The sequence below is a fragment of the Spirillospora sp. NPDC029432 genome (assembly GCF_040703975.1).
Classification (GTDB): domain Bacteria; phylum Actinomycetota; class Actinomycetes; order Streptosporangiales; family Streptosporangiaceae; genus Spirillospora.
In genome coordinates, this window is the sequence record NZ_JBEZWH010000049.1 from 1 (window position 1) to 55,898 (window position 55,898).

General features: G+C 74.6%; 56 protein-coding genes, 1 tRNA gene and 1 riboswitch (1 of these 58 running past the window's edge). Of the genes, 16 read left to right on the plus strand and 41 right to left on the minus strand.

Going from position 1 to position 55,898, the window contains the following annotated elements; all coding sequences use genetic code 11:
• The 5 genes from AB0881_RS29675 to AB0881_RS29695 form a co-directional block, all read left to right on the plus strand.
• A partial coding sequence (locus tag AB0881_RS29675) for a DUF2877 domain-containing protein (protein ID WP_366622109.1) occupies nucleotides 1–467 on the plus strand: 467 nt, incomplete at its 5' end.
• A 55-nt stretch (nucleotides 468–522) separates the two neighbouring features.
• A complete protein-coding gene (locus tag AB0881_RS29680) occupies nucleotides 523–1,968 on the plus strand; it encodes an FdrA family protein (RefSeq protein ID WP_366622111.1) in 1,446 nt (481 codons plus the stop codon).
• Nucleotides 1,961–3,370, plus strand: a complete 1,410-nt coding sequence (locus AB0881_RS29685; protein WP_366622113.1) for a DUF1116 domain-containing protein — start codon at nucleotides 1,961–1,963, stop codon at nucleotides 3,368–3,370. The genes AB0881_RS29680 and AB0881_RS29685 overlap by 8 nt, the downstream gene beginning before the upstream one ends.
• Before the next feature lie 31 nt (nucleotides 3,371–3,401).
• Nucleotides 3,402–4,313 carry an aldose 1-epimerase family protein gene (locus AB0881_RS29690; protein WP_366622115.1) on the plus strand — a complete coding sequence of 304 codons (912 nt, stop codon included), beginning with the start codon at nucleotides 3,402–3,404 and terminating at the stop codon, nucleotides 4,311–4,313.
• Nucleotides 4,310–5,536, plus strand: coding sequence for an aldolase (locus tag AB0881_RS29695; RefSeq protein WP_366622117.1), 1,227 nt, complete (start codon nucleotides 4,310–4,312; stop codon nucleotides 5,534–5,536). Before AB0881_RS29690 ends, AB0881_RS29695 begins: the two co-directional genes overlap by 4 nt.
• Before the next feature lie 10 nt (nucleotides 5,537–5,546).
• Here AB0881_RS29695 and AB0881_RS29700 read toward each other — a convergent pair whose 3' ends face one another.
• The gene (locus AB0881_RS29700; protein WP_366622119.1) at nucleotides 5,547–6,431 is read right to left on the minus strand and encodes a nitroreductase/quinone reductase family protein; all 885 of its coding nucleotides are present in this window, start codon (nucleotides 6,429–6,431) and stop codon (nucleotides 5,547–5,549) included.
• Nucleotides 6,432–6,522: 91 nt separating this feature from the next.
• On the opposite strand from AB0881_RS29700, the gene AB0881_RS29705 reads away from it, so the two are divergent.
• Complete coding sequence (locus tag AB0881_RS29705) at nucleotides 6,523–6,984, plus strand: MarR family winged helix-turn-helix transcriptional regulator (protein WP_366622120.1); 462 nt, start codon at nucleotides 6,523–6,525, stop codon at nucleotides 6,982–6,984.
• Here the strand turns inward: AB0881_RS29705 and AB0881_RS29710 are convergent.
• From AB0881_RS29710 to AB0881_RS29755, 10 genes are all read right to left on the minus strand, one after another.
• Nucleotides 6,965–7,555, minus strand: a complete 591-nt coding sequence (locus tag AB0881_RS29710) for a nucleotidyltransferase family protein (protein ID WP_366622122.1) — start codon at nucleotides 7,553–7,555, stop codon at nucleotides 6,965–6,967. The two genes, AB0881_RS29705 and AB0881_RS29710, sit on opposite strands and share 20 nt — an antisense overlap.
• An 18-nt stretch (nucleotides 7,556–7,573) precedes the next feature.
• The gene (locus AB0881_RS29715; protein WP_366622124.1) at nucleotides 7,574–8,692 is read right to left on the minus strand and encodes an XdhC family protein; all 1,119 of its coding nucleotides are present in this window, start codon (nucleotides 8,690–8,692) and stop codon (nucleotides 7,574–7,576) included.
• A complete protein-coding gene (locus AB0881_RS29720) occupies nucleotides 8,685–9,800 on the minus strand; it encodes a VWA domain-containing protein (RefSeq protein ID WP_366622125.1) in 1,116 nt (371 codons plus the stop codon). The genes AB0881_RS29715 and AB0881_RS29720 overlap by 8 nt, the downstream gene beginning before the upstream one ends.
• A gap of 3 nt (nucleotides 9,801–9,803) precedes the next feature.
• Entirely contained in the window at nucleotides 9,804–10,691 is an 888-nt protein-coding gene (locus tag AB0881_RS29725) for a MoxR family ATPase (protein ID WP_366622127.1), read from the minus strand.
• A gap of 69 nt (nucleotides 10,692–10,760) precedes the next feature.
• Nucleotides 10,761–11,207 (minus strand): PH domain-containing protein, encoded by a 447-nt coding sequence (locus AB0881_RS29730; RefSeq protein WP_366622129.1) that lies wholly within the window; start codon nucleotides 11,205–11,207, stop codon nucleotides 10,761–10,763.
• A gap of 9 nt (nucleotides 11,208–11,216) precedes the next feature.
• Nucleotides 11,217–12,092, minus strand: coding sequence for an ATP phosphoribosyltransferase (gene hisG / locus AB0881_RS29735; protein WP_366622130.1), 876 nt, complete (start codon nucleotides 12,090–12,092; stop codon nucleotides 11,217–11,219).
• Nucleotides 12,093–12,304: 212 nt separating this feature from the next.
• Nucleotides 12,305–12,796: a 6,7-dimethyl-8-ribityllumazine synthase gene (gene ribH / locus AB0881_RS29740; RefSeq protein ID WP_366622132.1), complete on the minus strand. Its 492-nt coding sequence runs from the start codon at nucleotides 12,794–12,796 to the stop codon at nucleotides 12,305–12,307.
• Nucleotides 12,796–14,025 (minus strand): bifunctional 3,4-dihydroxy-2-butanone-4-phosphate synthase/GTP cyclohydrolase II, encoded by a 1,230-nt coding sequence (locus AB0881_RS29745; RefSeq protein ID WP_366622134.1) that lies wholly within the window; start codon nucleotides 14,023–14,025, stop codon nucleotides 12,796–12,798. The genes ribH and AB0881_RS29745 overlap by 1 nt, the downstream gene beginning before the upstream one ends.
• Nucleotides 14,022–14,669 carry a nicotinamide mononucleotide transporter family protein gene (locus tag AB0881_RS29750; RefSeq protein WP_366622136.1) on the minus strand — a complete coding sequence of 216 codons (648 nt, stop codon included), beginning with the start codon at nucleotides 14,667–14,669 and terminating at the stop codon, nucleotides 14,022–14,024. The genes AB0881_RS29745 and AB0881_RS29750 overlap by 4 nt, the downstream gene beginning before the upstream one ends.
• A complete protein-coding gene (locus tag AB0881_RS29755; RefSeq protein WP_366622138.1) occupies nucleotides 14,669–15,259 on the minus strand; it encodes a riboflavin synthase in 591 nt (196 codons plus the stop codon). Before AB0881_RS29755 ends, AB0881_RS29750 begins: the two co-directional genes overlap by 1 nt.
• Before the next feature lie 83 nt (nucleotides 15,260–15,342).
• Nucleotides 15,343–15,473: riboswitch (FMN riboswitch) on the minus strand.
• A gap of 189 nt (nucleotides 15,474–15,662) precedes the next feature.
• Between AB0881_RS29755 and AB0881_RS29760 the strand changes: the two genes are divergently transcribed.
• Nucleotides 15,663–16,070, plus strand: a complete 408-nt coding sequence (locus AB0881_RS29760; RefSeq protein WP_366622140.1) for a DoxX family protein — start codon at nucleotides 15,663–15,665, stop codon at nucleotides 16,068–16,070.
• Between the two features lie 7 nt (nucleotides 16,071–16,077).
• On the opposite strand, the gene AB0881_RS29765 is transcribed toward AB0881_RS29760, so the two are convergent.
• From AB0881_RS29765 to AB0881_RS29805, 9 genes are all read right to left on the minus strand, one after another.
• Complete coding sequence (locus AB0881_RS29765) at nucleotides 16,078–16,806, minus strand: hypothetical protein (protein WP_366622141.1); 729 nt, start codon at nucleotides 16,804–16,806, stop codon at nucleotides 16,078–16,080.
• 101 nt (nucleotides 16,807–16,907) lie between these two features.
• Nucleotides 16,908–17,561 carry an HAD-IA family hydrolase gene (locus AB0881_RS29770; protein ID WP_366622143.1) on the minus strand — a complete coding sequence of 218 codons (654 nt, stop codon included), beginning with the start codon at nucleotides 17,559–17,561 and terminating at the stop codon, nucleotides 16,908–16,910.
• On the minus strand, nucleotides 17,558–18,220 hold the full coding sequence (rpe, locus tag AB0881_RS29775) for a ribulose-phosphate 3-epimerase (protein WP_366622145.1): 663 nt from the start codon (nucleotides 18,218–18,220) through the stop codon (nucleotides 17,558–17,560). Before rpe ends, AB0881_RS29770 begins: the two co-directional genes overlap by 4 nt.
• A 12-nt stretch (nucleotides 18,221–18,232) precedes the next feature.
• Complete coding sequence (locus tag AB0881_RS29780) at nucleotides 18,233–19,180, minus strand: phosphatase PAP2 family protein (protein ID WP_366622147.1); 948 nt, start codon at nucleotides 19,178–19,180, stop codon at nucleotides 18,233–18,235.
• Between the two features lie 132 nt (nucleotides 19,181–19,312).
• Complete coding sequence (locus AB0881_RS29785) at nucleotides 19,313–20,740, minus strand: transcription antitermination factor NusB (RefSeq protein ID WP_366622149.1); 1,428 nt, start codon at nucleotides 20,738–20,740, stop codon at nucleotides 19,313–19,315.
• Complete coding sequence (gene fmt, locus AB0881_RS29790; protein ID WP_366622151.1) at nucleotides 20,740–21,669, minus strand: methionyl-tRNA formyltransferase; 930 nt, start codon at nucleotides 21,667–21,669, stop codon at nucleotides 20,740–20,742. Before fmt ends, AB0881_RS29785 begins: the two co-directional genes overlap by 1 nt.
• Complete coding sequence (gene def, locus AB0881_RS29795) at nucleotides 21,670–22,215, minus strand: peptide deformylase (RefSeq protein WP_366622153.1); 546 nt, start codon at nucleotides 22,213–22,215, stop codon at nucleotides 21,670–21,672.
• A gap of 64 nt (nucleotides 22,216–22,279) precedes the next feature.
• The gene (locus AB0881_RS29800) at nucleotides 22,280–24,145 is read right to left on the minus strand and encodes a hypothetical protein (protein WP_366622155.1); all 1,866 of its coding nucleotides are present in this window, start codon (nucleotides 24,143–24,145) and stop codon (nucleotides 22,280–22,282) included.
• A 17-nt stretch (nucleotides 24,146–24,162) separates the two neighbouring features.
• Entirely contained in the window at nucleotides 24,163–26,259 is a 2,097-nt protein-coding gene (locus AB0881_RS29805; RefSeq protein WP_366622157.1) for a primosomal protein N', read from the minus strand.
• A gap of 83 nt (nucleotides 26,260–26,342) precedes the next feature.
• On the opposite strand from AB0881_RS29805, the gene AB0881_RS29810 reads away from it, so the two are divergent.
• Nucleotides 26,343–26,414: transfer RNA gene (locus AB0881_RS29810), tRNA-Glu, on the plus strand.
• Nucleotides 26,415–26,504: 90 nt separating this feature from the next.
• The gene (locus AB0881_RS29815; protein WP_366622159.1) at nucleotides 26,505–28,181 is read left to right on the plus strand and encodes an ankyrin repeat domain-containing protein; all 1,677 of its coding nucleotides are present in this window, start codon (nucleotides 26,505–26,507) and stop codon (nucleotides 28,179–28,181) included.
• Nucleotides 28,182–28,362: 181 nt separating this feature from the next.
• Here AB0881_RS29815 and metK read toward each other — a convergent pair whose 3' ends face one another.
• The 13 genes from metK to pyrR all read right to left on the minus strand — a co-directional run bounded on the left by metK (nucleotide 28,363) and on the right by pyrR (nucleotide 42,837).
• Nucleotides 28,363–29,568, minus strand: a complete 1,206-nt coding sequence (metK, locus tag AB0881_RS29820) for a methionine adenosyltransferase (RefSeq protein WP_366622161.1) — start codon at nucleotides 29,566–29,568, stop codon at nucleotides 28,363–28,365.
• A gap of 230 nt (nucleotides 29,569–29,798) precedes the next feature.
• Complete coding sequence (gene coaBC, locus AB0881_RS29825; protein ID WP_366622163.1) at nucleotides 29,799–31,019, minus strand: bifunctional phosphopantothenoylcysteine decarboxylase/phosphopantothenate--cysteine ligase CoaBC; 1,221 nt, start codon at nucleotides 31,017–31,019, stop codon at nucleotides 29,799–29,801.
• A gap of 71 nt (nucleotides 31,020–31,090) precedes the next feature.
• Nucleotides 31,091–31,345, minus strand: a complete 255-nt coding sequence (gene rpoZ, locus AB0881_RS29830) for a DNA-directed RNA polymerase subunit omega (RefSeq protein WP_026405772.1) — start codon at nucleotides 31,343–31,345, stop codon at nucleotides 31,091–31,093.
• A 44-nt stretch (nucleotides 31,346–31,389) separates the two neighbouring features.
• Nucleotides 31,390–31,938: a guanylate kinase gene (gmk, locus tag AB0881_RS29835; protein WP_366622165.1), complete on the minus strand. Its 549-nt coding sequence runs from the start codon at nucleotides 31,936–31,938 to the stop codon at nucleotides 31,390–31,392.
• Nucleotides 31,939–32,074: 136 nt separating this feature from the next.
• Nucleotides 32,075–32,401, minus strand: coding sequence for an integration host factor, actinobacterial type (gene mihF, locus AB0881_RS29840; protein WP_197011061.1), 327 nt, complete (start codon nucleotides 32,399–32,401; stop codon nucleotides 32,075–32,077).
• 369 nt (nucleotides 32,402–32,770) lie between these two features.
• A complete protein-coding gene (gene pyrF, locus AB0881_RS29845) occupies nucleotides 32,771–33,481 on the minus strand; it encodes an orotidine-5'-phosphate decarboxylase (protein ID WP_366622168.1) in 711 nt (236 codons plus the stop codon).
• Nucleotides 33,478–34,509, minus strand: coding sequence for a dihydroorotate dehydrogenase (locus AB0881_RS29850; protein WP_366622170.1), 1,032 nt, complete (start codon nucleotides 34,507–34,509; stop codon nucleotides 33,478–33,480). Before AB0881_RS29850 ends, pyrF begins: the two co-directional genes overlap by 4 nt.
• On the minus strand, nucleotides 34,506–35,390 hold the full coding sequence (locus AB0881_RS29855) for a dihydroorotate dehydrogenase electron transfer subunit (protein WP_366622172.1): 885 nt from the start codon (nucleotides 35,388–35,390) through the stop codon (nucleotides 34,506–34,508). Before AB0881_RS29855 ends, AB0881_RS29850 begins: the two co-directional genes overlap by 4 nt.
• Before the next feature lie 49 nt (nucleotides 35,391–35,439).
• The gene (gene carB / locus AB0881_RS29860) at nucleotides 35,440–38,769 is read right to left on the minus strand and encodes a carbamoyl-phosphate synthase large subunit (protein ID WP_366622174.1); all 3,330 of its coding nucleotides are present in this window, start codon (nucleotides 38,767–38,769) and stop codon (nucleotides 35,440–35,442) included.
• Complete coding sequence (gene carA / locus AB0881_RS29865; RefSeq protein ID WP_366622176.1) at nucleotides 38,769–39,905, minus strand: glutamine-hydrolyzing carbamoyl-phosphate synthase small subunit; 1,137 nt, start codon at nucleotides 39,903–39,905, stop codon at nucleotides 38,769–38,771. The genes carB and carA overlap by 1 nt, the downstream gene beginning before the upstream one ends.
• A 121-nt stretch (nucleotides 39,906–40,026) precedes the next feature.
• A complete protein-coding gene (locus AB0881_RS29870; RefSeq protein ID WP_366622178.1) occupies nucleotides 40,027–41,316 on the minus strand; it encodes a dihydroorotase in 1,290 nt (429 codons plus the stop codon).
• Nucleotides 41,309–42,253 (minus strand): aspartate carbamoyltransferase catalytic subunit, encoded by a 945-nt coding sequence (locus tag AB0881_RS29875; RefSeq protein WP_366622179.1) that lies wholly within the window; start codon nucleotides 42,251–42,253, stop codon nucleotides 41,309–41,311. The genes AB0881_RS29870 and AB0881_RS29875 overlap by 8 nt, the downstream gene beginning before the upstream one ends.
• Complete coding sequence (pyrR, locus tag AB0881_RS29880) at nucleotides 42,250–42,837, minus strand: bifunctional pyr operon transcriptional regulator/uracil phosphoribosyltransferase PyrR (protein ID WP_366622181.1); 588 nt, start codon at nucleotides 42,835–42,837, stop codon at nucleotides 42,250–42,252. The genes AB0881_RS29875 and pyrR overlap by 4 nt, the downstream gene beginning before the upstream one ends.
• Before the next feature lie 455 nt (nucleotides 42,838–43,292).
• Between pyrR and AB0881_RS29885 the strand changes: the two genes are divergently transcribed.
• Nucleotides 43,293–43,787 (plus strand): transcriptional regulator, encoded by a 495-nt coding sequence (locus tag AB0881_RS29885; RefSeq protein ID WP_366622183.1) that lies wholly within the window; start codon nucleotides 43,293–43,295, stop codon nucleotides 43,785–43,787.
• Between the two features lie 90 nt (nucleotides 43,788–43,877).
• Here AB0881_RS29885 and AB0881_RS29890 read toward each other — a convergent pair whose 3' ends face one another.
• The 7 genes from AB0881_RS29890 to AB0881_RS29920 form a co-directional block, all read right to left on the minus strand.
• Nucleotides 43,878–45,977, minus strand: coding sequence for an MMPL family transporter (locus AB0881_RS29890; RefSeq protein WP_366622185.1), 2,100 nt, complete (start codon nucleotides 45,975–45,977; stop codon nucleotides 43,878–43,880).
• A 2-nt stretch (nucleotides 45,978–45,979) separates the two neighbouring features.
• Nucleotides 45,980–46,273, minus strand: a complete 294-nt coding sequence (locus AB0881_RS29895; protein WP_366622187.1) for a hypothetical protein — start codon at nucleotides 46,271–46,273, stop codon at nucleotides 45,980–45,982.
• A gap of 175 nt (nucleotides 46,274–46,448) precedes the next feature.
• Nucleotides 46,449–47,108 (minus strand): response regulator transcription factor, encoded by a 660-nt coding sequence (locus AB0881_RS29900; protein ID WP_366622189.1) that lies wholly within the window; start codon nucleotides 47,106–47,108, stop codon nucleotides 46,449–46,451.
• Entirely contained in the window at nucleotides 47,105–48,160 is a 1,056-nt protein-coding gene (locus AB0881_RS29905; protein WP_366622191.1) for a histidine kinase, read from the minus strand. The genes AB0881_RS29900 and AB0881_RS29905 overlap by 4 nt, the downstream gene beginning before the upstream one ends.
• 10 nt (nucleotides 48,161–48,170) lie before the next feature.
• Nucleotides 48,171–49,571, minus strand: coding sequence for an MFS transporter (locus tag AB0881_RS29910; RefSeq protein WP_366622193.1), 1,401 nt, complete (start codon nucleotides 49,569–49,571; stop codon nucleotides 48,171–48,173).
• Nucleotides 49,572–50,259: 688 nt separating this feature from the next.
• On the minus strand, nucleotides 50,260–50,751 hold the full coding sequence (locus tag AB0881_RS29915) for an SAV_6107 family HEPN domain-containing protein (protein ID WP_366622195.1): 492 nt from the start codon (nucleotides 50,749–50,751) through the stop codon (nucleotides 50,260–50,262).
• Nucleotides 50,752–50,944: 193 nt separating this feature from the next.
• Complete coding sequence (locus tag AB0881_RS29920; RefSeq protein WP_366622197.1) at nucleotides 50,945–51,709, minus strand: L,D-transpeptidase family protein; 765 nt, start codon at nucleotides 51,707–51,709, stop codon at nucleotides 50,945–50,947.
• A 72-nt stretch (nucleotides 51,710–51,781) separates the two neighbouring features.
• On the opposite strand from AB0881_RS29920, the gene AB0881_RS29925 reads away from it, so the two are divergent.
• Genes AB0881_RS29925 through AB0881_RS29945 form a run of 5 tightly spaced genes read left to right on the plus strand, consistent with a single transcriptional unit; the run spans nucleotide 51,782 to nucleotide 54,416 of the window.
• The gene (locus tag AB0881_RS29925; protein ID WP_366622199.1) at nucleotides 51,782–52,255 is read left to right on the plus strand and encodes a YbaK/EbsC family protein; all 474 of its coding nucleotides are present in this window, start codon (nucleotides 51,782–51,784) and stop codon (nucleotides 52,253–52,255) included.
• Entirely contained in the window at nucleotides 52,252–52,611 is a 360-nt protein-coding gene (locus AB0881_RS29930; RefSeq protein ID WP_366622201.1) for an arsenate reductase family protein, read from the plus strand. Before AB0881_RS29925 ends, AB0881_RS29930 begins: the two co-directional genes overlap by 4 nt.
• Before the next feature lie 42 nt (nucleotides 52,612–52,653).
• Complete coding sequence (locus AB0881_RS29935; protein WP_366622203.1) at nucleotides 52,654–53,472, plus strand: hypothetical protein; 819 nt, start codon at nucleotides 52,654–52,656, stop codon at nucleotides 53,470–53,472.
• 1 nt (nucleotide 53,473) lies between these two features.
• Entirely contained in the window at nucleotides 53,474–53,806 is a 333-nt protein-coding gene (locus AB0881_RS29940; RefSeq protein WP_366622205.1) for a hypothetical protein, read from the plus strand.
• Nucleotides 53,807–53,816: 10 nt separating this feature from the next.
• Nucleotides 53,817–54,416: a GNAT family N-acetyltransferase gene (locus AB0881_RS29945; protein WP_366622207.1), complete on the plus strand. Its 600-nt coding sequence runs from the start codon at nucleotides 53,817–53,819 to the stop codon at nucleotides 54,414–54,416.
• Here AB0881_RS29945 and metF read toward each other — a convergent pair.
• Nucleotides 54,353–55,288, minus strand: coding sequence for a methylenetetrahydrofolate reductase [NAD(P)H] (metF, locus tag AB0881_RS29950; protein WP_366622209.1), 936 nt, complete (start codon nucleotides 55,286–55,288; stop codon nucleotides 54,353–54,355). The genes AB0881_RS29945 and metF overlap by 64 nt on opposite strands.
• 64 nt (nucleotides 55,289–55,352) lie before the next feature.
• Here metF and AB0881_RS29955 point away from each other — a divergent pair, with 64 nt between their 5' ends.
• On the plus strand, nucleotides 55,353–55,898 hold the 5' portion of the coding sequence (locus tag AB0881_RS29955) for a polyprenyl synthetase family protein (RefSeq protein ID WP_366622211.1). The gene runs 513 nt beyond the window's last position; only the first 546 of its 1,059 coding nucleotides appear in the window; it begins with the start codon at nucleotides 55,353–55,355; its stop codon lies beyond the right edge, outside the window.

The window sequence follows — 55,898 nt, forward strand, 5'->3', positions numbered from 1 at the left end:
ACCCCGACCCGCTGCTGCTGGCCGACCGGTGCGCGGCGGGCGACCTGGTCGGCGCCGTCGAGTGCGCCGAGCGGATCGTCGGCCTCGGCCCCGGCCTGACGCCCAGCGGCGACGACATCCTGGCGGGCCTGCTGGTCACGCTGCGCCTGGTCGGCGGCGCCCGCGACCCCGGCGGCCGGGCCGTGTGGCTGGCCGGCTGGCTGGGCGCCGCCGTCACCGCCGACGCGGGCACCCGTACCACGGCGCTCGCGGCGACGCTGCTGCACTGCGCCGCGTCCGGCGCGGCGGGCGCCGAGGTGGCCGCCGTGCTGCGCGCGGTGGCGGGCCACGAGCCGGCCGCGCCCGCCGTGCGCCGCCTGCTCGCGGCGGGCCACACCTCCGGCGCCGACCTGGCCGCCGGCGTCCAGGCCGGCTGCCGCGCCGCCCTGGCGCTGAGCGCCGGCGGCACCCGCAGGGTCTCGGCATGACACCGCACGCCTGGGGGGCCGCCGGCAGGCGCCCCGGAGGCGATCGGACGGCATCGTGAAGGCCTTCGTCGAGGTGCGGCGGGGCGCCTACCACGACTCGGTCACGCTGATGCGGGTCAGCCGGCGGGTGGGCGAGCTGGACGGGGTCGCGGGGGCGATGGCGGCGATGGCGACCGGCCTCAACCTGGAGATGCTCGGCCGGATGGGGTTCGAGGTGCCGGAGGGGGCGGGGCCCGCGGACCTGGTCGTCGCGATCCGGGCCGAGGAGGGCCCGCTCGCCGCGGCGCGGGCGGCGCTGGACGAGCTGCTGCGCGAGTCGCGTACGGACACGGGCGCGTCGGGTCTGGACTCGGCGGCGCCCGCGCGGACGACGGGGGCTGCGGCGCGGCGCGCGGGCGGTATCGGCCCGGACGCGGGGATCGCGCTGGTGTCGGTGCCGGGGCCGCACGTGTTCCCGGAGGCGATGGACGCGCTGGAGGCCGGGCTGAACGTGATGGTGTTCAGCGACAACGTGCCGCTGGAGCAGGAGATCGCGCTCAAGGAGGCGGCGGCCCGGCTGGGGCTGATCGTGATGGGGCCCGACTGCGGCACGGCGATGGTCGGCGGGGCCGGGCTCGGCTTCGCGAACGCGGTGCGGCCAGGGCCGGTGGGGCTGGTGGCGGCGTCGGGCACCGGCGCGCAGCAGGTGGCGTGCCTGCTGGACGCGGCCGGGGCGGGCGTGAGCCACGTGCTCGGCGTCGGCGGCCGGGACCTGTCGCTGGAGGTCAGCGGGCGGTCGGCGCTGGCCGCGCTGGCGGCGCTGGACGCCGATCCGGCCACCGAGCTGATCATGGTGGTGTCCAAGCCGCCGGCGCCGCAGGTGGCCGATCTGATCCGGGAGGCGGCGCGGCGGCTCGACACGCCGGTGGAGTTCGCGTTCGTGGGGCCCGACGACGATCTGACGCGGGCGGCCGAGCGGGCCCTGCGGCGGCTGGGCCGCACGCCGCCGGACTGGGCGGCGGGATACGCGGGGCACGCGCCGCTGCCGGGTCCGGGCACCGTGCGCGGGTTCTTCGCGGGCGGGACGCTGCGCGCCGAGGCCGCCGCCGTCCTGCGGGCCGAACTCGGCGGCGACCTCGCCGCGGCCGGCCACTCCCTGGTCGACTACGGCGACGACGCGTACACCCGGGGGCGGGCGCACCCGATGATCGACCCGACGCTGCGGCTGGCGGCGATCGAGGAGCGGGCGGGAAAGCCGGATCCCGGGGTGCTGCTGATCGACGTGGTCCTCGGGTACGGGGCCGACCCCGATCCCGGCGGCCCGCTGTCCGCGCTGCTGCGCGAGGTGCTGGACGCCAACGCGAACCTGCGCGCGGTCGTCTCCCTGTGCGGCACGCGCCGGGACCCGCAGGGATTCGACCGGCACATGGCCGCGCTGCTGGACGCCGGCGCGTCGGTCTTCCTGTCGAACGCGCAGGCCGCCCGGTTCGCGGCGCAGCTGGCGAAGGGGCCCCATGAGTGAGAACCGGCCGCGGCTGAACGGCCTGCTGACCCGGGAACCGGCCGTCGTGGCGGCCGGGGCGGGCGTGCTGGCCGACGCGCTCGACGAGCAGGCCGTCCCGGTGGAGCGCGTCGACTGGCGCCCGCCGCCGGAGGACATGGCGGACGTCCTGGCCGCGGTGATGGGCCGTCCCGGGTACGCGGCGGCCAACGAGCGGGCCGTCGGCCGGATGCTGGCCGCGCGGCCCCATCTGGTGGACGTGCGCCCCGCCGCCGAGGTCCTCGGGCTGGAACGCGGCACCTTCCTGCACGCGGGCCCGCCCCTGGACTGGGAACGGGCGTCCGGCCCCATGCGCGGCGCGCTGGTCGGCGCGATGCTGCTGGAGGGCCTGGCGGACTCGCCGGAGAAGGCGGAGCGCGCGCTGGCGAAGGGCGCGGCCGTCCTGGAGCCGTGCCACCACCACGCCGCGGTCGGGCCGATGGCGGGCGTGGTGAGCCCGTCGATGTGGATGCTCGTCGTGGAGGACGCCGAGCACGGCGGCACCGCGTACTGCTCGCTGAACGAGGGCCTCGGCAAGGTCCTGCGGTACGGCGCGTACGGCCCCGAGGTCATCGACCGGCTGCGCTGGATGGGCGAGGCGCTCGGCCCGGTGCTGCGGTCGGCGGTGCGGCGGCACGGCCCGCTGGACCTGCTGTCGATCATGGCGCAGGCGCTCCAGATGGGCGACGAGCTGCACAACCGCAACCGGGCGGCGACGTCGCTGCTGCTGCGCGAGCTGGCGGCCGACATCGCCGAGGCGGACGCGCCCCGCGCGCGGGCGGCCGAGGCGCTGCGGTTCGCGGCCGGCAACGACCACTTCTTCCTCAACTTCGCGATGGCGGCGGCCAAGGCGTCCGCCGACGCGGCGCGCGGCGTGCCCGGGTCGAGCCTGGTCGTGGCGATGGCCCGCAACGGCACCGACTTCGGCGTGCGGCTGTCGGGGACGGGCGACCGCTGGTTCACCGGCCCGGCCGGCGTCCCCGACGGGCTCTACCTCGGCGGCTACGGCCCCGCCGACGCCAACCCCGACATCGGCGACTCGACCATCACCGAGACGGCCGGGGTGGGCGGCTTCGCGCTGGCGGCCGCGCCGGCGATCGTCCGGTTCGTCGGCGGCGAGGTGCCCGACGCGCTGGACGCGACCCGGCGGATGTACGAGATCGCGCTGGCCGAGCATCCGGTGCTGCAGATCCCGCTGCTGTCGTTCCGCGGCACCCCGGCCGGGATCGACGCGGCGAAGGTGGTGCGCACCGGGATCCTGCCGGTGATCGACACCGGGATCGCGGGCCGCGAGGCGGGCACCGGCCAGGTCGGGGCCGGGCTGGTGTCGCCGCCGCCGGAGGTGTTCCGGGACGCGCTGCGGGCGCTGGCCGAAACGGCGTGACGGCGGCCCGGCGCCGGGTACGTTCGACCGCATGACCGAGTCGATCACCGGGGCCCAGTACGAGATCGCCGCGGGGCCGTACCGCGCCGTCGTCACCGAGCAGGGCGCCGGCCTGCGCGAGCTCACCCGCCGGGGCCTGCACCTGATCCTGCCGCACGGCGCCGACGAGCCGGTCCCGGCGGCGATGGGGCGGCTGCTGATCCCGTGGCCCAACCGGATCGACGGCGGCCGGTACGCCTACGACGGCCGCATCCATCAGCTCGACCTGTCCGAGCCGGGCAACGGCTGCGCGATCCACGGGCTGGTGCGGTCGGCGCCCTGGACGGCCGTGGAGCACGGGCCGTCCCGGGTGCGGCTGGCGCACCGGCTGCTCGGCGGCGCCGGCTACCCGTACCGGCTCGACCTGGCCGCCGACTACTCGCTGGACGCCGAGACCGGCCTGACCGTGCGGCTGTCGGCGGTGAACGCGGGCTCGCGGACGGCGCCGTACGGGCACGGCGCGCACCCGTACCTCACCGTCGGCGAGCCGCTCGACGCCTGCACCGTGACGGTCACCGCCGACCGGTACCAGCCGGTCGACGACCGCATGATCCCGGAGGGGCCGCCGCTGGACGTCGCGGGCACGCCGTACGACCTGCGCGACGGCCGCCGGCTGGACGGCCACGCGATCGACAACGCGTTCACCGGGCTGCGCCGCGACGGCGACGGGCGCGCGTGGGTGCGGCTGAGCGGCGGCGGGCGGACCACGTCGCTGTGGGCGGACGGCGCGCATCCGTGGCTGGAGGTCTACACCGCCGACCAGGTCCCGGACGACCGGCGGCGGCACGGGCTGGGCGCCGAGCCGATGACGTGCCCGCCGAACGCGTTCGCCACCGGAACCGACGTGATCCATCTGGAACCGGGTGCACAGGCGGCCGGTTCTTGGGGGATCATGGCGGGGTGAATCTCAGCGTCCCCTCGTACGACGACCTGTCCGCACGGATCGCCGCGGTACGCGACGATCACGAGAAGCAGTTCCCGGGGCCGGCCGCGGGGCGGCAGCCGGTGCACACGGTGTACGTCCCCGCCGACCGGTTCTCCCGGTCCACCCCCGCCGACTTCGGCGCCGAGGCGCTGCGGCTGCTCAACACCCACACGCCGGGCGCCGGCTCGTTCGGCAGCGCGTTCGGCCTCGATCCGGAGATCGCCGGGCCGGTCCGCGAGCGGGTCGCGGCCAAGCTGGCGGGCGAGCCGGTGGAGGACGTCCGGATCGACTTCGAGGACGGCTACGGGGTGCGTCCCGACGACGAGGAGGACGCCCACGTCACCCAGGTCGTGGAGGCCGTCGGCGCCGCGTACCAGGTGAAGGGCCTCCCCCACTACTGGGGCGTCCGCGTCAAGTCGTTCGCCGACGGCGGGCACGAGCGCTCGATGCGCACCCTGGACGGCTTCCTCACCGCGCTGCGCGACCGGCTGGGCCGGCTGCCGGGCGGGTTCACCATCACCTTCCCCAAGGTCGTGTCGGCCGAGCACGTCGCGCTGTTCGTGGAGTACCTGGACCGGCTGGAGAGCTCGCTCGGGCTGCCGGGCGGCATCCTGCGGTTCGAGATCCAGGTGGAGACCCCCGAGGCGATCATCGACACCGAGGGGCGGATCGGGCTGCGGGCGATCGTGGCGGCCGCCGGGCCCCGGCTGACCGCCGCGCACTTCGGCGTGTTCGACTACACCGCCGCGATCGGGCTGCCGCCCGAGGAGCAGCGGCTCGACCATCCGGCCTGCGACTTCGCCCGGCACGCGATGCAGGTCTCGCTGGCCGGCACCGGCGTGCGGATCTCCGACGGCTCCACCAACGTCATCCCCCGCAACGACGGGCCGGACGAGGTGAACGAGGCGTGGCGGGTGCACGCCCGGCACGTCCGGCACTCGCTGCGGCACGGGATCAACCAGGGCTGGGACCTGCACCCGGCGCACCTGCCCAGCCGGTACGCCGCCGTGTACGCCTACCACCTGACCGGCGCGGACGAGGTCATCGGCCGGGTCCGGGCGTGGCACGAGCAGGCGGCCGGCAAGGAGAGCGGCGTGCTCGACGAGCCCGCCACGATCCGGGCCCTGACCGCGCGGCTCCAGCGCGCCGTCGACTGCGGCGCCCTGGACCCCTCGGTCCTGCCGACCCCGGCCGACCGCTAGCCCCGGGTGGTCAGAGCCGCAGGGCGTTGAGGGCGGTGACGAGTTCGGCCTCCTCGTAGGCGTAGTGGGCCTCCAGCCCGGCCGTCACCCGGTCGAGTTCCGCGCGTACCCGGCCGGGGTCGGCCGTCCCGATGCCCGCGAATAGCGCGGCCAGCTCGTTCTTCATGCCGGTCACGGCGGTGTGCTCGCGGCGGAGCCGGTCCAGGACGGGGGCCAGCTCGGGGTAGTGCCGCTCCAGCAGCGGGAAGCCCCGGGTCTCCTCGTTGCCGTGGTGCTCGCCGAGGACGTCGCAGAAGCCGAGGCAGCGGGCGCGCAGCTGCTCGGCCAGGTCCGGCCGCCGCGCGGTCGCGGCGCCGCCGCCGAGGTACGCCTCGGCCTCCTCGCGGAGTGAGGCGAGGTCGCGGCGCAGGGTCTCGTGGATCCGGACCAGCTCGTCCCCGATCGCGGGCCCGTCCCCGGCGGCGGCGCGGCGCAGCGACATGACCGGGATCGTGCGCGCGGTCATCCGCTGGTACTCGGCGTACGCGGGGACGAGGGCGCTCTGCTCGGCGTAGAGCCGGTCGCGCTCCTCGCCGCGCACGGCCAGCGCGACGGCGTCGTACGCCTCGACGCCGCCGCCCGCGCCGATCTCGACGGTGACGCGCGGGTGGGCCAGGACGTTGGCGTACCAGGCGGGATCGCGGTCCGAGCCGGCGTTGGATGCGAAGACGAGCAGGCGGTCGCCGCCGTCCAGGTACGTGAGCGGTGTCGTGTGCCGCCGGCCGCTGCGGCGCCCGGTCGTGGTGAGCAGGACGAGCGCCGCGCCCTCGAACGCGCCGCCGACGCGGCCGGCGTTCGCGCGGAACTCCTCGATGATCGCCCGGTTGAGGTCAGCGGGCGAGAACTCCTGCGCCATGGGGGTCCCCTTATCCTTGAGCAGGCCGAAGAAAGACTTTGCTTTGCGAGCAAAGTAACTTTAGAGACAAAGGTATTGGGGGTGCGGGCGCGTGTCAACGGACGGCGGGCTCAGCGTGGACGACGGCGTCCGGACGATGCTGCTGCTGATGCCGCGGATGGTCGGCCGGGCGAAGAAGATCAAGGTGCCCGCGGCGCTGCGGGCGTTCGACCTGGCCCCGCGCCACCTGTCGCTGCTGTCGTACCTGCTGTTCGACGGCCCCCTCGGGGTGAACGAGCTCGCCGCGCGGCTGGAGGTCGCCCCCGCCACGGTCAGCCTGATGGTCAGCGACCTGAACCGGCAGGGCATCCTCGACCGCGGCGCCGACCCCGCCGACCGGCGCCGCGCGATCGTCAGCATCGCACCCGAGCACGAACCCGCGATCGAGGAGTGGCTCGCCCAGGGCGCGGGCGCCTGGCGGACGGCCCTGGAGCCGCTCACGCCCGGGCAGCGCCGCATGGTCGTCGACACGCTGCGCGCCTACGAGGCGGCGGTCAGCGAGGGCGGCGGGTGAACGCCTCCAGGTCGGCGGGCGTGTCGATGTCGTCGGGTGCCGCCACGTCCGCGCACGGCACCGGCGTCACCAGTTCCGGATGCGCGCGCAGGAACGTCCGCGCGCCCGCGTCCCCGCGCGCCGCCTCGGCCACGGCCGCGAAGTGCTCGCGCGCGATCAGCACCGGGTTGCGCGGCCGGCCCGCGTAGGTCGCCACGGCCACGCGGGCGCCCTCGCCGTACGCCTCGACCAGCCGCCGCACCGCCTCCGGCGTGATCCGCGGCTGGTCGACCAGCGCGATCACCACGGCGGGGCAGCCGGGCGGGAGCGCCGCCAGCCCGGCGCGCAGCGACGAGCCCATGCCGGTGCGCCAGTCCGGGTTCGGGACGACCACCGCGCCGATCACCTCGACGGGGGCGGCGCCCGCCACCACCAGCACCGGCCCGCAGCCGCCGTCGCGCAGCGTCCGCACGCCGCGGTCGACGAGCCGCTCCCCGTCCAGCTCCAGCAGGGCCTTCGGCCGGCCGAGCCGGCTCCCCTCTCCGGCGGCCAGCAGCAGGCCCGCCGGGCCGTCCGCGCCTCGCAAGGTCATCCCGCGAGCGTAACCCGGTCAGCCGCCCCCGCCGTGGATGCGGCCGGCGGTGTCGGTCAGCGGCCGGCCCGACCCGCCCCAGCGCAGCTGGATCAGCTCCGCGGCGATCGACACCGCGGTCTCCTCCGGCGTGCGGGCGCCCAGGTCCAGCCCGATCGGCGAGCGCAGCCGGGACAGCTCCGCCGCCGTCAGGCCCGCCTCGCGCAGCCGCGCTATCCGGTCGTCGTGCGTGCGCCGCGAGCCCATCGCGCCCACGTACCCGGCGGGCGTCCGCAGCGCCGCCTCCAGCAGCGGCACGTCGAACTTCGGGTCGTGGGTCAGCACGCAGATCGCCGTCCGCTCGTCGACGTCGGTCCCCTCCAGGAACTTGTGCGGCCACTTCACCACGACCTCGTCGGCCTCCGGGAACCGCTTGGGCGTCGCGAACACCGGCCGGGCGTCGCACACCGTCACGTGGTAGCCGAGGAACTTGCCGACCCGCGCGACCGCCGCGGCGAAGTCGATCGCGCCGAACACCAGCAGCCGCGGCGGCGGCGCGAACGCGTGCACGAACACCGCCAGCTCGTCCAGCCGCCGCTCCCCCTCCCGGCCGTAGTGGCGCTGCCCGGTGAGCCCCTGCGCGAGCATCCCGCGCGCGTCGTCGTCGGCCGCCGCGTCCAGCCGCTCCGCGTACGGGGCGCCCGGGGCCAGCGAGCCGCTCGCCCGGTCCGGCCAGATCACCCGCCGGGCGCCGACCGTCCCCGGGCCGGACACCACCGTCGCGACCGCGACCGGCTCCCGCGCCGCGATCGACGCGGCCACCTCCGCGAACTCGGGGAACGTGGCCGGGCCGACCGGCTCGACCAGCACGTCCAGGATCCCGCCGCAGGTCAGGCCCACGGCGAACGCGTCGTCGTCGCTCACCCCGTACCGCCGCACCACCGGCCGGCCGGACTCCATCACCTCGCGCGCCAGCTCGTACACCGCGCCCTCGACGCAGCCGCCGGAGACGCTGCCCGTCACCTCGCCGGACGGCGCCACCGCCATCGCGGCTCCGGCGGGCCGGGGCGCGCTGCGGAACGTGTTGACCACGGTCGCCAGCCCGAACGTCTCCCCCGCGGCGTACCACGCCGCGATGTCGCCGAGCACGTCACGCATGGGGGTCTCCGATCAGCCGGGCGAGGTCCTCCAGGGCACCGAGGCTGTGCCCGGAGGTGAAGTCGTCGATGTACGGCAGCGCGGCGGCCATCCCGGCCGTGAGCGGCTCGTACCCGGGGCGCGCCTTGTGCGGGTTGGCCCACACGACCCGGTGCGCGAGGCGGTGCAGCCGCGCCATCTGCTCCCCGAGCAGGGCGGCGTCGCCGCGCTCCCAGCCGTCCGAGGCGATGACGACGATCGCGCCGCGCGCCAGCCCGCGCTGCCCGAACCGGTCGAGGAACTCCTTCAGCTCCTCCCCCAGCCGGGTGCCGCCGCTCCAGTCGGGGATCGCCGCCGCGGCCGCCGCCATCGCCGCGTCGGGCTCACGGTGCCGCAGCTCGCGGGTGAGGCGGGTCAGCCGCGTGCCGGCGCTGAAGACCTCGACGTTCCGGCCGCCCGAGCGCGCGGCCGCGTGGGCGAAGCGGAGCAGGGCGTCGGCGTACGGGCTCATCGACCCGCTCACGTCCACCAGCAGCACCACGCGCCGCGGCCGGGAACGGTGCGCGCGGTGCTTCAGCAGGGAGATCTCGCCGCCGCGCCGCAGCGTCTCCCGGACGGTCCTGGCGGGGTCCAGCCGCCCTCTCGGCGCGGGCGCGAACCGCCGCGACCGGCGCCGCTCCGCCGTCGCGTCCAGCACCGCGATGAGCCGCTCGACCTGCCTGCGCTCCTCGGGGCCGAGCCGCGCGACGTCCCGGTGCCGCAGCACCTCCACGCCGCTGGCGGTGACCGCCCGCACCTCCCGCTCCTCGCCCCCGCCGTCCTCCGGGACGGGCTCGGCGACCACGACGGGCGCCTGCCGGACGGCCATCACCGGCGGCCGGGGCGCGGGCCGCGGGGACGCGCCGGAGAAGTACGCGGCGAAGCAGCGGTCGTACCGCGGCAGGTCGTCGGGGTCGGCGCACAGCGTGAGCCGGCCCGCCCAGTACACGTCGGCGCGGTCGAGGACGTCGAGATGGTCGAGGGCGGCGACCATCGCCTGGACCCGCTCCGGATCGGCGGTGCCGCCGGCCGCGCGCAGCGTCCGCGCGAAGCCCACGATCGTCTCCGTGGCGTCCCGCCCCGCGGCCACCGGTCACCCCCCGTCGAGGAGGGCGGCCAGCCCGCCGGCGACCACCCGCTCCTGGTCCTCGCGGTACTTCAGCACCGTGCCGAGCGTCGCCGCCGCGACGTCCGGATCGAGCTCGCGGACGCCCAGCGCGATCAGCGCCTCCGTCCAGTCCAGGCTCTCGGCGACCCCCGGCGGCTTGAGCAGCCCGGCCGCCCGCAGCCGCTGCGCCGCGCCCGCCACCTGCCCCGCCAGCCGCCCGGCCGCCCCGGGCAGCCGGCGCCGGATGATCGCCACCTCGCGGTCGAACGCCGGATGCTCCAGCCAGTGGTACAGGCACCGCCGCTTCAGCGCGTCGTGAACCTCCCGCGTGCGGTTGGACGTCACGACGACCACCGGCGGGCGCTCCGCGCGGATGGTCCCCAGCTCCGGCACCGAGATCGTGAAGTCGCTCAGCACCTCCAGCAGGAACGCCTCGAACTCGTCGTCCGCCCGGTCGATCTCGTCCACGAGCAGCACGCTGGGCGCGGTCTCCAGCGCCTGGAGCAGGGGCCGCGCCAGCAGGAAGCGCCGGTCGTACAGCTCCCCTTCGAGCCGCGCCACATCGGTGACCCCGGCGGCCTCCGCCGCCCGCAGGTGCAGCAGCTGGCGCGGGAAGTCCCAGTCGTAGAGCGCCTGCGAGGCGTCCAACCCCTCGTAGCACTGGAGCCGGATCAGCGGCGCGCCGAGCACCGCCGCGAGGGTCTTGGCCAGCTCGGTCTTCCCGACCCCGGCCTCCCCCTCCAGGAACAGCGGCCGCCCCATCCGCAGCGCCAGGAACCCGGCCGTGGCCAGCCCCTCGTCGCACAGGTAGGCGTGCCGGTCGAGCAGCTCCGCCAGCTCCGCGGGCGACGCGATCTCCGGAGACGTCCGCACGCTCACAGGCTACTCACCGATCCGCCCGATCTCACGCCCGGAGCCGGCCGATCTCGGATCGGCGGCCCGTCAGGACGGGTCGGGGGCCTCGCCGCGCTCGGTGACCAGGGTCCTGAGCTCGTCCAGCTGGCGGGCGGCCAGGCGGCGCTCGGTGCCGTTGATGCCCATGGCGCCGAGGGACGTGCCGTCCGCCAGGTCGAGGGTCGGCCAAGGCTCGCCGACGTTCATGTTCACATCGAGGATCTCGGCCCATTCGAGGCGGCGGGTGCGGAACGCGTTGACGACCGTGACGCCGCCGTCGTCGGCGGTGACGCGGCAGCGGGCCAGCATGTGCAGGATCCAGGCCAGGAACGCGCCGAAGACGACCATGAGGATCCGGTCCGAGAGCCCGAACGGCGGCGCCACCACGATGGCGAGCACGATCATGGCGACCATGATCGTGCCCGCCGTCGCGTAGGCGACCACGCGGGTGGTGCGGGGGCGCCACACCGCGGGAAGGGCCGGTACGTCGGTCACTGGACCTCGTCAGTCGACGATCTTGGAGATCGGGAGTTCGAGGATGTCGTGGGCGCCGGCCGCCTTCAGCGCCGGGATCAGCGTGTTGACGCCGCGCTTGGCGACCACGCTCTCCACCGCGTTGCTCTCGCCGCCCGCCAGCGAGGTGACGGTGGGCGACGACATCGACGGCAGGATGTCCACGACGGCCTGCAGGTCGGCGGCGGCGACGTTCAGCTTGAGCAGGACGTTGCCGCGCGCCCGGATGGCGCCCTGGAGGAGGAGCGCGATGTCCTCCATCGCGGCGCGCTTCTCGGGGTTCTCGTACGCCTCGCGGTTGGCGACCAGCTCGGTGTAGCTGGTCAGGAGGGTGTCGAGGATGCGCAGGCCGTTCTTGCGCAGCGAGGAGCCGGTCTCGGTCAGATCGACGATCGCGTCCACGATGTCGGGGACCTTGGCCTCGGTCGCGCCGTACGACGGGACGACCGTGGCCTTCACGCCGTGCTGCTCCAGGAAGCGGCGGGTCATGGCCGGGAACTCGGTGGAGATCCGCACGCCCTCCGGCAGGTCGGAGACCTTCTGCCAGGGGGCGTCCTCGGGCACCGCCATGATGACCCGGACCGGGTTGCTGGTGGCCTTGGAGTACTTCAGCTCACCGAGCGAGACCACGTCGGCGTCGGTCTCGGTGATCCAGTCGCGGCCGGTGATGCCCAGGTCGAACAGGCCCTGTTCGAGGTAGGTCGGGATCTCCTGCGGGCGCAGCACCCGCACCCGGTCGACGCGCGGGTCGTCGATCTGGGCGCGGTAGTCGCGGTCCGAGGTCCGCCGGACGGTGAGGTCCGCGGCGTCGAACAGCGCCATCGTGGCCTTTTCCAGGGAGCCCTTGGGCAGGACGAGAGAAAGCACGGTGAAGAAGCCTTTCGTGATGGGAAGCGTACGGAGTTGCCGGAGGCGTGCTCAGGAGCTCGGATGCTCCGCGCCATGCCCGGCGTGACCGTGATGCCGCGTGCCTCGCAGGGTCAGTGCCAGGTCGAATGCGGCCACCATCGCCTCCCATCCCGTTCGAGCGTTCCGCCGCGCCTTGTCCGGCGCGAGTTCCGCACAGAGCTTACCTGGTCCTATGCCCGGGCCTTCGCAGGGGAGCGCAGGCGGCGCAGGGTCAGGGCGGTGTCGAGGGCGGCCGCCACCGACTCCCACCCCTTGTCCTCCGTGCTGCCGGAGAAACCGCTGCGGGCCAGCGCCTGCTCCAGCGTGTCGCAGGTGAGGACGCCGTTGCCGACCGGCGTGGCCTCGTCCAGCGAGACGCGGGTGATGCCGGCGGTGACCGAGTCGCAGACGTAGTCGAAGTGAGCGGTCTCACCCCGGACGACCGCGCCCAGGCACACGACGGCGTCCAGATCGCGGGCCAGCTGCTGGGCGACCACCGGCAGCTCCAGCGCCCCCGCGACCCGCGCCACCACGGGCTCCTGGACGCCGCACGCCTTGGCCGCGGCCAGGGCGCGCTCCAGGAGCTGGTCGGTGATCCGCCCGTGCCAGCGCGTGCAGGCGATGCCGAGGGTCAGGCCGCCGGCGTCGACGACGGTGTCCTCGGGACGTCCCGTTCCGCTCATCAGAGCTCCCCGATCTGGTGTCCGAGACGGTCGCGCTTGACCGTCAGGTAGCGGCGGTTGTGGTCGGTGACGACGACGGGCATCCCCTCGCGGCCCCGCACGTCCAGGCCGAAGCCCTCCAGGCCCTTGAGCTTGGCCGGGTTGTTGGTCAGCACCCGGATCGAGCGCACGCCCAGGTCGCGCAGCATGTGGGCGGCGTTGGAGTACTCCCGCGCGTCGGCCGGCAGGCCCAGCTCCAGGTTGGCGTCCACGGTGTCGGAGCCGTTGTCCTGGAGCGCGTACGCGCGCAGCTTGGCCAGCAGCCCGATGCCGCGGCCCTCGTGCCCGCGCAGGTAGAGGATCACGCCGCGGCCCTCTTCGGCGATCCGCTCCATCGCGGCGTCCAGCTGGGTGCCGCAGTCGCAGCGCTCGGAGTGCAGGACGTCGCCGGTCAGGCACTCGGAGTGGGCGCGGACGAGGACGTCCGCGCCGTCCCCGATCTCGCCGAGCACGAGCGCGACGTGCTCGCCGCCGTCGATGGCGCTGGAGAAGCCGACCGCGCGCCACGTCCCGTACCGGTTCGGCAGCCGGGTCTCCACGACCCGCTCGACCAGCGGCTCGCTGCGCCGGCGGTACTCCACCAGCTGCTCGATCGAGATCAGCTTGAGCCCGTGCTCCTTGGCGAACACCTGCAGCTCGGGCAGGCGCGCCATGGTGCCGTCCTCGTTCACCACCTCGGCCAGCACGCCCGCGCCCGGCAGCCCGGCCAGCCGGGCCAGGTCCACGGCCGCCTCGGTGTGGCCGCGGCGGCGCAGCACGCCGCCCGGGGGGTAGCGCAGCGGGAAGATGTGGCCCGGCCGGACCAGCTCGTACGGCTCGGTCGCCGAGTCGCACAGCGTGCGGATCGTCCGCGCCCGGTCGGCCGCCGAGATCCCGGTGGTGACGCCGTCGCGGGCGTCCACGCTGACCGTGTACGCGGTGCGCATCCGCTCGGTGTTCTGCGCCGTCATCAGCGGGATCTGCAGCCGGTCCAGGTCCTCGCCCAGCATCGGGACGCAGATCACGCCGCTGGTGTAGCGGATCGTGAACGTCAGCAGCTCCGGCGTCGCCTTGGCGGCGGCGAAGATGATGTCGCCCTCGTTCTCCCGGTCCTCGTCGTCGACGACCACGACCGGCCGGCCGGCCGCGATGTCGGCGACCGCCTCCTCGATCGGATCGAAGATCCCGTCACTGCTGCTGACACTGCTCACACCGACACCGCCTCGGGTCGTGGGTCGCGCGCGATCCGAGCCCGGGAATCCCGGTGCCAGTCGCGGAACCCGATCATCACCATCACGAAGAAGACGCCGTACACCGCGGCCGAGACGTACAGCCCCGATTTCAGCGCCAGCGGGACGCCGACCAGGTCGACCAGCACCCACACGATCCAGAAGTCGACCAGCGCGCGGCTCTGGGCGAACGTCGCCACCGCGCTGCCGACGAAGATGTACGCGTTCGCCCACGGCGACCAGGCGATCTTCAGCCAGTCGAGGTGGACGAACAGCTGCGCCACCAGCGCCGTGCCGCCCGCCAGCACGGCCAGCAGCACCAGCCGCTCGCGGGCCGTCGCCTGCCGTACGACCAGGCCCTCGCCGGAGCGGCGGCCGCGCGTCCAGCTCCACCAGCCGAACCCGGCCAGCCCGATGAACAGCACCTGCTTGAGGGCGTTGCCCGGGGCGGCGGCGTGCAGCGACGCGGCCAGCAGCAGGAGCGCGCCGGTCAGCTGGACGGGCCAGGTCCAGATGGTCTTGCGCATGGCCAGCCACACGACGGCCAGGGAGAGCACGTTCCCGGTGAGATCGGTCCAGAGGATGTGCTCGCCGAAGAGCTCGAAGCCCGCGTCCAGCCAGTCCATCAGCGGTCGCCCAGCATGCGCTCGACGTACTTGGCGACCACGTCGACCTCCAGGTTGACGGGGTCGCCGGGGCCCTTGTGGCCGAGGGTCGTCAGGGAGAGCGTGGTGGGGATCAGCGCCACGCTGAAGCGGTCGGCGCCCGCCTCGGCCACGGTGAGGCTGATGCCGTCGACGGTGATCGAGCCCTTGTCCACCAGGTAGCGGGTGAGCTCGCCGGGGAGAGAGATCGTGACGACGTCCCAGCGCTCGCCGGGCTCGCGGGAGAGGATCCAGCCGACGCCGTCGACATGGCCCTGGACGAGGTGGCCGCCGAGCCGGTCCTGGAGCCGCACGGGGCGTTCCAGGTTGACCTTGGAGCCGGACTCCAGCGCGCCCAGGCCGGACCGGTCGAGGGTCTCCTTGATCACGTCGGCGGTGAAGGTGCCGTCCTTGACGTCGACCACGGTGAGACAGACCCCGTTGACGGCGATCGAGGCGCCGTGCACGGCGTCCTGGGTGACGAGCGGGCCGTGGACGGTGAGCGTGGCCGAGTCGCCCGCGGGCTCGATCGCCACGATCTCGCCGAGCTCCTCGACGATGCCGGTGAACATCTCCCGGGCCTCCAAATCCGTGTGTACGGAGGCTCCGGGGGGTCGTGACGGGTCGAACACACGCCCCCGCACGCAGGGACGTCTTGCGCGCTGCCTCCCATCCGGACTTTCACCGTCGGTCCCGGAATTCCACCGGATCAACCGGCCGATGGCTTCGGCCGGGTCGCGGACTGTCACCGCCGGTTCGGAATTACACCGACCCCGGAGCACGCGTTTACTGCTGCCAACCAGTGTGCCATGCCGGGCATTCCCGGTCCTTGTGAGGAACGCCACGGCCACGCAAACAACCAAGCACTTGCTAGGTTAGCACGTTCCCAACGTTTTAATGTTCAACGAACGGCGGGCCGGGGTAGGGGTCCGGCATCGGGGTGACGCCTGACCGAGACTCACGCGGAGGTGTGTCATGGACGTCATCGCATTGATCGGGCGCATCGTCTTCACGGCCATATTCATCGGGGCGGGGATCGGGCACCTGACCGCCACCGAGGCGATGAGCGGGTACGCGGCCAGCAAGAAGCTGCCCCAGCCGAAGCTGATGGTGCAGCTGTCCGGGGCGCTGATCCTGGTCGCCTCGGTCATGATCATTCTGGGTGTCTGGCCGGATCTCGCCGCCCTCGGGCTGGTGCTGTTCCTGCTGCTCACCGCGTTCGTCTTCCACGACTTCTGGGCGCAGACCGACCCGGCCACCAGGCAGAACGAGCAGCTCCAGTTCCTCAAGGACCTCTCGCTCGCCGGCGCGGCACTCCTGATCTTCGCCGTCTACGCCGCCGGCACGCACCCGGGCCTCAACCTTGTGGGGCCCCTCTTCTGATCGGGCCCTAAGGGTCCAGGGATCCGTCCCTGGAGGAGGCACTGGCCTCACCCCATGCCGCGGGTGAGCGGTAGTGGTTGCGGTGGCCCGCCGCCAGCACGGTACGGAGCGCGTCCAGGTGCTCCGTACCGGGCGGCAGGCCGAGGCCCTCCAGCATCGCGAGGGCCTCCTCCGGGACGAGATCGCCGTAGAAGTCGTGGTACGCGGCGCGCAGCGCCCGGAAGACCGAGTCCCGCAGAGCGGGATCGGCGGCCGCGTCCCGCAGCACGGGAAGCTTCAGCTCCCACGGCACGGGCCCCGAGCACTCCAGGACGTGCCGCAGCCGATGCTCCCCCGGCGTCCCGGCGAGCACCTCGGCGAAGGCCTCGGCGACCGTCCCGCGGTCCTCGAACCAGTCGACCCACAGCGAGTACGTGATCGCGGCGGGCTCCGCGTCACGCTCCAGCCGGCGGCGGTAGCCGTCCCAGAGGACCGCGCGCGGCACCTTGCCGTTCAGCACAGCGAAGCGCATCTCGCAGGTCACCCAGTAGTCGTCGAGCAGGTCCAGCAGCCCGAACGCCAGCTCCAGCCGTCCCGCGCCGTCGAGGCCGGGGTCCTCCAGCATCGCCATGGCGCACTCGTGGGCGATCTCGTTGGCGGTGATCGGCCGCCCGTCGGGATCGGTCCAGCCGCCGTCCCCGGTGATGCCCTCCTCGGCCAGCCAGCGGCGGGCGCGCTCCTTCTCGTCCGGCTTCACCGGGCGATTCTCGCGCCTATCGGGTGCGCCGGAAACCGAATATCAGCACCGACGCCGCCCGCCCGGAGCAGGCGCGGGCGGGGGGCGCGGGCCGGACGCCGTCAGCGGTCGCGGATGGTGATGCGCAGGCCCTCGGGGACCCGGGCGAAGGGCGTCAGGCCGGGGACGATCAGGTCCGCGGCGGTGAGCTCGGAGCGGTCGTGGCTGGTGGTGACGGCGACGACCGTCGCCCCGGCGGCCCGGCCGGCGGCGACGCCCGCCGGGGCGTCCTCGATGACGACGCAGGCGCGGGGATCGACGCCGAGGCGGCGGGCCGCGAGGAGGTAGCCGGCCGGGTCCGGCTTGCCCACGTGGACGTCGGAGGCGGTGACGACGACCTCCGGGAGCGGGATGCCGGCGGCCTCGGTACGGGCCTTCAGCTGGGCGGGGTCCATCGAGGTGACCATCGCCCAGGGCAGGCCGTCCATGGCCGCCAAGAGCTCGCGGGCGCCGGGCAGGGCGGTGACGCCGGCGACGTCCGCGGCCTCCAGGGCGTCGAGGTGCTCGGTGGCCGCGCGGACGCGCTCGGGCGGCAGGAAGTCGGCGATCCGGTCGCTCGTGCGGCGGCCGTGGGCGCCGGAGAGGAACTCGTCCGGGTCGATGTCGTACTCGGCCGCCCACCGCCGTGCCGCCCGTTCCACCAGGGGCGTCGAGTCGACCAGCGTCCCGTCCACGTCGAACAGGACCGCCGGGCACGGCAGCGTCAGCGTCGTCACGAGGAGGAGGCCCCCTCGGCCTGCGCGCGCAGCTTGCGGACGGCCTCGGCGGGGTCGTCGGCGCCGTAGACGGCGCTGCCCGCCACGAACACGTCGGCGCCGGCCTCGGCGCAGCGCTCGATGGTCTCGGCGCTGACGCCGCCGTCGACCTGGAGCCAGACGGCGCGGTCGCCGATCAGCCGGCGGGCCCGGCGGACCTTGGGGAGCACGACGTCCAGGAACTTCTGGCCGCCGAACCCGGGCTCCACCGTCATCAGCAGCAGCATGTCGATCTCGCCCAGCAGGTCCTCGTACGGCTCGATCGGCGTGGCCGGGTTGATGCCGAGCCCGGCGCGGGCGCCGGCGGCGCGGATGGTGCGCAGCGTCCGGATCGGGGCCTTGGCCGCCTCGGCGTGGATGGTCACGCTCCCGGCGCCCGCCTCGGCGTACTGCGGCGCCCAGCGGTCCGGGTCCTCGATCATCAGATGGCAGTCGAGGGGCAGCGCGCTGGTCCTCAGCAGCGCCTCGACCACCGGGAGACCGAGGGTGAGGTTGGGCACGAAGTGGTTGTCCATCACGTCGACGTGGACCCAGTCGGCCGCGTCGGAGATGCGCGCGACGTCGTCGGCGAGCCGGGCGAAGTCGGCGGACAGGATGCTGGGTGAGATCTGCGGAGCCATGATGCCCCGAGTCTATTGCCGCGCCCCCACGGCCTCCTCACCCGCCCGGGTGAGGGAACGGGGGGTACGCGCCGCCAGCCCGAGCCGGACGAACAGCTCGGGCGCCCCCGCGGCGGCCCACAGCCCGAGCAGCGCGTGCACGAAGAACGCCTGCACCGGCTGCGTGCCCAGGAAGAGGCCCAGCACGTAGAGGCCCAGCGCGCCCGCGGCGCCGACCGGGATCCGCGCCAGCCGCCGCCAGAGCTCGCCGCCGGCGTCGAAGTCGATCCGGTGCGCGGCGTACGAGAGCCCGGCGAGCAGCCCGAACAGCCCGCCGGCGGCGCCCGCCCCCTCGCCGAGGGTGATGGGCTCGACGCTGCCGCCCGCCTGGACGATCTCGCGGACCCAGGACGCCGGCCAGCGCCAGCCGTCCAGCGCCTGGACCGCCGCCCACATGCCGCCCAGGAACGCCAGCCCGACCGCCAGGCTCAGCGCCAGCTGCACCGGCAGCGGGCGCCGGAACCACCACGGCACCACGTGCGGCTCCAGCCGCAGGACGAGCACGAGCACGGCCGCGCCGATCCCCCACCCCGCCAGCACCTGCCCGGCCGAGTGCACGCCGAGCGCGACTCGGGAGACGCCGATGCCAATGATCAGCAGCAGGGCGCCCGCCCACAGCAGCCGGCGGCGCGTGAGGCTCGCGAGGAACCCCCACGTCACCACGGCGTTCTGGGCGTGCCCGGACGGCATCCCGAACGAGTCGCGCGGCTCGTGCCCGGTGACCGACGGGTCGGTCCAGAACGGCCGCGGATCGTGGAACAGCAGCTTCAGCCAGGTGTTGACGATCGAGCCCAGCGACAGCACGACCGCCGCGCGGGCGCCCAGCCGGGCGTCCACGCACCAGTAGAGGACCACCAGCAGCGGCAGGTAGAACGCGGCGCTGCCGATGAAGGACAGGACGTGCATCGCGCCCGTGAGCACGAATCTCCCCCGAGGTCTTCCGTGGGTGGCTCTCTCGCGGCCGGTCGTCCGCGGACCGGGTCCGACGAGGCTACTGACGTACCCCAGAAGGACGATCGCGCGACACGTAAAGGTTCCCGGCCCGCCGCCGGGTCAGGTCCGGCGCAGCAGGGCCAGGAACATCGCGTCGGTGCCGTGCCGGTGCGGCCAGAACTGCGCGTACGGCCCGTCGCCGACCCCCGTCAGGGCGGGCGCGACGGCGGTGAGCGCGGCGGGCGAGTCCATCGGCTCGACGCCGTCCCGCTCGCGCAGCACGTCGTCGACGACCACGCGCGTCTCGGCCAGGTGCGGCGAGCAGGTGACGTACGCCACCACTCCCCCGGGCCGGACGGCGTCCAGCGCGCGGCGCAGCAGCTCGCGCTGGAGCGGGCCCAGCTCGGCCACGGCCTCCGGGCCGCGCCGCCAGCGCGACTCCGGGCGCCGCCGCAGGGCGCCGAGGCCGGTGCACGGCACGTCCAGCAGCACGCGGTCGAACGCGCCGGGCCGCCAGGCGGGCACGGTGCCGTCGGCGGCGATCACCGCGGCCCGGTCGTCGACGGCGCGGCCGACCAGGGCCGCGCGGTGCGGCTGGACGTCGGCGGCCAGCAGCCGGGCGCCGCGCTCGGTGGCCAGCGCCGACAGCAGCCCGGCCTTGCCGCCGGGCCCGGCGCACAGGTCGGCCCACCGCGCGTCGCGGCCCTCGAGCGGCGCCGCGGCGAGGGCGAGCGCGACCAGCTGGCTCGCCTCGTCCTGGACGGCGGCGCGCCCCTCCCGCACGGCGGGGACGGCCGCCGGGTCGCCCTCGGGCAGGATCGCGGCGTACGGCGAGTGCGGCGCGGGCTCGGCGCCCGCCTCCGCCAGCTCGGCCACGGTGGCGCGGCCGGGCCGGGCGGCCAGCGTGACGCGGGGCCGCAGGTTGTCGGCCTCCAGCAGGTCGGGCAGCTCGGCGCGGTCGGGGCCGAGCGCGTCGCCGAGCGCGTTCACGATCCAGCCGGGGTGGCTGTAGCGCGCCGAGAGCCGGGCCGACTCGCTGCCGCCCGGCGGGGCGATGATCTCGAACCAGCCGTCGAGGTCGCGGCTCGCGACCTTGCGCAGGACGGCGTTGGCGAACTTGGCCTGGCCGGGCCCGGCGACGGTGCGGGCCAGGTCGACGGCGGTGCCGACGGCCGCGTGCGGCGGGATGCGGGTGGCGAGGATCTGGTGCGCGCCCAGCCGCAGCACGTCCAGCAGCGGCGGGTCGATGCGGCGCAGCTCGCGGTCGCTGCACAGCGCGAGGACGGCGTCGTAGGTGCCGCGGCCGCGCAGCGTGCCGTAGGTCAGCTCGGTGGCCAGCGCGGCGTCGCGGCCGGTGAGGTCGCGGTCGCGCAGCCGGGCGGGCAGCAGCAGGTTGGCGTACGCGTCGCGGGTCTCGACGGCGCGGATCACGTCGAACGCGGTGCGCCTGACCAGGTCCTCGGGACGGCCCGTGCGGCGCGGCCCGCCGGGCCTGCGGTTGCGGGACGGGTGGCCGTGGCCGTGGCGGCGCCGGGGTGCGGGAGACATCAGGCGAGCGCGTCCTCACCGGTGAGGGCGGCGCCGCGGGCCCAGTCGACCGCGCTCATCATCCGCTTGCCCTGCGGCTGGACCCGGCCGAGCGCGACCGGGTGGGTGGCGGTGCCGGCCAGCACCTCCTTCTTGGACGCGCGCAGCTCGCCGGGCTTGAGCGGGCCGGCGCCGGCGGCGAGCCGGACGGGGCCGAGCTTGAGCCGCTCGCCGCGGAACGTCGTCCAGCCGCCGGGCGCGGGCGTGCAGGCCCGCACGAGCCGGTCCACGTGCTGGGCGGGCGCGGTCCAGTCGACCCGGGCGGTCTCCGCCGTGATCTTGGCGGCGTGCGAGACGCCCTCCTCGGGCTGCGGCCGCGGCTCCAGCACGCCGGACTCGATCCCGTCCATCGTGTCGGCCAGCAGCCGGGCGCCCGCGACGGCGAGCCGGCCGAGCAGGTCGCCGGTGGTGTCGTCGGGCCGGATCGGCTCGGTCAGCACCCCGTACACCGGGCCGGTGTCCAGGCCCTCCTCGATCAGGAACGTGGCCGCGCCGGTCACGTCGTCGCCGTGCAGGATGGCGCGCTGGACGGGCGCCGCGCCGCGCCAGGCGGGCAGCACCGAGAAGTGCAGGTTCACCCAGCCGTGCCGGGGGATGCCGAGGGCCTCGGGCGGCAGCAGCGCGCCGTACGCGACGACCGGGCAGCAGTCGGGCGCGATCGCGCGCAGCCGGTCCAGGAACTCGGGGTCGCGCGCCTTCGCGGGCTTGAGCACCTCGATCCCGGCCTCCCGGGCGCGCGCCGCGACCGGGCTCTCCACCAGCCTCCGGCCGCGCCCGGACGGCGCGTCGGGCCGGGTCACGACGGCCGCGACCTCGTGCCGGGACGACTCCAGCAGCGCCTCCAGCGGCGGCAGCGCGGTCTCCGGCGTGCCTGCGAACACCAGCTTCATCTACAGGGCCTTCCCGAACGTGCGGTGGGGGGACTCCTTGACCACCGGGGCCGGCTCGCCGAACCACTCGGCCTCGCGGATCGCCTTCATCGCGGCCTTGCGCTGCTCGGGGTCCATCCGGTCGATGAAGATGATCCCGTCGAGGTGGTCGGTCTCGTGCTGCACGCAGCGCGCCAGCAGGTGGGTGCCCTCCAGCGTGATCGGCTCCCCGTGCATGTTGAAGCCCTTCGCGACCGCCCGTACGGCGCGCGGGGTCGGGAACGCCAGGCCGGGCAGGGACAGGCAGCCCTCGTCGCCGGTCTCCTGCTCGTCCGACAGGTCGAGGGTGGGGTTGACCACGTGCCCGAGCCGGTCGTCGACGTAGTAGGTGAACACGCGCAGGCCCACGCCCAGCTGCGGCGCCGCCAGCCCCGCGCCCGGCGCGTCGATCATCGTGTCGGTGAGGTCCTTGACCAGCTGCCGCAGCTCCTTGTCGAAGTCCTTGACAGGGTCGGCCGCGGTGCGCAGTACCGGGTCGCCGAAGAGGCGGATGGGCTTGACGGCCAACGAGGACTCCGTTTCCTGATGATCCCTGGGACAGACGTCCAGTGTACGAAGCGCGCGGGTCTCCTCAGCCGCCCGAGCGCGCCGAACGCGCCTTGTAGGCGGCGGTGCGGGCGGCCTTGGCGACCGCCTTGTCGGGATGGTGGCCGCCGAGGGCCTCCAGGACCGCGCCGGCGCCGGGGTGGCCGGTGCGCCACATCCCGTCGACCATCCCGGCCAGGTCGGAGCCGGCGGGCGCGTCCGCGAGGGCGGCCGCCACCGCGTCCCGGGGCTCGGCGGTCTCCAGCATCCCGGCGACGGTGTCGACGAACAGCCACAGGAAGTCGTCGCGCTCCAGGTCGGGCGTGTCCTCCCCGCCGTGGAGGCGGTGCAGCCACAGGTGGGCGTACGGCCGTACGGGACGGTCGGCGGCCGCCTCCCGCACCGCCTCCTCGGCCGCCGGGCCGACACGCTGCAGGACGGCGGCGGCGAGGTTGCGGGCGCCCGGCCCGCCGTCGCGCATGACCGCCAGCAGGTCGCGGGCGGCGGACAGGGCGTCCCGGCCGGCCAGCCAGCCGTCGATCTCCTCGTCGGCGGTGTCCTGCCGGTGCCAGGTCAGCCCGGCCACCAGGTCGGCGGCGGGGGCGTCCGCCAGGTCGCCGACCACGGGCGCGGCGAAGCCGTCGGCCAGCAGCAGCTCCCGCACGCCCCAGACGCCGAGCGGGGTGAGTGCGAGGCCGTCGCCTCCGGCGGGCTCGACGACGCCCCAGCGGGAGAGGTCGTCGATCTCCAGGGCGACCGCCTCCCAGATCGCCGTGCGCAGCTCGCCGGGCTCGGTGACCTCGTACGCCTCGTCGACATGGCCGGCGAGCGCGGCGGCCAGCTCGGCCGGGCGCGCCGGAACGTCCTGCTCGTACAGGTGGATCAGGACGCCGGTGAGCTCGTTCTGGACGAGCCGGACGGGGTCGAGGCCGCCGGACGGATCGTGCTCGGGCACCGCCACGCCGTCGAACAGCCGCAGCCAGGCGTCCAGCGCCGCGCCGTCGTCGGCGCCGTCGAGCCCGGCGGCGGCCGGGCCGGGGGACGCGGTGCCGCCGGCGACGGTGACCAGCCCGGCGTCGATCGCCGCCCACCACAGCCGGTCCAGCTCGGGCAGGTCCGCCAGCGCCTCGATGCCGCCCGCGCCGCCTTCACCGTCCTCGGTGTCCTCGGCGTCCTCGGCGTCCGGGGTCCGGCGCGGGCACGGCAGCTCCAGGGCCGCGACGGCGGCCAGGGCGTCGGCGGCGGACGGCTCGTCGTACTCGTCCACCGGGCGGCCGGCGCCCAGCCAGGCGACCAGCGCGCGGGCCTGCGCGGCCAGCCCGGACGCGCGCGCCGCGGCGGCCAGCTCGGCCCGCGGCGCGACCCGGACCGGCGGCACGGCGCGGTCGCCGCTCTCGCGCAGGTACGCGTCGGTGCGGGCGAACCGCTCCTCGTCCGGCAGCGCCTCGAAGTCGGCGATCCACCGGCCGACCGCGTCCTCGTCGTCGAGCGGGACGCCGTCGGCGCGCATCATCCCGGTGACCAGCTCCGCGGCCGCCTGCCGGTCCTCCTCGTCCACCGCCGCGATGACCTCGGTGAACTCCGGGACGATCCGGTCCAGCTCCGCGTCCAGCTCCACCGCGGCCGGGGCCGCGACCGCGCCGGTGTCGCGCAGGAAGGCGATCAGGTGGCGGGCGGCGGCGACCATCGCGGGCACCTCGCCGGGCCCCGCGACGACGGACTCGGGCACCGCGTCCAGCATCAGCCCGCGCAGCGCGCCGGCGGTCAGCGCGTCCGGCCCGGCGAGCCGCAGCTCCTCGCGGGCGAGGTCGAGCAGCAGCCGCACGCCCGCGGCGTCGACCTCGCCGTCCCCGTGCTTCCCGGCCCAGCTCTCCAGCTCGCCGGCGATGGTGTCCACCCAGTTGTCGGCCACCCGGGAAACCCTAATGGTCAGATCAGTTCCAGGGGGTCGATCTGCACACGTACGCTCTCGGGCGCCTTGCGGGCGCTGCGCACCCCCTGGGCCTCCCGCAGGGCCTTCGCCAGTGCCTGCCCGGCCGGGCGCGGCACCCGGACGAGCGCGCGCTCCTTGTCGCCCGCCGGCACGGGGCCGAGCACCTCCGCGCCCTCGGGCAGCCGCGCTCCCGACAGGAACTCGCGGATGGCGGCGGGCGTGCCCGTGAGCGACGCCATCCGGGCGGCAGGCGGGAACCCCACCTCGCGGCGCTCGTCCAGCTCGCGCTCGGCGTAGGTGACGGGATCCCAGCGGACGAGGGCCTGCACGGGCGCGAGCGCCCCGTCCGCGGCCACGACCACGGGTGCGGCCGGCCGCACCAGGGCGGCGGCGTTCATCCAGCGGCGCAGGGTCTCCTCTCCCGCGCGCAGGTCGGCGCGCCCCAGCAGCACCCAGCCGTCCAGCAGCAGCGCGGCCGCGTAGCCCCCGCCGCGCTCGGCGGCGGGCTCCGCGCCCGGCGTGGCCACCACGAGGGCGCGCTCGTCGTCGATCCGCTCCAGGACGGCCTCGCGCCCCGACGTCCGCACCGGAACGCCCGGGAAGGCGCGCCCCAGCTCCTCGGCCGTACGGCGCGCGCCCACCACCACCGCCCGCACATGGAGGAACCCGCACTCGGGGCAGTTCCAGTCGCCGGCGATGCGCCCGCACCAGCGGCAGTAGGGGGCGGCGTGCGCCGACGTCATCGACAGCGGCCCCTGGCACGCGCCGCACCGCGCCGGCGTCCGGCAGCGCCCGCAGGCCAGGCCCGGCAGGTAGCCGCGGCGCGGCACCTGCACCAGCACCGGGCCGTGCTCCAGCGCCTGCCGCGCCGTCTGGAACGCCAGGTGCGTCAGCCGCGCCGTCCGCGCGGCGCCGTCTCGGGCCAGCTCGGCGTCGTCCCCGGCGGGCCGGACGCGCGGCATGACGGCGCGCACCCGCAGCCGGTCGGCCGCCAGCGCGTGCGCCCACCCGGTCTCCACCAGCTGCGTTGCCTCGGTCGTCCGGGTGAACCCGCCGATCAGGGCGCCCGCCCGCGCCCGGTGCGCGCGCAGGGCGAGCACCTCGCGGGGATGCGGGTACGGGGCGTGCGGCTCGGCGTGCACGTCGTCGCCGTCGTCCCAGAGCACCACCAGGCCGAGATCCTCGACGGGCGCGAACATCGCCGCCCGCGTGCCGACGGCCACCCGCACCGTCCCCCGGCGGACCGCCAGCCAGCGGCGGTAGCGCTCGGCGGGCCCCAGCTCGGCCGTCAGCGCGACATGCCGCCCCTCGCCCAGCTCGGCCGCCAGCGCCTCGTCCATCCGGGCGACGTCGCGGCCGTCGGCCATGACGACGAGCGCCCCGCGCCCGCCCGCGAGCGCGACCGCCACGGCCCGCGCGATCGCCGCCCGCCACCCGGGCCCGGGAAGGGCCGTCCACACCGCGCGGGGCGCCCGCCCCTCCCCCAGCGCCTTCAGGAACGACGGCCCGGCCGGATACTCCGCCCAGGGCCCCGGGCCCTTCTCCAGGCCCGCAACGGCGCCCTCGGCGCCCTCGGCGCGTTCCGGGGGCTCCTCGGCCTCCACGCGGGCGTGGCGCGGCGGGATGGCCAGCCGGAGGACGTCGGCGAACGTCCCCGCGTACCGATCGGCCACCTCCCTCGCCAGCGCCGCGACCTCCGTGCCGAGGACCGGCTCGGACGAGGTCACGCGCTCCAGGTACGACAGGCGGCCCTCGTGGTCGCTCTCGGCGACCCGCTCCAGCACCAGCCCGTCCACCAGCTGCCCGGCGAACCGCACCCGCACCCGGCACCCCGGAACGGTCCGCCCGTCCAGCTCCACCGGGACGAGGTAGTCGAACGGCCGGTCCAGGTGCGGCAGCGACATGTCGACGGCGACGCGCGCGACGGGCAGCGACTCGGCGGGCCGCCGCGCCCCCTTCCTGGCAGGCTTCGGCTTGGCCTTCGGCTTCGGCCTCGCCTTGGCCGCGGGCTCCTCGGCGGGCGCCCGGGGAACGTCCCCGAGCCCCGGAATCAGCCCGGTGCCCTCGCCGGGTCCCTCACCTGCGCCGCTCACGGTCCCGTACTACCAGATCGGGCCGACACCCTCGGAATCCGCGGCCCGCGCGCGGATCGCGGTCCGCTAGAGTGCCGCCCGGCGGGCGGTAGCGCAGAGGTCGTCGCGCCTGGCTTTCAACTAGGAAGACGCCGGTTCGAATCCGGCCCGTCCCGCCGCCCCGGCCCCCACGCCGTCAGCCCCACACCGTCAGCCCAACACCGTCAGCCCCACACCGTCCACCGGGAACCGAACCGGAGAGCACAGTGAGACCGCCGCCCCGGCCCGGAACACCCGGCTGCGCCCCCGTCCCCCGGCAGCTCGCCGGTCTGTGGGCACGGACGCGCACCCACGAGGTCCCGCGCGGGATGATCGAGCGGGCCGCCGGGCTGCGGCTGGCCGGCGACTGGCGGGGGGCCTGCGCGGCCGCCGGCGTGGACGTCGCGTTCGATTTGCCCGGCGCGGCCCGCGAGTACGGCGGCGCGGTCGCGGCGGCGCTGGAGGACGACCTGCGCCATCTCGTCCCCGACCTGCTCCGCTGGCACCTCCCCTGGGGGACGTACCTGGATTACGGCGACGGCCCGTTCCGCATCCGGCAGACCCTGGTCCTCGCCTCCTACGGCGGCCCCTGCCTCCAGCTCCGCACCGACGCCTGGCCACGCCTCGGGCTGTTCTTCGGCCCCGCCCCCGAGTCCGGTCCGGAGCCCGCGCGCCGCGTCCTGTCCGACTGGACGGGCGCGCGCCACCTCTGGGACGCGCGCCGCACCGCCGAGCTGCTGGCCCGCCACGGCGGGGCGGGCCGGGCACCGTTCTTCGAGGCCGACGGCGCCCCGCGGGCCCCCCGCCGCCTGCCCGCCGCCGACCCCGGCCCGGCCGACCCGGTCGCCCGGGCCGAATGGATCATGCTGCTGCAGGAGCGGGGCGACATCGCCGAGGCGCTCCAGGCCGCCGGCATCGCCTTCGTGCAGGAGGAGGAGCGCCGGCGGTCCTGGCACCGCTCCGTCCTGGACGGGCTCCCCATCGCGCTCCACCGCCTCGTCCCTGAGGTGCGGGCGCGAGAGGCCCGGGGGCTGGACGGCCCGTTCCGCGTCTTCCAGGGCAGGCAGCGGTTCTGGTCCCTGTTCCTGGAGCCCCGGCCCGGCGGGACGCTGCGCGCCCGCGTCCTCGAGAGCGGCGCGTTCGGGAACGGCCACCACGACCTGGCCGAGCCGTACTGGAGCAGGCTGCCCGATCTCGACCTGGTACGGGCGGGCCGCCTCACCCCCGATGAGCTGCACCCGCTCGTCCGGGAGGCGCTGTTCCCCGGGCGGCCGGCCCCGGACGGCCCGGCGGGGCCTCCCCCTCCCCGGCCGCCGCGCACCGCCAGGGTGCGGTGCGGCGACGCCTGGCACGAGGTGTCGTTCCGGAACGGCGTCCTGGTCACGCACCATCACACCGAGGACGAGCGGCGCCGCGAGGTCGCCCTGGCGGCGCTCGGCGGGCCCGTGCGGGGGTGCTTCGGAGTGCGGCAGAGCTGGGCGCCCGGCCCCGGCAGGCTGCTCACGCCGTTCCGCGAGCAGCGGCGCGCCCTGTTCCAGCGGGCCTGGCACGGCGACACGGCGGGGCTGCTGCGGATGCTGGACCTCGGCCACGACCCCCACACCCGCGACGGGGAAGGCCGCACGCTCCTGCACGTCCTGGACCGCCTAGACCCAGAACCCGTGCTCCGCCGCCTCCTGGACGCCGGCCTGGAGGCCGACGCGCCCGACGGCCACGGCAACACGCCCCTGGCGCACGCCGTGCGGGAGGGCGCCTCCGAGACGACCGTCAGGGCCCTGCTGGCCGCGGGCGCGGACCCGCACGTCCGCTGGCACCCCGCGGCCCCGAGCCAGCCCGCGCTGCCCCTGGCGGAGCTGGCGCGCGCCCCCGAACGTGCGCACCTGGCGTTCCTGGCGGAGCTGTAGGGTGCCGCGTGGTGGGCCGTAGCGCAGAGGTCGTCGCGCCCGGCTCAGGTCCGGGAGGACGCCGGTTCGATTCCGGCCGGCCCCACCACCCGCACCCCTCGCGCCCCCCGCACCCCTTGCACCACCCGCGAACGCGCGAAGGCCCCGGGGACGCGCCCCGGGGCCCTTCACTCACGCGCGATCAGAGACCGGCGGCCTTCGCCAGGTCGGGGGCGCGGTCGGTGGACTCCCAGGAGAAGTCCGGCTCGGACCGGCCGAAGTGGCCGTACGCGGCGGTCTGCGAGTAGATCGGCCGCAGCAGGTCCAGGTCGCGGACGATCGCGGCCGGGCGCAGGTCGAAGACCTCGTCCACGGCCTTCTCGATCTGCTCCACGGCGACCTTCTCGGTGCCGAAGGTCTCGATGAACACGCCCACCGGGTGCGCCTTGCCGATCGCGTACGCGACCTGCACCTCGGCGCGGTCGGCGAGGCCGGCGGCGACGATGTTCTTGGCCACCCAGCGCATCGCGTACGCGGCGGACCGGTCGACCTTGGACGGGTCCTTGCCGGAGAACGCGCCGCCGCCGTGCCGGGCCATGCCGCCGTACGTGTCGACGATGATCTTCCGGCCGGTGAGCCCGGCGTCGCCCATCGGGCCGCCGATCTCGAACCGCCCGGTCGGGTTGACCAGCAGCCGGTACCCGGAGGTGTCGATGTCGAGGCCGGCCAGCACCGGGTCGACCACGTGCTCCTTGATGTCCGGGGTCAGCAGCTCCTTGAGGTCGATGTCCGGAGCGTGCTGGGTGGACACGACCACGGTGTCCAGGCGGACCGCGCGCTCACCGTCGTACTCGATGGTGACCTGGGTCTTGCCGTCGGGACGCAGGTAGGGGACCTTGCCGTCCTTCCGGACCTGCGACAGCCGCTGGGACAGCTTGTGCGCCAGCGTGATCGGCAGCGGCATCAGCTCGGGGGTCTCGTTGGTGGCGTACCCGAACATCAGGCCCTGGTCGCCGGCGCCCTGCCGGTCCAGGTCGTCGCCCTGCTTGTCGCGGTCCTCGCCGTCGCGGGTCTCGTAGGCGTCGTCGACGCCCTGCGCGATGTCGGGCGACTGCGCGCCGATCGACACCGAGACGCCGCAGGAGTGGCCGTCGAAGCCCTTCTTGGACGAGTCGTAGCCGATCTCGAGGATCTTCTCGCGGATGATCCGGGGGATGTCCACGTAGGTCTCGGTCGTCACCTCGCCGGCCACGTGCACCTGGCCGGTGGTGATCATGGTCTCGACGGCGACCCGGCTCTTGGGGTCGTCCTTGAGCATCGCATCGAGGATCGCGTCACTGATCTGGTCCGCAATCTTGTCCGGATGTCCTTCGGTGACGGACTCGGAGGTGAACAGGCGGCGAGACACGTACGTGAACTCCTTGCAGCGGCTGCTGACTGACGTCGCAGAACGGACATGTGGCTGTCGGTCCGGCGGGAAACGCGCTGTCCCGCGCGGGCCTCTTCGGTTTTTCGCTTGGCGCGGCGGACCCCCGCCCTGCGGATTTCCCCGCGAGTCTATCGGGAATGGCCCGGACGACCCGGACGACAGGTATACCGAACCTTTGCGTCCGGCGCAGCCCCCGGGCCCTCGGGAGGTCAGTCCGGCGGCCGCGGCGCCAGCCGCGCCGCTACGAGGTCCCAGACCGCCTCGGACAGGGCCTCCTTGGCACCGCGCGGGATCTCGGTCGAGGACCCGTCGGCCCCCAGGACGACGGCGGCGTTGTCGGGCCGCCCGAACCCCAGGTCCTCGCCGACCTGGTTGACCACGAGGAGGTCGCAGCCCTTGCGGGCCAGCTTGTCGCGGCCGTTGGCGAGCACGTCGTCGGTCTCGGCGGCGAACCCCACGATCACCTGGCCCGGATGGGGCCGGGCGCCCAGCTCGGCGAGGATGTCGGGGTTCTTGACCAGCCGGATCGGCGCGGGCTCCGCGCCCGGCGACTTCTTGATCTTGGAGCCCTGGTAGTCGGCCGGCCGGAAGTCGGCGACCGCGGCGGCCATCACGACGGCGTCGGCGGCTTCGGCGGCCTCCAGGACGGCCTTGCGCATCTCCTCGGCCGACCCAACCCGCACGACGGCGGCGCCCGCCGGGTCGGGCAGCGCCACGTTCGCCGAGACGAGCGTCACTCTCGCGCCCCGCGCCACCGCCGTGCGCGCCAGGGCGTACCCCTGGAGGCCGGACGAGCGGTTCCCGAGGAAGCGCACCGGGTCGAGGGCCTCGCGCGTGCCGCCGGCCGACACCACCACGTGGCGCCCGTCCAGGTCGCGCCCGGCCGCGCCGCGCGCGAGGACGTGCCGCGCCACCTCGAACAGCTCGGCCGGGTCGGGCAGCCGCCCGGGGCCGGTGTCCTTGCCGGTCAGCCGCCCGGACGCCGGGTCCACCACGACGGCCCCGCGGGACCGCAGCGTCGCCACGTTCGCCTGGGTGGCCGGGTGCTCCCACATCTCGGTGTGCATCGCGGGCGCGAACACCACCGGGCAGCGCGCGGTCAGCAGCGTGTTGGTCAGCAGGTCGTCGGCGAGCCCGTGCGCGGCCCTGGCCAGCAGGTCGGCCGTGGCCGGCGCGACGAACACCAGGTCGGCGCCCTGCCCGAGCCGCACGTGCGGCACCTCGGCGACGGCGTCCCACACCTCGGGCGAGACGGGATGCCCCGACAGCGCCGCCCACGTCGGCTCACCGACGAACCGCAGCGCGTCCGCGGTCGGAACGACCCGCACGTCATGCCCGGACTCGGTGAACCGCCGCAGCAGCTCGCAGACCTTGTACGCGGCGATCCCCGCGCCCACACCCAGAACGACCCGCGGCCGGGAGGAGTTCATCTCTACTGTGGTCGCCTTCCCGAGGCTCGGCTGATTCAGGCTTCCCCGCCCTCGGGGGCTCCGTGCAGGTCCTAGCCTTCGATGGGCTCTGCGTTGAGGAGGCCTTCGCGGGTCTCGCGCAGGGCGATCGACAGCGGCTTCTCCTGGACCTGGGTCTCGACGAGCGGGCCGACGTACTCCAGCAGGCCCTCGCCCAGCTGGGCGTAGTAGGCGTTGATCTGCCGGGCGCGCTTGGCCGCGATGCTCACGAGGCCGTACTTGGTGTCGACGACCTCGAGGAGCTCGTCGATCGACGGGTTGGTGATGCCTTCGCTGCTGGCTGCCACTCCGTGGCCTTCCACTCGGTACTTGACTTCGACGCTCGTTCTGATTAACGAACAGCCATCAAGGCTAGCAGCTCATGGCACACGTCCTGCACGGCCGTGTTGACCAGGGTGACGTCGAACTCCTTCTCGGCGGCGAGCTCGACGCGGGCGGCGTCCAGCCGGCGCTCGATCACCTCGGGGCGCTCGGTGCCGCGGCCGACGAGCCGGCGGACCAGTTCCTCCCAGGAGGGCGGGGCCAGGAACACCAGGAGCGCGGTCGGGTCGGACGTGCGGACCTGGCGGGCGCCCTGGAGGTCGATCTCCAGGAGCACCGGCTCGCCGCGGGCGAGCCGGTCCTCCACGGGACGGCGCGGGGTGCCGTAGCGGTTCCCCGCGAACTCCGCCCATTCCAGGAGCTCTCCTTCGGCGACGAGCCGGTCGAAGCCGACGTCGTCGACGAAGAAGTACTGCACCCCGTCGGCCTCGCCCGGTCGGGGGGCACGGGTGGTCACCGAGACCGACAGCCACACCTCGGGGTGGGCCCGCCGGATCTCGGCGACGACCGTGCTCTTGCCGACGCCCGACGGTCCGGACAGGACAGTCAGCCGCCGCATGAGCGAGTCCTTCGGGGGGGAGCCGTCCGGCGCAGGAATGGGTGCGCCGGAGAGGGGCGGGATGGTGCCGGCCGGTTCGGGTACGTCCGAGCCGGCCGCGGCGGTGGGACCGCCGCGCCCGCCCGTGAATCGCGGATCAGCGGTTTCCACCGCCGCCGAACTCACGCTCCAGGGAGGCGCGCTGGTTGGCGCCGAGGCCCCGCACGCGGCGGGACTCGGCGATGCCCAGGCGCTCCATGATCTGCTTGGCACGGACCTTGCCCACGCTGGGCAGCGATTCCAGGAGGGCCGACACCTTCATCTTCCCGATGACGTCGTCGGTCTGCCCCTCCTTGAGGACCTCGGCAAGCGAGAGTCCCCCGTGCTTGAGCCGGTTCTTAACCTCGGCCCGCTCCTTGCGGGCCTTGGCAGCCTTCTCCAGGGCTGCGGCGCGCTGTTCGGGGGTTAGGGGCGGAAGAGCCACGCCGGGTCACCTCAGGTTTCCACTCGACGGAGTCGGACGAGGGTGGAAACTAGCGAGTTCACGCCCCATAAGGCAACGTGAAGTGCCGTTTAGCCCACCACAAAATCACGAAATTCACTCCTCGAAGTGTCCTGAATACGGAGTGTACCCAACTCGAACGCGTTCCGCGACCATCCCGCCCCCTTCCTGCACACTTGCATGATCGTGAAAAATCGCCTTTCAGGGCCCCATTGGTGTCACTCGCCACCCCGGTCACCGGACCGCCCGGAACGGGGCGGGACGTGACGCTCATCACGCCTGGGCCGTATCTCCGGCGCGGGCGGCGGTGAACGGCGATGCTGGAGTTCGAACAGGCCTTCTACGGCGTGTTCAGGGAGCGCCCGCGGACGTGCGGCGCAGCGCCGTGGCGATGGCGGCCGCGGCGGCGCCCGGGTCGGGGGCGCCGGTGATGGGTCGGCCGATCACCAGCAGGTCGGCGCCCGCGGCGAGGGCCTGCTCGGGCGTCGCCACCCGGGCCTGGTCCTGGACGTCGGCGCCCGCGGGCCGCACGCCCGGGGTGATGAGCGTGATCCCGGGGCCGACCTCCGCGCGGACGGCGGCGGCCTCCTGCGGGGAGCACACGAGCGCCTGCGCGCCCGCGTCCACGGCGAGGGCCGCCAGCCGCCGGACGGCGTCCGAGGCGGGCCCGGCGACGCCGAGCGCGGCCAGGTCGGCGTCGTCGAGCGAGGTGAGAACGGTCACGGCCGCCACCTTGGTGGCCGGCGCGGCCTCCACCGCGGCGCGGATCATCGCCGGGCCGCCGGCCGCGTGCACGGTCAGGTACGCGGGCTTGAGCCGGGCCACGGCCCGCGCGGCGCCCGCGACGGTGGCCGGGATGTCGTGCAGCTTGAGGTCCAGGAACACCTGGACGCGGCTGGCGCCCCGGACGCTGGCGACCACATCCGGCCCGTACCGCAGGTAGAGCTCCAGGCCGACCTTGACGGTGCTGACGTGCGGCGTGACCAGGGTGGCCCAGCGCGCGGCCGACTCCAGGTCGGGGGCGTCGAGGGCGACGGCGATGGGGGCGGGTGCGGCGGTCACGAGGTCTTCTCCTTCACTTCCCCGGCCTCGGGCTCGGGGGCGGGCGGCTCGGGCCGTACCTGCGGCGGTACGTACCCGGCCGGCTTGTGGGCGAGCCCCACCACGTCGCCGATCCGGCCGATCCGGCGGGCGGCCAGCGCCTCGTCCAGCTCGCGCAGGATCCGCGGCACGGCGGTGGGGTCGTGGAACAGGGTGGTGCCCACCCCGACGGCGGACGCGCCGGCCAGGACGAACTCCAGGGCGTCCAGGCCGGTCGTGACGCCGCCGACCCCGACGATCGGGACGTCGGGCAGCGCCGCGTGCACCTGGTAGACGCAGCGGAGGGCGACGGGACGGATCGCGGGGCCCGACAGGCCGCCGGAGACGCCGGACAGGGCGGGACGGAGGGTGCCGGGACGGCCGGCCGTGCCGGTGTCGATCGCCATCCCCTCCATGGTGTTAATCAGTGTGAGCCCCTCGGCGCCGGCGTCCACGCAGGCCAGCGCTATGGTGACGATGTCGGTGACATCGGGGGCGAGCTTGGCGAAGACGGGGACGCCCGGACGCGCGTGCGCCCGTACGGCGCGCACGACGGACGCGGCGGCGCCGGGGTGCCAGCCGAACATACGGCCGCGGTCCTCGACGTTGGGGCACGCCACGTTCACCTCGACGGCGGCGATCCCGGACGCGCCGCGCAGCCGCCGCGCCAGCTCGCCGAACTCCTCGACGCTGCCGCCGGCGACCGACACGATCGTGCGGACGCCCTGCTCGGCCAGCCAGGGCAGGTCCCGTTCCAGGAACCCCTCGATGCCGGGCCCGGGCAGCCCCATCGCGGTCAGCAGGCCGCTGGGCGTCTCCGCCATCCGCGGCGTGGGCCGCCCCGCGCGGGGCTGCGCCATCACCGACGTGGTGACGAACGCCCCCAGCCGGTCGAGGTCGAAGAACTGCGCCAGCTCCCGTCCCGTACCGCCGCACCCGGAGGCCGTCAGCACCGGGTTGGGCAGCTCCAGGGCCCCCAGCCGGGTCTCCAACCGGGTACTCGTGCTCATGAGCCGCCTTCCGTGAGGCTCAGGGCGCGCGGGGCGCCGAGGGCGTCGAACGGGATGGTGCCGAGATCGCCCCAGCGGACGCGGTCGCCGCGCAGCACCGGGCCGTCGGCGCAGGCCCGCACCATGCGGGTGACGCCGTCGTCGCCGTGCATGGGCAGCATGCAGGTCATGCAGACGCCGATGCCGCAGGCGCCGGTCTCCTGGAGGAACGACTCCACCGAGACCTGGGACGGCAGGCCGTGGTCGCCGGCCACCTGGGTGACGGCGCGGAGCAGGGGGGTGGGGCCGCAGCCGTACACGACGTCGGCGCCCGTCTCCTGGATCACGCGGGGCAGCACCTCGCGCACCGTGGCCTCCTCCCCCAGGGTGCCGTCCTCGGTGGTGACGGTGGCGGTGTCGCCGATGCGCTGCGCCATCCGGGAGCCGAACACCTGCCGCGCGGACGGCCCGCCGAGGACGAAGTGGACCTGGCAGTCGCGCCGGCGGAGCGTGTCGGCCAGCGCGAACAGGGCCGCTCCCCCGGGACCGCCGCCGACCAGCAGGCAGCTGACGGGGTCCCTGGGGAGGCGGAACGGGCGGCCGAGCGGGCCGACGAGGTCGAGCTGGTCGCGGGAGCGGCGGGCGGCCAGCCACGCGGTGCCGGGCTCGCGGTCGGCGAAGACCAGCTCGACCGTCCCGCCGTAGTCGGACTTGACCTCGTACACCCCGAAACACCGGCGGACCAGCCGGCCCGTGTGCTCACCGCCCACGGCCAGCGCCACGAACTGCCCCGGCCGGAACCGCTCGGCGATCGCCGGGGCCACCAGCGTCAGCGCGTGGTAGTCCTGCACCTGGCGGACCGTCAGAACGGTTGCCGACGTCTGCACCGGTGTGTCGGACACCCGTCTCCCTCTCCTCGTCGTGCGCGGGGCCCGGTCGTACCCGGCCGGGCTACCCCCGGCCGTGCGCGCCGCGCAGCCGCTCGGCGTGCTCCTGCAGCGACCGCACGCCGACCTGGCCGCCCGCGATGGCCTCGACGCCCTGGACCGCGGCGGCGAGCCCCTGGACGGTGGTGACGCACGGGACGCCGCGCAGCACGGCGGCCGTGCGGATCTCGTAGCCGTCCAGCCGCGGACCGGACTGGCCGGGCCCGCCGAACGGAGTATTGACGATGAGGTCCACCTCGCCGTCGAGGACGCGCCGCACGATCGTGGGTTCGCCGTCGGGTCCGGGCCCCTCGCTGTGCTTTCGCACGATCTTGGCACGCACGCCGTTGCGCCGCAGGACCTCGGCGGTCCCCTCCGTGGCAAGAATCTCAAAGCCCAGGTCAGCGAGGCGCTTGACCGGGAAGATCATGTGACGCTTGTCCCGGTTCGCGACCGACACGAACGCCCGGCCCTTGGTCGGCAGCACGCCGTAGGCGGCCTGCTGCGACTTGGCGTAGGCGGTGCCGAAGACCTCGTCGATGCCCATGACCTCGCCGGTCGAGCGCATCTCCGGGCCGAGGATCGTGTCGACGCCCTGCCCCTGGGCGTTGCGGAACCGGTCGAACGGCAGCACCGCCTCCTTGACCGCGATCGGGGCGTCCAGCGGCAGCGAGCCGCCGTCGCCGCTCTCCGGCAGCAGGCCCTCGGCGCGCAGCTCCGCGATGGTGGCGCCCAGCATGACGCGGGCGGCCGCCTTCGCCAGCGGCACCGCGGTGGCCTTCGACACGAACGGCACGGTGCGGGACGCGCGCGGGTTGGCCTCTAGGACGTACAGGACGCCGGCCGACAGCGCGTACTGGACGTTCATGAGGCCGCGCACGCCGACGCCGCGGGCGAGGGCCTCGGTGGACTCGCGGATGCGGCGGACGTCGTCGTGGCCGAGGGTGATCGGCGGGAGCGCGCAGGCCGAGTCGCCGGAGTGGATCCCGGCCTCCTCGATGTGCTCCATGACGCCGCCGAGGTAGAGCTCCTCGCCGTCGAACAGGGCGTCCACGTCGATCTCGATGGCCTCGTCCAGGAACCGGTCGACCAGGACCGGATGCTCCGGGCTCGCCTCGGTCGCCTTGGCCATGTACGACTCCAGCGTGGCGTCCTCGTACACGATCTCCATGCCGCGGCCGCCCAGCACGTACGAGGGCCGCACCAGGACCGGGTAGCCGATCTCCGCGGCGATCTCGCGGGCCTCCTCGAACGAGGACGCGGTGCCGTGCTTGGGCGCCAGCAGCCCGGCGCGGGCCAGCACGCGGCCGAACGCGCCGCGCTCCTCGGCGAGGTGGATGCTCTCCGGCGAGGTGCCGACGATCGGGACGCCGGCGTCCTTGAGCTTCTGCGCGAGCCCGAGCGGGGTCTGCCCGCCGAGCTGGACGATCACGCCCGCGACGGTGCCGGTGGCCTGCTCGGCGTGCACCACCTCCAGGACGTCCTCCAGGGTGAGCGGCTCGAAGTAGAGCCGGCCGGAGGTGTCGTAGTCGGTGGAGACGGTCTCGGGGTTGCAGTTGACCATCACGGTCTCGTAGCCGGCCTCGGCCAGCGTGAACGAGGCGTGCACGCAGGAGTAGTCGAACTCCACGCCCTGCCCGATCCGGTTGGGCCCGGACCCCAGGATGATGACCTTGGGCTTGTCGCCCGGCGGCACCTCGGTCTCCTCGTCGTAGGACGAGTAGAGGTACGGCGTCTGCGCGGCGAACTCGGCGGCGCAGGTGTCGACGGTCAGGTAGACGGGGCGGACGCCGAGCGCGTGCCGCAGCTCGCGGACGACCTCCTCCGACAGGTTGCGCAGCTGCCCGATCTGGGCGTCGGAGAAGCCGTGCCGCTTGGCGCGCAGCAGCTTGTCGCGGGTGAGCGCGTCCTCGGCGGTGCGGATCTCGTCGGCGGTCTCGTTGATCGCGGCGATCTGGTCCAGGAACCACGGGTCGATGCGGGTCGCCTCGTACGCCTCCTGGACGGTCGCGCCCGCCCACAGCGCCCGCTGGACGGCCCGGATCCGGCCGTCGGTCGGCCGGGACGCCTTCTCCAGCAGTTCGGCCGCGTTCCCGCGCTCGCCGTCCCAGGAGAACGAGGAGCCCTTCTGCTCCAGCGACCGCAGCGCCTTCTGCAGCGCCTCGGTGAAGCAGCGGCCGATGGCCATCGCCTCGCCGACCGACTTCATGTGGGTGGTCAGCGTGCTGTCGGCGCCGGGGAACTTCTCGAACGCGAACCGCGGCACCTTGACCACCACGTAGTCGAGCGTGGGCTCGAACGAGGCGGGCGTCTCGGCGGTGATGTCGTTCGGGATCTCGTCGAGGGTGTAGCCGACCGCCAGCCGGGCCGCGATCTTGGCGATCGGGAAGCCGGTGGCCTTGGACGCCAGCGCGGAGGACCGCGACACCCGCGGGTTCATCTCGATGACGATCATCCGGCCGGTGCCGGGGTGCACGGCGAACTGGATGTTGCAGCCGCCGGTGTCGACGCCGACCTCGCGGATGACCGCGATCGCGACGTCCCGCATGTTCTGGTACTCGCGGTCGGTGAGGGTCTGCGCGGGCGCGACGGTGATCGAGTCGCCGGTGTGCACGCCCATCGGGTCGAGGTTCTCGATGGAGCACACGATGACCACGTTGTCGTTGCGGTCCCGCATGACCTCCAGCTCGTACTCCTTCCAGCCGAGGATGGACTCCTCCAGGAGCACCTCGCTGGTCGGGGACGCGTCGAGCCCGGTGCCGGCGATGCGGCGCAGGTCGTCCTCGTCGTGCGCGAAGCCGGAACCGGCGCCGCCCATGGTGAACGAGGGCCGCACAACGACGGGGTAGCCCAGCTCGCCGGCGGCGGCGAGCACCTCGTCCATCGTGTGGCAGATCTTCGAGCGGGCGGACTCGGCGTTCAGGCCCTGCTCGCGGGCGACCTTGGCGACGACCTCCTTGAACCGCTCGCGGTTCTCGCCGGCCTGGATCGCCTCGACGTCGGCGCCGATCAGCTCGACGCCGTACTTGTCGAGGACGCCGCTCTCGAACAGCGCGATCGCGGTGTTCAGCGCGGTCTGGCCGCCCAGCGTGGGCAGCAGCGCGTCCGGGCGCTCCTTGGCGATGATCTTCTCGACCACCTCGGGGGTGATCGGCTCGACGTAGGTGGCGTCGGCCATCTCCGGGTCGGTCATGATCGTCGCGGGGTTGCTGTTGACCAGCGTGACCCGCAGGCCCTCGGCCTTGAGCACCCGGCACGCCTGGGTGCCCGAGTAGTCGAACTCGGCGGCCTGGCCGATCACGATCGGCCCGGAGCCGATCACCAGTACGGACTCGATGTCCTGACGGCGCGGCATTACTCCGCCCCCTCCTTCCGCGACCCCTGCATCAGCTCGCAGAAGCGGTCGAACAGTCCGGAGGCGTCGTGCGGGCCGGCCGCGGCCTCCGGATGGTACTGGACGCTGAACGCGGGCCGGTCGATCAGGCGCAGGCCCTCGATGCAGCCGTCGTTCAGGTTGACGTGGGTGACCTCGCCGGGGCCGTAGGGGGTGTCGAACGGGCCGTCCAGCGGCGCCTCGACGGCGAAGCCGTGGTTGTGGGCGGAGACGTCCACCTTGCCGGTCCCCCGGTCCTGGACGGGCTGGTTGATGCCGCGGTGGCCGAACCTCAGCTTGTACGTGCCGAGGCCGAGCGCCCGCCCGAAGATCTGGTTGCCGAAGCAGATGCCGAAGAACGGCTTCCCGGCGTCCAGGACGCCGCGCAGGGCGTCCACCGCGTACGTGGCGGCGGCCGGGTCGCCAGGGCCGTTGGAGAAGAACACCCCGTCCGGGTCCAGGCGCAGGATGTCCGCGGCGGTGCTGGTGGCCGGCAGGACGTGCACCTCGCAGCCGCGCTCGGCCATCCGGTGCGGCGTCATCGACTTGATGCCGAGGTCGACCGCCGCGACGGTGAAGCGCTTCTCGCCGATCGCCGGGACGACGTACGGCTCGTCCGTCGACACGTCGCGGGCCAGGTCGGCGCCCTCCATCGACGGGCTCGCCTTGACCCGCTCGACCAGCTCGGCCTCGGGGGCCGCGGCGGCGGCGCCGCTGAAGATCCCGGCGCGCATCGCGCCGCGGTCGCGCAGGTGCCGGGTCAGCGCCCGGGTGCCGGGGATCGCGATGCCCACGACCCCCTGCTCGCGCAGCGCCGACCCCAGCGAGCCGGTGGCCCGCCAGCTGGACGCCACCCGGGCGGGCTCGCGCACCACGTACCCGGCGACCTGGATCCGCCTCGACTCCGGGTCGTCGGCGTTCACGCCGGTGTTGCCGATGTGCGGCGAGGTCATCGCCACGATCTGGCGGGCGTAGGACGGGTCGGTGAGCGTCTCCTGGTAGCCGGTCATGCCGGTGTTGAAGACCATCTCCCCGAAGGTCTCCCCCTCGGCCCCGTACCCGGCGCCGCGGAACACCCGGCCGTCTTCGAGTACGAGCAGGGCCGTGTCTGCGCTCATTGGTTCACTCCGTTCACCGGCACCCGGCCGTTCATTCGCGCCGGCTTCCCTCGCCACGTGCTCGCTCCTTCGTCGCTGCGCGCGCTCCTCGGTCCAGCCGGCGCGCGTCCGGGTGCAGCGCTCACTGAAGCTTTCCTTCCAGAACGGTGGGCCGGCCGCGCAGGAACGTGGCGACGATCCGTCCGGGCAGCTCCAGCCCCACGTACGGGGTGTTGCGGCTCTTGGACGTCATCGCCAGCGGGTTCACGGGGCGGCGCGGCGCCGGGTCGTACAGCGTGATGTTGGCGGGCTCGCCGGGCTCCAGCGGGCGGCCCTGGCCGGAGAGCCGGCCGATCCGCGCCGGGCGGAACGCCATCCGGTCGGCGACCCCGGCCCAGTCCAGCAGCCCGGTCTCGACCATCGCCTCCTGCACCACGGGCAGCGCCGTCTCCAGCCCGATCATCCCCATGGCCGCCACGGCCCACTCGGTCTCCTTGGCCTCGACCGGGTGCGGGGCGTGGTCGGTGGCCACGCAGTCGATCGTGCCGTCGGCCAGCGCGTGCCGCAGCGCGGTCACGTCGTCGGCGGTGCGCAGCGGCGGGTTGACCTTGTAGATCGGGTCGTAGGTCTCGGCGCACGCGTCGTTCAGCAGCAGGTGGTGGGGGGTGACCTCGGCGGTGACCCGGCAGCCCTTGCTCTTGGCCCAGCGGATGATCTCCACCGAGCCGGCCGTGGACACGTGGCAGACGTGCAGGCGGGAGTCGACGTGCTGGGCCAGCAGGACGTCCCGGGCGATGATCGCCTCCTCGGCCACGGCGGGCCAGCCGCCCAGGCCGAGCCGGGCGGAGATCTCGCCCTCGTTCATCTGCGCGCCCTCGGTCAGCCGCGGCTCCTGCGCGTGCTGGGCGACCACGCCGTCGAACGCCTTCACGTACTCCAGCGCCCGCCGCATGATCACCGCGTCGGAGACGCAGTGGCCGTCGTCGGAGAACACCCGCACGCCGGCCGCCGAGTCGGCCATCGCGCCGAGCTCGGCCAGCTGCTCGCCGCGGATGCCGCGGGTGACCGCGCCGACCGGCTGCACGTCGCAGTACCCGGCCTCGCGGCCCAGCCGCCACACCTGCTCGACCACGCCCGCCGTGTCGGCGACCGGGTCGGTGTTGGCCATCGCGTGCACGGCCGTGTAGCCGCCCATCGCGGCCGCCTTGGTGCCGGACTCGACGGTCTCGGCGTCCTCGCGGCCCGGCTCGCGCAGGTGCGTGTGCAGGTCGACCAGCCCCGGCAGCGCGACCAGCCCGGCGCCCTGGACGGTCTCCGCGCCGGCCTCGTCCAGCCCCGCGCCGATCTGCGCGATCTTCCCGTCCCGGACGAGGATGTCGGCGGGCTCGCCGCCGAGGATGCGCGCGCCCTTGATGATGTACGTCTTATTCACTCTCGACCTTCTTGCCGAACGCGGGCTCGGAGCCTCCGAGGAGGAGGTAGAGGACGGCCATCCGGGCGCTCACGCCGTTGGCGACCTGCTCGACGATGGTGGAACGGGGCGAGTCGGCGACCCCGGCGGCGATCTCGACGCCGCGGTTCATCGGCCCCGGGTGCATGACGATGGCGTGCTCGGGGAGCTGGGCCATGCGGTCGCCGTCCAGCCCGTACCGGCGGCTGTACTCGCGCACCGTCGGGAAGTACGCGGCGTTCATCCGCTCCGCCTGGACCCGCAGCATCATGACCACGTCGCTCTTGGGGAGCACCGCGTCCAGGTCGTACGAGACCTGGCAGGGCCAGCTGTCGACGGCGACGGGGAGCAGGGTCGGCGGGGCGACCAGCGTCACGTCGGCGCCGAGGGTGTGCAGGAGCAGGACGTTGGAGCGCGCGACCCGGCTGTGCAGGACGTCGCCCACGATGGTGATCTTGCGTCCCTCCAGGTCGCCGAGGCGGCGGCGCATCGTGAACGCGTCCAGCAGCGCCTGGGTGGGGTGCTCGTGGGTGCCGTCGCCGGCGTTCACCACGCTGCCCTGCACCCAGCGGGCCAGCCGGTGCGGCGCGCCGGACGCGCCGTGCCGGATGACCACGCCGTCGGCGCCCATCGCCTCCAGCGTGAGCGCGGTGTCCTTGAGGCTCTCGCCCTTGGAGACGCTGGAGCCCTTCGCCGAGAAGTTGATCACATCGGCGGACAGCCGCTTGGCCGCGGCCTCGAACGAGATCCGGGTCCGGGTCGAGTCCTCGAAGAACAGGTTGACCACCGTCATGCCGCGCAGCGTCGGCAGCTTCTTGATGGAGCGGCCGGAGATCTGCGCGAGCTCCTCGGCGGTGTCGAGGATCAGCAGCGCGTCGTCGCGGGTCAGGTCGGCCGCCGAGATGAGGTGCCGCTTCACTTTCCGTCCCCTTCCTCGCCGGCGGCGCGCGGGCCTCCGGCGGGGCCGAGCACGACCGCGTCGCGCTCGTCGTTCTCCGCCAGCAGGACCCTGACGTTCTCGCGCATCGACGTGGGCAGGTTCTTGCCCACGTAGTCGGCGCGGATCGGCACCTCGCGGTGGCCGCGGTCCACCAGGACCGCCAGCTGGACGGCGCGCGGCCGGCCCAGGTCGTTGAGGGCGTCGAGCGCCGCGCGGACGGTGCGGCCGGAGAACAGCACGTCGTCGACCAGCACCACGATGCGGTCGTCCACGCCGGCGGCCGGCAGCTCGGTGCGGCCGATCGCGCGGGCGGGCTTCATCCGCAGGTCGTCGCGGTACATCGTCACGTCGAGCGAACCCCAGGGAACGGGCCGGCCCTCGACCTCCTCCAGCTTGGCGGCCAGCCGGCGGGCCAGCGTCACGCCGCGGGTCTGGATGCCGAGCAGCACCACGGCCTCGCCGCCCTTGGTACGTTCGAGGATCTCGTGCGCGATGCGGGTGAGCGCGCGCCGGATGTCGGGGCCTTCGAGAACGGCCTTCTGCCGGGGGTCACCGTCTGCCACACGCGCCGCGCCCGGACCTTCCGGCCGGGAGGCAGCATTCACCACCGAAACCTCCTTTCCCGCCTCACGGGACGGGCCTTAAAGGACGTCTTGTCCGTCTCACCGTAGCAGTCCCGCCCCGCTGCCCCGTACGTGGCCCGCCCGCGTCTTCGCTGGTGAGAGCGGTCACACCGGGGTACGGAGGGTGATGGGGCACCGGGGCCGGGCGGGGCGGGAAAGGCCCGGCGGGAGCGGGGGCGGCGGGCCGTCCGGGGCCCGCGCGGCCTCCATTCGAGACCTGCGGATTCGACCGCTTTTTTCCAATCGGCTTGACCTGGGGCCGTACCCGTTTTACCGTCACTGTCCGTAACCATCCCTGGAGACAGAGTCCCACGGCGTCACAGCCTGAAGAACCTGACTCCCCCCGGGAAAGTCCCGGGGCCGACGACAACGACGAAAAGAGCCTGGGGGCCACAATGCCGTCTGAATACGCCAAGGCTCTGGGTGGGCGCCTTCGCGCCATCCGCACCCAGCAGGGACTGTCCCTGCACGGCGTGGAAGAGAAGTCCCGGGGCCGCTGGAAGGCCGTCGTCGTGGGTTCGTACGAGCGGGGCGACCGCGCCGTCACCGTTCAGAAGCTGGCCGAGCTCGCCGATTTCTACGGCGTGCCGGTCTCCGAGTTGCTGCCCGGCGGAGCCGCGCCGAGCCCCCTCGGGCCTACACCCAAGCTCGTGATCGACCTCGAGCGGCTGCAGGCGCTTCCGAAGGACAAGGCCGGTCCCCTCGCCCGCTACGCCGCGACGATCCAGAGCCAGCGGGGCGACTACAACGGAAAGGTCCTTTCCATCCGCCAGGAAGACCTGCGCTCGCTCGCGGTCATCTACGACAAGTCCCCGACCGAGCTGACCGAGGAGCTCATCGGCTGGGGCGTTCTCGACCCCGAGGCGCGCCGCGCGGTCGAGTCCTTCTGACCGGTCGGCCCGCCGGACGACGCGCAGGGCGTTCCCGCGATGGCGGGAACGCCCTGAGCCGTCTCTGGAGGCCGCCGGGCGGCGGGCGGGTCAGCCGGTACGCTCCGGCACCGCCGGGCGCTCCAGGGGCACCTCGGGGATCCGCCGGGCCAGCGGGGCGGGCAGCCACCACGCGTACCGGCCCAGCAGCCGCAGCACCGCCGGGACGATCAGGCAGCGGATCACCAGGGCGTCCAGCAGGATGGCGACCGCCAGGCCGAGCCCGAACTGCTGCAGCATCCGGCTCGGGCTGAGGACGAACGCGGCGAACACCACGATCATGATGGCCCCGGCGGCGGTGATGACCTGCCCGGTGGCCGCCAGGCCCTCGCGCACCGCCGCGGCCGGGTCCCGCGTCCGGACCCACTCCTCGTGGATCCGCGACAGCAGGAACACCTCGTAGTCCATCGACAGCCCGAACACGATCGCGAAGATCATTACCGGGATGAACGCCTCGACCGGGCCCGCCGGGACGCCGAACCACCCGAACTGGAAGACCGCCGTGATCACCCCCAGCGCGGCGCCGATGCCCAGCAGGTTCAGCACCGCGGCCTTGACCGGGATGAGCAGCGACCGGAACACCACCAGGAGCAGCAGCGAGGACAGCCCGACGACGACCGCGGCGAACAGCGGCAGCCGCTCCGAGACCGTCTCGGAGAAGTCCAGCGCGGCGGCCGTCGAGCCGCCCACGACGGCCCCCGGCGGCAGGACGTCCTCGCGCAGGGTGTGGACCAGCTCCGCCGTCCGCTCGTCCTGCGGCGCCGTCTCGGGGATCACCAGGACGGTGTGGATCCGCCCGTCCCCGGACGGGATCGGCGGGGTGGCCCAGGCGACGCCGTCCGTACCGGCCAGCGCGCTCCGCAGCCGGGCGCCCGCCGCCGCGCCGCCCTCGCCGACGACGATCAGCGGCCCGTTCACGCCCGGCCCGAAGCCCTCGGCCAGCAGGTCGTACGCCTGGCGGCCGGTCGACGACTCCGGATCGTTGCCCGCGTCGGCGAAGCCCAGCCGCATGTCCAGCGCCGGGGCCGACAGCGCGAGCAGCGCCAGCACGGCCACCGCCAGCGCCGGCACGGGCCGCCGCTGGACGGCCTCCGCCAGCCGCCGCCACCCCGCGCCCGGCTCCCGGCGGCTCCTGGCCGCGCGCTTGCGCACGGTCCGCTCGATCCGCCCGCCGAAGATCCCGAGCAGCGCCGGCAGCAGCGTCAGCGAGGCCAGCATCGTGACCAGGACGGTCAGCGCGACCGCCAGCGCCACGCCCTGCAGCGCGCCGAGCCCGAGCACGACCAGCCCCAGCAGCGCGATGATCACCGTGCAGCCGGCGACGAAGACCGTGCGGCCCGCCGCGTCCAGCGCCCGCGCCGTCGCCTCCCTGGGCCCCGCGCCCGCCAGCAGCTCGTGCCGGTACCGGTAGAAGATCAGCAGCGCGTAGTCGACGCCGACGCCCAGCCCGACCAGCATCATGATCGGCGGAGTGAAGTCGGCGACCGTGGCGACCCGCGACGCCAGCACGATCAGCCCCATCGCGCCGCCGACCGCGAACAGCGCGGTGACCAGCGGCAGCGCCGCCGCCAGCAGCGAGCCGAACAGCAGCACCAGGATCACCACCGCCGCCAGCATGCCCGCGCCCTCGGCCCCGCCGCCGCCCTCCTCGGCGCCGCGCACCGCCTCGCCGCCGATCTCCACCCGCATGCCGGGGGCCTCGGCGGCACTGGCGGCGTCCATGATCGCCTTGACGTCCTCCTTGGGGACGCTCTCGGCCTTCCCGGTGAGGGTCACGGTCGCGTATCCGATCGTGCCGTCCCTGGAGACCGCCCCGGGGTCGTCGTACGGGAGGCGCACGCCGGCCACGCTCGGCAGGCCGCCGATCTCGCCCAGCGCGGCGCGGAGGCTCCGCTCGACGGCGGGCGAGCGCACCCCGTCCCGCGCCTGGACGACGACCTGGAGGGCGTCGCCCGCCTGCGGCGCGCCGTGCGCCTTCAGCAGCTCGGCCGCCCGCTGGGACTGCGTCCCCGGCAGCGAGAAGTCGTTGCGGTAGTCGGAACCGGCCGCCTGCGAGCCCACGGTGATCGCCACGAGCACCAGCACCCAGGCGCCGACGGCGTACCAGCGGTGCCGGTACGCCCAGGCCGCCGGCCGCGCGAAGACGCCCATGCTCACCGCCCCCTGCGCGCGGCGAAGCGGTAGAGGGCGAAGGCGCCCGCGACGGCGCACAGGAGCGGCACGCCCATGAAGACGGCGATGAGCGCGGGCGTGCCCTCCACGTCCGGCGTCATGTCCAGAACGAAGTGGGAGAACGCGGCGAACGCCTCGGTGAGCACGAAACCGGCGATGCCGCCGGCGAAGAATCCGGCGACCGCCGCGCCCGCCTTGTTGGGAGGCGAATCATTGGTGGATGAACCGTTGGCAGGTGAACCATTGGCAGGTGGGTTGGTGGGTGAGTCGTCCATGGCTTCACCGTGCGGCTCCGGCACCGGCGGCCGCATCGGCCCGCGGGCCCGACCGGCGTACCCCCGTTGTTGCGCCCGCCCGGCCCGCGCCTGCACCCGGTGTTGCGAGCGGGTGCCGTGAAACAGGTGCCGCGACCAGGTGTCGCGAACACGTGCCGCGGACAGGTGGCGCCGGTCAGCCGATCCAGCCCGGGCTGACCAGGCCGCTCTCGTACGCGAGCACCACCAGCTGCGCCCGGTCCCGCACGCCCAGCTTGGTCATCAGCCGGCTCACCGCGCTCCGGGCGGTGGCCGGGCTCAGCTCCAGCCGCGCCGCGATCTCGCCGTTCGACAGGCCCCCGGCGACCAGCGCCATCACCTCCCGCTCGCGCGGCGTCAGCCCGTCCAGCCGCGGGTCGGGCGCCGGCCGGGCCGCCCGCCCGGCGTACTCGGCGATCAGCCGCCGGGTCACCGGCGGGCTGATCAGCGCCTCGCCGCGGGCCGCGACCCGCACCGCCCGCAGCAGCTCCCCCGGATCGGTGTCCTTGACCAGGAAGCCCGACACGCCCGCGCGCAGCGCCGCGTACACGAACTCGTCCAGATCGAACGTCGTCAGGATCACGATCCGCACCGCGGCGTCGGCGGCCAGGATCCGGCGGGTCGCCTCCAGCCCGTCCATCCCGGGCATCCGGACGTCCATCAGGATCACGTCCGGCCGCGCCGACCGGGCCGCCTCGACGGCCGCCGCCCCGTCCGCGGCCTCCGCCACCACGGCGATGTCGTCCTCGTCGTCCAGCAGCGAGCGGAACCCGGCCCTCACCAGGGCCTGGTCATCGGCGAGCACGACCCTGATCATGCGTCCTCACCGTAGGGCAGCCGCGCCCGGACGCGGAAACCGCCGCCGGGCACCGGGCCCGCCGCCAGGTCGCCGCCCAGCGCCCGCGCCCGCTCCCGCATGCCGCGGATGCCCGCGCCGCCCTTGCCGGCGCCCGTCCCCGCGCCGTCGTCCCGGACCTCCAGCCGCAGGTCCTCGGGGCCGTAGGCGACCGTCAGCCGGACGCTCTCCGCCGCCGCGTGCCGGGTCACGTTCGTGATCGACTCCTGGAGGATGCGGAACGCGGCCAGATCGACGCCCTTGGGCAGCTCCCGTACCGCGCCCTCGGTCTCCCGCGCCACCTTCAGGCCGGCCAGCTCGGCGTACCGCACCAGCTCGTCCAGCCGGTCCAGGCCCCCGGCCGGCGGGTCGGCCTGCCGCAGCACGCCCAGCGTCGAGCGCAGCTCGCGCAGCGTGTCCCGGCTCGCGTCGCGGATCACCGTCAGCGCGGGCGCGGGATCGCGCGGCAGCCGGTACAGCGCCGTCCCCGCCTGCACGTTGATCATCGACAGGTGGTGGCCGACCGCGTCGTGCACCTCCCGCGCGATCCGCAGCCGCTCCTCGACCGCCCGCAGCCGCGCCTCCTCCTCCGCCCGCAGCACGGCCTCCCGCAGCGCCTCCCGCCGCCCGTGCCGGACGCCGCCCAGCGCGACCAGCGCCACCACCCAGCCGGCCATCATGAACAGGGTGACCGCGTTGACGTCCTCGTTGCCCGCCAGCGTGCCCAGCGCCGTCGCGAGCACCGTCGCCGCGCCCAGGACCCCGGCCGCCACCAGCCGCCCCTCGGCCGCGACCCGGTACAGGCCCAGCATCACCACCACCAGCACCGGCCCGTCGATCGGGCTGAGCACGTAGTAGGCGACGGTCACCACGAGGGCGGCCGCGCACGCGGCCACCAGCCGGCGCCGTACGAACAGCGTCGCGCACACCGCGAGGACCAGCGCCCAGTCGGCCAGCGGGCGGCCCGGCGTCCCCAGCCACGCCGGCACGGTGGCCGCCACGACCAGCGCCGTCACACCCGCGGGGAAGAGCATCGCCCCAGGATCACACGGTGGACGCGTGCCGTTCCACCGGGCGCCGCCGCGCGCCGCGCCGCCGCCCCGGCGCGATCAGCGCCAGCCCCATCACCGCGACCATCGCCCCGGCGCTCACCGCGAACCCGAGCGTGTACCCGCCCTCCGCCGTCGCCACCACGGCGACCAGGACCGCGCTCGCCTGCGCCCCGACCGAGTTCCCCACGTTCCGGATGAGGGTGTTCACGCCGGTCGCCACGCCCGTCTGGGACGGCTCCACCGAATGCACGACCAGGTTGGCCACCGCCGCATACGCCAGCCCCAGGCCCACGCCGCGCGCGACGCCGCCCGCGTACAGCTGCCACATGTGATCGTGCTGGAGGGCGACGAACCCGTACCCTGCGGCCGTCAGCAGCGCTCCGGCGAACAGCACCGCCCGCGTACCGACCCGCCGGTCGAGCAGTCCCGCCGTCATCCCGGCGACGGCCATGGCCGCGCTCGCGGGCAGCTGCAGCAGGGCCGCGTCCGTCGCCGAACCGCCGAACCCGAACCCGTCCTCCTCGGGCAGCTGCACCATCAGCGGGAACAGCAGCCCGCCCGCCATCAGCGCGTACCCGGAGAGCAGCGAGCCCGCGTTGGCCGTCCAGACCCCCCGTGTCCGCATCACCCGCAGATCCACCAGCGGCTCGGCGACCCGCCGCTCCACGACCAGCCACACCGCGAAGACGAGGACGCCCCCGCCCACCAGCGCCAGCACACCCGGGGAGCCCCACCCCCAGTCCATCCCCTGGGTCAGCGCCGTCAGCAGGGCGACCAGCCATCCCGCGAAGAGGAGCGAGCCCCACCAGTCGACGCGCGCGTCCCGCGTCCCCCGCGTCGCTGGAACGATCCACCACGCCGCCACGATCCCCGGCACCAGCCCCGCCACCGGGAACCACAGCAGCCACCGCCAGCCCAGATGGTCGATGACCGGCCCGGCCAGCACCCACGACACCGCGCCGCCCAGCCCGAGCATCGACGACATCAGCCCGACCGCCGACGCGGTCCGCTCCGGCGGATACACCTCGCGGATGATCGTGTACGCCAGCGGGAAGACGCCTCCGCCGACCCCGCTCAGCGCCCGGCCGGCCAGCATCACCCCGAGCGACCCGGCCGACGCCGCCAGGACCATCCCCGCCACCGCGACGACCAGCACGGCCAGAAGGACCCGGCGCGGCCCGTACAGATCTCCCAGCCGCCCCGCCACCGGCGTGCAGACCGCGGCCGACAGCGTCATGGCCGTCAGCGTCCACGCGGCCCCGGCCGCCGTGGTGTCCAGCCCCCGCTGCAGGAGCGGCAGCGCCGGCGTCATCACGCCCATCGCCAGCGAGTAGGCCATGACCCCGAGAAAGGCCAGCAGCGGCACCAGTCCCCGCCCGCCACGCGCCGCCAACGCCCCTCCTCGCCACCGGCCCCAACATTCTCATACCGCCGATTTCCCCCAACGCCCAGTCCCACTGACCAACACCGCCGGAACGGGCTCTCCGGCGGCACCGGCCGGCGAGGCGACCAGCCGGAGGTCGGCCAGAAGAAAGAACCCGGCCGAGGCCATGAGGACTCGGCCGCCGCGCGAGCGTCCTTCCCGTCCGGAGGAGGTGATGCCGAAGGTGAGGCCCAGCGGCCGGAGCCCGGAGGACGCATTCGCCGTCGGCTCGTCGCAAGGCGAGGCAGAGAGCGCCCGCCCGGCCGGACAACGGAGATCCCGCCCTGGCCCGGCCCGGCCCCAGACGGGCGTTCTGCGCGAACGCCGCGGGCGGGAGGACTCAGCGGGCGAATCTGGCGGGCGCACTCGGGGCGGGGCGGGCCGGGGCGCCGGGGCCTGGGGAAGGGAGGTGGCTCGGCGCCCCGGCGCGGTGCGGCCGGGGCGTAAGGGGAGGGGCCTCGGCCGCTCGGTGGGACGTGTTCACGGCGGGCCCGCTCTCCGCGATCGCGCGCGAAGCCGGTTCCGAGCCCGCGAGGAACCGGTCGCGAAGCCAGGCGTCAAGGCGAGTTCGGAGCGATGCCGACGATCGCGAGGCGCCGCCGAAGGAAGGCCGTCGAGGCCTGACGCCAAGGCGTCTCAGCGTCTCACATGAACACGGTCAGCTGGCTTCGGGGATGGGCAGGGTCGGCTGGCCGGGGACGCCCAGGGTGTCCTCGACGAGGGTGACGAAGACCTCGGCGTCGTGGAGGAGCTCGTCGGCCTCGCGGGACGTGACGGCGCTGGGCAGGCCGGCCTCGGCGGCGGCGCGCTTGTCGGCGCCGGCGGCGAAGAAGGCGGCCCATTCGCGCAGAGCCGGCTCGGCCTCGGGGAGCAGCACCCACACGCTGCGGGGGCGGCCGCGGTGGTGGGTGTCGCGGGGCTCCTTGGACGCCAGCACCGCGGCGGCGGCGCGCAGCGCGGACAGGTGCGCGCAGACGTAGCGGACCGCGGGCGTGGTGGCCTCGGCGGCCTCGGCCAGGCCCATGCGGGCGGCGTGCAGCTGGCCGACCGCGGTCTGGGCCGGGCGCGGCGCCGGCAGCGCGCGCGGGCGGGGGCTCGGCATGCGCTGGGCAGAAGAGTGGAGACCGTGTGCGGTCATCGTTCCGGACATGACTGCCTCCTTCCGGGCTCGGGCCGGCCGGGCGGAGAGCTTCCCCTCACTCCGCCCGGCCGTCCGTCCCGCCGTCTCTGGCGGGGACGTCGCCCTGGCACGGTCCGCGAGTCCCGTACCACCTCGAACATAAGTTCGACGCATTCACAGTAAACCGTCCTGACGCCGATTCGTCAACGTGTTCGAACGAGTGTCACTTCGGGCGTCGAACATGGACGGGCGCGCCGGTCTTCACCAGGTCGGGGAAGTACTCGGCGATGTGCATCGGGAGGCGGACGCAGCCGTGCGAGGCCGGGTACCGGGGGACGTCGAGGGCGCCGTGGAACGCGATGCCGCCGTTGAAGTAGATCGGGTTGTAGAGGCGGCCGAGGGGCGAGACCTCCCAGCCGGACGCGCGGCGGCCCGTAAGGAAGTCGCCGGTGCCGGTGGTGGCGTAGCGGCAGCGGGCGACCGTGGCGCCGCGGTCCTTGGCGCAGTAGTACTCGCCGGAGCCCGAGGAGATGTGGGAGATCAGCCTGGGCCTGCCGTCCCGGTAGACGACGAGGTACTGGCGGCGCAGGTCGACGTCGACGCGGTCGGCCTCGCGGCGCTTGGCCATGGGACGCGGCGGGCGCGGCGCGTCCAGGGCGGCCCAGGTCTTCGCGCCGACGGTGCTGTTGACCTTGAGGCCGTTGACCTTCTTGAACGCCCACACGGCCATCTGGCTGGAGATCCCGTACCTGCCGTCGGCCTTGCCGGGGTCGTAGCCGAGGTCCTTGAGGCGTTTCTGCAGCCGTTCGACGTCCGCTCCCTTGGCTCCGGCCTTGAGGGTGCGGGGCGGCGGCTTGGGGGCGGGGGTCGTGGTCGTCGGGGAGGCGGTGGGGGTGTTCGCCTGCTCGGCGGCCGGCTTGTCGTCCGCGCAGCCCGCGAGCAACAGGGCTCCGCCGGTGAGCAGTGCAATGCCGCGCTTCATGCTCATGTGGCTCCTCGCGTCATCCCCTTTGGACGCGCGTGCCCGCGGGGAGGATTCCGACACTTTAGAGTGGTCGCCATGCATCCCAACGTCGAACGTGTCGCCCGCGCGCTGCGGGAGTCGGGCGCGGCCGGGGAGGTCGTGGAGCTGCCCGAGCCGGTGCCCACCGCGAAGGCCGCCGCCGAGCAGGTCGGCTGCGAGGTGGGGGCCATCGCCAACAGCCTGATCTTCGACGCGGACGGGGCGCCGCTGCTGGTGCTGACGAGCGGCGCGCACCGGGTCGACACGGCCAAGGTCGCCGCGCTGGTCGGCGCGGCGAAGGTGAAGCGGGCGAGGCCGGAGTTCGTCCGGGAGGCGACCGGGCAGGCGATCGGCGGCGTCGCGCCGGTCGGGCATCCGGCGCCGGTGCGGACGCTGGTGGACGAGTGGCTGGCGAAGTACGACCAGGTCTGGGCGGCCGGCGGGATCCCGCACACGGTGTTCCCGACCTCGTACGATGAACTGCTCCGGATCACCGGCGGCGAGTCCGCGGACGTGGGGATGGACGAATGAGCACCGAACTGTGGCACAACCCGCGCTGTTCCAAGAGCCGGGCGGCGAAGGCGGCGCTGGACGAGGCGGGCGTGGAGTACGTGGAGCGCCGCTACCTGGACGAGCCGCCGACGGCCGAGGAGTTCGCCGCGGTGCTGGAGCGGATCGGCGCCGAGCCGTGGGACGTGGCGCGGCTGAACGAGCCGGTCGCCAAGGAGCTCGGCCTGAAGGACCTGGAGCGCGACCGGGCGCGGTGGATCGAGATCATGGTGGCCAACCCGTCGCTCATCCAGCGGCCGATCGTGCTCGGCGGGAACGGCGCCGCGGTCGTGGCGCGCGACCCGGAGTCGGTCCGCGAGGCCCTCGACAGCGCGTGACGCGGGTGTGATCCTGGTAGCCGGCGAGCGGCGGGAGGGGCGATGACCGGGCAGATGCGGACCGGCCCGGCCGCGCGCGACGCCGACTTCCGCGGCATCGACCCGCCCGCGCTCAACCATCTGATCCGGCAGATGCAGGACGCCGACAACGCGATCCGCGGCTGGCTGAACGGGCACCGCCCGCCGCCGGGCGTCCCCGCCACCGGGTACCGGGAGGCGCAGCGGGTGGCGGAGTGGGCGTCCGGGCAGCTCGGCATGCTGACCCGGCGCTACAACTACGCCGTCACGCATCCCGACCGCGGCGGCGGGGTGGAGGCCCCGGCGGTGCCGGTGCTCCCGGGGACGCCGGGCGGCGGTTCGCCGGCCCCGTCCCCCGGCCCGAGGCCGGTGGAGGCGCCGGCGCGCCCGCGGCCGATCACTCCGGTCGGGGCCGGCGGCGATCTCGGCAACTTCCCGACCCGGCAGGACGCGGCGAAGGCCGCCAGGACGGACGCGCTGGCGGTCGCGGCGGCCGTCCAGGACCGCGAGCCCGTTCCGGAAGCGGTCTGGAAGCACCTGAAGGCCAACGCCGGCGACCCCGACTACACCGAGAAGCTGTACGAGCGGCTCGGCCCGGCCGCGGCGGCCGACCTGCTCAAGGCGGCGGGCGACGACGAGGCGCGGCTGGCGGCCGTGCGGGAGTCGCTCGGCACGGCCAGCCACCACACGGCGATGGACGTGCGGTGGCTGCGGGCGTTCCTGGCGCAGGCCGACCACGCCGAGATCCGGCCGGTGGCGGTGCGGGTGCTGGCCGGGGCGGCGCTCAGCGACCGCACCCGCGAGGCCCTGAACCGGCTCGGCCTGGACCGGAAGGCGGGCTGACATGGCCGCGCCGCCGCCTCCCGGGAGCGTTCCGCCGCCGCTGGACTCGGCCGCGGCGGCCCAGCTCCCGCCGACGGAGCGCCCGAACCCGGCGTACCGCGAGCTCTACCAGGCGTACGCGGACGCCTACGGCGGCATCGACCGGCTCCGCAAGGCCCTCGACCCGGCGGTGCGGACGCTGAACGGCACCGACGCGTGGCTCGGCCCGGAGGCGCGGCAGTGGGGCGGGCAGCTGGAGGCCAACCGGAGATCGCTGCAGAAGGCCGCCGACAAGATCCTCTGGGACATCTACGACCGGCTGTCGGCGACGCGGCGGACCGTCGCGCGGGTCTAATCTCTAGCGGGTGAAGGAAGCGAAGCTGCGGGAGATCGACCACCGGGCGTTCCAGCGGCGGCTGGGCCCGATCCTGGCGGTGTACGCGGCGGCGATGCGGCCGCCGGCCGAGCAGCTCCCCGGCCGCCACACGATCATGGACCGGCACGCCTCGCATCCGCGGTTCCGCGCGGTGGTGGCCGAGCGCCGCGGCGTGCTCCCGCTCGGCGGAACGCTCCAGGGCTTCGGGTACGGCTTCGCGGGCGAGCACGGCCAGTGGTGGCACGACGTGGTGTACGCGGCGCTGGCGGAGGCCGGCGGCCCCGAACACGCGGCGCGCTGGCTGGACGACTCGTTCGAGGTGGCCGAGCTGCACGTGCATCCGGACCACCAGGGCCGGGGGCTCGGGCGGCGCCTGCTCACCACGCTGTGCGAGGGCCGGCCCGAGCGCACGGTCGTGCTGTCCACCCTGGACCGCAGGCCGGACACGCCCGCCCGGCGGCTCTACCGCTCGGTGGGCATGGTCGACCTGCTGACCGGGTTCGACTTCCCGGGCGGCGGGCCGCCCTACGCGGTGATGGGGGCGGTGCTGCCGCTGGCGGCGTACGAGGCGGCGTCCAGCAGCCCGTAGACCTCGCGGGTCGCGGTCGACTGGTTGAAGGTGATGAAGTGGATGCCGGGGGCGTCCTGCTCCAGCAACTCGCGGCACAGCTCGGCGGCGTGCTCGATGCCCAGCCGCCGCACCGCCTCCGGGTCGTCGGCGACGGCGTCGAAGCGCTCCCTGACCTCGGGCGGGAACGGCGCGCCCGACAGCTGCTCGGACCGATCGATCGTGCTCATCTTGGTGACCGGCATGATCCCCGGGATGATCGGGGTGTCGCAGCCGGCGGCCTCGACCCGGTCCCGCAGCCGGAAGTAGTCCTCGGCGCGGAAGAACATCTGGGTGATCGCGTAGTCGGCGCCGGCCCGGCACTTCTCCACGAACCAGCGGGTGTCGCTCTCGATGTCGGGCGAGCGGGGGTGCTTGTACGGGAACGCCGCGACGCCCACGCAGAAGTCGCCGTACGAGCAGATCATCCGGACCAGGTCCGAGGCGTACTCGACGCCGTCGGGGTGCTTGATCCACTCCCCCATCGGGTCGCCCGGCGGGTCGCCGCGCAGCGCGAGGATGTTGCGCACCCCGGCGGCGGCGAACCGGCCGATGAGGTTGCGCAGCTCCGCCTGGGCGTGGTTGACGGCGGTGAAGTGCGCGACCGGGGTGAGGGTGGTGTCGGTGGCGATCCGCTCGACGATGTCGACGGTGGTGTCGCGGGTGCCTCCGCCCGCGCCGTAGGTCACCGAGACGAACGTCGGGTGCAGGGTCTCCAGCTCGCGGATGGTGCGCCAGAGGGTACGGCCGCCCTGCTCGGTCTTGGGCGGGAAGAACTCGAAGGAGAAGGACCTGCCCCCGGCGGCGAGCAGCTCACGGATGGTGGGGGCGCGATCGGGGCGTTCGGGTCGCATCCTCCAAGGGTAGTGCCGTTCCGGACGGTCCCGGCGGGCGGCGGCGTCCGGATACGATCACAGCATGTCCACCAGCCGCGTCCGCAAGGAGGTCGACGAGGCCCTGATGGCGTTCGTCGACCGGCAGCGTCCAGGCCTCCTCGCCATCTCCCCGGATCTCGCGCCCCTCTTGACCGCCCTGGACGTCCTGCTGGCCGGTGGCAAGCGGCTGCGTCCCGCGTTCTGCTACTGGGGGTGGCGGGCCGCGGGCGGCGCCCAGCCGCGGGAGGCGGTGGTCGCCGCCGCGGCGTCGCTGGAGCTGCTGCAGGCCAGCGCGCTGATCCACGACGACGTGATGGACTCCAGCGACACCCGCCGCGGCCAGCCGTCGGTGCACCGCCGCTTCCAGGCGCTGGCGCGCGACGAGGGCTGGGCGGGCGGCCCGGCCGGGCCGTTCGGCGAGGGCACCGCGATCCTGCTCGGCGACCTGTGCCTGTCCTGGTCCGGGGAGATGTTCGAGTGGAGCGGCCTGGACGAGGACGCCCGGCTCCGCGGCCGCGAGGTCTACGACCTGATGCGGACCGAGGTCATGTGCGGCCAGTACCTCGACCTGCTGGAGGGCGTGCGCGGG

What these genes read in the sequence shown, in the direction of transcription:
- AB0881_RS29685 (WP_366622113.1), top strand. Translation starts at nt 1,961, where the DNA reads ATGAGTGAGAACCGGCCGCGGCTGAACGGCCTGCTGACCCGGGAACCG.
- AB0881_RS29690 (WP_366622115.1), top strand. Translation starts at nt 3,402, where the DNA reads ATGACCGAGTCGATCACCGGGGCCCAGTACGAGATCGCCGCGGGGCCG.
- AB0881_RS29700 (WP_366622119.1), bottom strand. Translation starts at nt 6,431, where the DNA reads ATGGCGCAGGAGTTCTCGCCCGCTGACCTCAACCGGGCGATCATCGAG.
- AB0881_RS29710 (WP_366622122.1), bottom strand. Translation starts at nt 7,555, where the DNA reads ATGACCTTGCGAGGCGCGGACGGCCCGGCGGGCCTGCTGCTGGCCGCC.
- AB0881_RS29715 (WP_366622124.1), bottom strand. Translation starts at nt 8,692, where the DNA reads ATGCGTGACGTGCTCGGCGACATCGCGGCGTGGTACGCCGCGGGGGAG.
- ribH (WP_366622132.1), bottom strand. Translation starts at nt 12,796, where the DNA reads ATGAGCGGAACGGGACGTCCCGAGGACACCGTCGTCGACGCCGGCGGC.
- AB0881_RS29750 (WP_366622136.1), bottom strand. Translation starts at nt 14,669, where the DNA reads ATGGACTGGCTGGACGCGGGCTTCGAGCTCTTCGGCGAGCACATCCTC.
- AB0881_RS29755 (WP_366622138.1), bottom strand. Translation starts at nt 15,259, where the DNA reads ATGTTCACCGGCATCGTCGAGGAGCTCGGCGAGATCGTGGCGATCGAG.
- AB0881_RS29760 (WP_366622140.1), top strand. Translation starts at nt 15,663, where the DNA reads ATGGACGTCATCGCATTGATCGGGCGCATCGTCTTCACGGCCATATTC.
- rpe (WP_366622145.1), bottom strand. Translation starts at nt 18,220, where the DNA reads ATGGCTCCGCAGATCTCACCCAGCATCCTGTCCGCCGACTTCGCCCGG.
- AB0881_RS29785 (WP_366622149.1), bottom strand. Translation starts at nt 20,740, where the DNA reads ATGTCTCCCGCACCCCGGCGCCGCCACGGCCACGGCCACCCGTCCCGC.
- fmt (WP_366622151.1), bottom strand. Translation starts at nt 21,669, where the DNA reads ATGAAGCTGGTGTTCGCAGGCACGCCGGAGACCGCGCTGCCGCCGCTG.
- coaBC (WP_366622163.1), bottom strand. Translation starts at nt 31,019, where the DNA reads ATGAACTCCTCCCGGCCGCGGGTCGTTCTGGGTGTGGGCGCGGGGATC.
- gmk (WP_366622165.1), bottom strand. Translation starts at nt 31,938, where the DNA reads ATGCGGCGGCTGACTGTCCTGTCCGGACCGTCGGGCGTCGGCAAGAGC.
- AB0881_RS29850 (WP_366622170.1), bottom strand. Translation starts at nt 34,509, where the DNA reads ATGAGCACGAGTACCCGGTTGGAGACCCGGCTGGGGGCCCTGGAGCTG.
- carB (WP_366622174.1), bottom strand. Translation starts at nt 38,769, where the DNA reads ATGCCGCGCCGTCAGGACATCGAGTCCGTACTGGTGATCGGCTCCGGG.
- carA (WP_366622176.1), bottom strand. Translation starts at nt 39,905, where the DNA reads ATGAGCGCAGACACGGCCCTGCTCGTACTCGAAGACGGCCGGGTGTTC.
- AB0881_RS29885 (WP_366622183.1), top strand. Translation starts at nt 43,293, where the DNA reads ATGCCGTCTGAATACGCCAAGGCTCTGGGTGGGCGCCTTCGCGCCATC.
- AB0881_RS29890 (WP_366622185.1), bottom strand. Translation starts at nt 45,977, where the DNA reads ATGGGCGTCTTCGCGCGGCCGGCGGCCTGGGCGTACCGGCACCGCTGG.
- AB0881_RS29895 (WP_366622187.1), bottom strand. Translation starts at nt 46,273, where the DNA reads ATGGACGACTCACCCACCAACCCACCTGCCAATGGTTCACCTGCCAAC.
- AB0881_RS29900 (WP_366622189.1), bottom strand. Translation starts at nt 47,108, where the DNA reads ATGATCAGGGTCGTGCTCGCCGATGACCAGGCCCTGGTGAGGGCCGGG.
- AB0881_RS29905 (WP_366622191.1), bottom strand. Translation starts at nt 48,160, where the DNA reads ATGCTCTTCCCCGCGGGTGTGACGGCGCTGGTCGTGGCGGCCACCGTG.
- AB0881_RS29915 (WP_366622195.1), bottom strand. Translation starts at nt 50,751, where the DNA reads ATGTCCGGAACGATGACCGCACACGGTCTCCACTCTTCTGCCCAGCGC.
- AB0881_RS29920 (WP_366622197.1), bottom strand. Translation starts at nt 51,709, where the DNA reads ATGAGCATGAAGCGCGGCATTGCACTGCTCACCGGCGGAGCCCTGTTG.
- AB0881_RS29925 (WP_366622199.1), top strand. Translation starts at nt 51,782, where the DNA reads ATGCATCCCAACGTCGAACGTGTCGCCCGCGCGCTGCGGGAGTCGGGC.
- AB0881_RS29930 (WP_366622201.1), top strand. Translation starts at nt 52,252, where the DNA reads ATGAGCACCGAACTGTGGCACAACCCGCGCTGTTCCAAGAGCCGGGCG.
- AB0881_RS29935 (WP_366622203.1), top strand. Translation starts at nt 52,654, where the DNA reads ATGACCGGGCAGATGCGGACCGGCCCGGCCGCGCGCGACGCCGACTTC.
- AB0881_RS29940 (WP_366622205.1), top strand. Translation starts at nt 53,474, where the DNA reads ATGGCCGCGCCGCCGCCTCCCGGGAGCGTTCCGCCGCCGCTGGACTCG.
- metF (WP_366622209.1), bottom strand. Translation starts at nt 55,288, where the DNA reads ATGCGACCCGAACGCCCCGATCGCGCCCCCACCATCCGTGAGCTGCTC.